Origin of the sequence: Bacillus cereus group sp. BfR-BA-01441 (assembly GCF_022663075.1) — a bacterium.
Classification (GTDB): domain Bacteria; phylum Bacillota; class Bacilli; order Bacillales; family Bacillaceae_G; genus Bacillus_A; species Bacillus_A cereus.
Map to the genome: position 1 here is coordinate 1 of NZ_JAKUEU010000003.1, position 57,671 is coordinate 57,671.

A 57,671-nucleotide genomic window follows, 5' to 3' on the forward strand; every position below is an offset into this window, starting at 1 on the left:
TTTATAATTATTATTGATAATAATTATCATTTTCATTTAGATATTATATCCCCACTTTTTTTAAATAGCAAACTATTTTTTCACTTCGCTAAATATTAAAATACTCATTACAATTCCCTTCTAAAACTTACAAATACATGCAAAATAGACTACTGGATTATTTTTTAAATTGTAGTATACTTATTAATTATTTTGATTTTTCTAATAAAAATCCCGAAGGTGACACAATGTTCCATATAAAACAACTACTACACTTCACTTACGAGCAAGCATTATCTTGCTTATTCCCAGTCGTTATTTTCTTAACACTAGCCCTTTCAAAAATCGTTTCTATTCCAGGGTTATATCGCTATGATTTCATACTCATCGCATGTCTTCTTATGCAGTGGATTATGTACAAGACTGGACTTGAGACGAAAGACGAATTAAAAGTAATTACTGTCTTTCACCTCATCGGCCTTTTACTAGAAATATATAAAGTTCATTTCGGTTCATGGAGTTATCCTGAAGAGGCGTATTCAAAGATTTTTGGAGTTCCGCTTTACAGCGGCTTTATGTACGCAAGTGTCGCAAGTTACATATGCCAAGCGTGGAGAAGGTTGCATTTACAAATGCATTATTGGCCGAAAGCTATTTTTACCGTGCCATTAGGAGCAATGATTTACTTCAATTTTTTCACGCATCATTTTCTATACGATTTTAGATGGTTCTTAACTTTACTTCTATTCATCGTTTTCTTTCGGACATTTGTGGAATTTTCATTACGAGGCGTTACATATAAAATACCACTCGTTCTCTCCTTTTTCCTTATCGGTTTCTTCATTTGGATTGCAGAGAACATCGCAACATTTTTCGGAGCATGGCAATATCCAAATCAACGGGAAGCATGGAATCTCGTTCACTTAAGCAAAATTAGTTCATGGTTTTTACTCGTTGTTATTAGCATTATGATTGTCACACAGCTCAAACATTTGAAGGAATCAAAAAGATAATGCTGATTATGTAAAAACAGTTAGCCCATCACTCATTAGAGAGTGATGGGCTAACTGTTTTTAGTAATATTTTTTAAACCTTCCTTATCAAGGGAGTTATAATTTACAAGAGTATAAGCAATTACACATTATGAACTGCTACTAGCAGAAGATGTTGCTGCAGATGAAGCGGCAATCGTTGCCATCATGGCTGCCTGTTGTGCTTGTATGAGGACTTCTATCATTGTTTGTAAACCTGTGTTAGTAGCTTTACTTTCCTCACCTTTCTGACTTACGAACAGTTGAATAGCAATAAGAATATTCGTATCTGTATGCCAACGGAACAATTTATCCCCCTGCAATTTTTCAATAAATGCTCGAATAGAATGAATCTCTTTTTCTCCGTCCTCGAGTAACGCTAGTAGCCCGATAGCTGGGTAATGCATCTGTTTTACTTTTACCTTTTCTTGCTTTAACAAATTCCATATATTTGTACATTTTGCAACTAATAGTTCTTCCCTGACATCCTTCTTTAGTGAAAGAATATGACTCAAAAATTGAAGATCATTCCCTTTACGCAAACCAGCTGTCGCTAGTTTCTGATAAAGACGTTCCACTCGGTCCATAAGTGTTTCTACATGCTCTGATTGTCCTGCTAATAAAACTGCGAGCGGATAATCATTTGTACTTGTAAGAAAGAGGTGATCCTTTTTCATGCGTTTATATACTTGCATCGAACGCTGAATGTGCGCGCCATGCTGTTCATTTTCTTCTGTTAAAAGCACAGCTGCTGCGAGATAAGTAAATATACTCCGGCTAAAGCCACCAGTGACCAATTGTTCATATAAATCTAAAAACGTCCGAAAAGCTTCCTTGTAATCTGTAAAGTGAATATCTAATGTTGCGGCCACTACAAAACGATGATAAGACTTTAAGTATGAAAACATCCCTACCTGATTCTTAATATAACTACTAATTTCTAAAAAACGTCCGAGATCAAACAATTTATCACTACCTGCATACATAGCAGCAATCATCATTCCTGTTCGAGAATCACTCGTTTTCCATTTTAGTTCTCCCTTTAACTGTACATATGTATGTTTATATTGCTCCAACTTTTTCTCTAATGTAATCATAGTATTCACCCCTATTTCTAGTTCTTCTCTATCATTATACGTATATTCCATATTTAGGAATACTATAATTAATAATCACAACATAAAAAATTATAAAATTCTCTAATCCTTCAAGAAGTTATACAAAAAAGGTAGATAATAATTTATCTACCTTTTTTGTATATATTATTTAACATTACAACTGTATTGCTTGTTATATGCAATTAAGACTAAAGAGCTTTAATAATACGTTCCATCGCTTTCATTTGCCCAATATGATCAGCTTCATGATAAAGCATCATACCGTAAAGCTCCCCTACTGTTTCCAATCCTAGGAATGGCTCTGGCAGTTTATTTTCAAATGCTTCTGCTGGAATTTCGTTAATACGTTTTGCTTGTTCTTTTAATTGAGCCGTTAACACTTCTAACGATGGTCCTTCTGTCGTCCATTTAGATGGTCTTGATCCATATCCAAACATACCTGGATATTCAGTTGGCAATTGTTTAAATTCTCTTCCGAACATGAAAGTCTCTGCTGCTGTTAACACGTGACCGATATGCCAACGAATTGTATTGTTAAAACCCTCTGGCTGCGTATCCACAGTTTTATCATCTAACGTTTCCATAAATTTAAGTAACGCCCCGCGCGTTATTTCAAATTGTTTTAAACCCACTAGTCTATTCATTTTATCGTTCCCCTTCTTGATGTACAATTTATTATGAACTAAGAATGTTCAACTTATTAAAGTTTCACCTTGTTTAATCTATCAGAAACAAATAAGAAATACATCTAATATGCTTATTAAAAATAATAAAAAGGTTCACTCCTCGTAAATATAGAATTACTTACTATGTTAATAAAAGAGGAGTGTACTTGCATGTTACATATTTTAAAACAACAATATAATCTTATTAGCTCTACAAGAGAAACTCTATTTTCGTTTTTGGAAGAAATCCCAGTAGAAAAATTACATAGCACAGTTTCTAATTTCGGAAGCGGTAGCATTATAAAGACTCATATTCATGTAGCCGATTGCTATCGATACTGGCTTGGATCATTCGCATTCAAGCAAAAAAGAGCAGATTTTTCATTTGCTAGCGATTACGAAATTGAGCATGCAGATGTCGCGAAAGTCCGTGCTAGATTTAAATTAATAGATGAGACTGTACAACGTTTTTTAGATGAATACAATGACCGTTGGCTCGAAAATATTGCAAATGAAGTAAAGTGGCAAAAAGAGCCTTGGAGTACAACTCCGCTATGGCTTTTAACTCATACAGAGACTCATGAGTTTCATCATAAAGGACAAATTGTATCAATGGCTAGGCATCTTGGATATACTCCTCCTGATACAGACCTTAGTTAATACATTCGTGTTCATTTAAAAGCGGAATGAGCAGCAAGAATAATAGTATGATCAAAAAACTCGTTGATACATTTTGTTGTGTATAAAACATTTATTATTTGTTTTAGGTATACCATGCCATTATAAAATTCATGTAACATCGAATTAAGATTCATATTTTTTATGTGACTCATTGAAGAAAGTTTAAGTATTTATACATTCAATTACTAACTAAAGGAGAAAATTATAATGAGATTAGAGAGCGAAAGAATTTATTTAAGGCCTCTTTGTCAGCTAGATGCTCCTATTATATTAGAAAGTACAATGGTTGATGAAATAAGATATATGACTGGAACTAAGTCCACTTTTTCATTGGAGCAAATTACGAAACATATAGATCATATAAATAATGATTCAAGTCGCTATGATTTCGCTATTTGTTTACAAAGTACTGACAAGATGATTGGAGAGTTGTCGATTTTAGATATCGATGAGGAGAACAAAAGAGCAGGATTCAGAATATCAATGCTTTCAATAGCATTAACAGGACAAGGCTATGGAACTGAAGCTATTAAAATAGTTTTAAGATTTGTTTTTGAACAACTATCATTAAATCGTTTACAGTTAGAAGTATTTAGCCATAATTTACGCGGAATTAAAGCTTATGAAAAAGTTGGTTTTGTAAAAGAAGGAACCTTACGTCAATCTTTATTTTATAACGATACATACTCAGATGAAATTATTATGGCCATACTTAAAAGCGATTATATAGAGAGACCTTTGTAAATGGATGCACTTAATCTATTAAACAAATTTAAAGAACCTTACCACAATAAAATGCAGTAAGGCTCTTTCATTTTTATATCAAATAACAGCTCTTAAAACATGTATAATCGTATCAATACCAAATAGTCTCCGCATAATTATATGCATCACTATTCGGAATTGCATGTTTCCCCTGCGCTTGCGCTTTTCTTGGATCTAAATCATATACCATTGGCGTATAGCATGATGTTTGCCCTTTATTTACAACACCATTTCCTCCAGCACTTCCGCAAGTGTATGCCTTTCCATCTGTTTTTCTAACAATCCTTGCATCAGCTTCATTATTATAAACTGCCAGGCGAGTTACAGTAACTTTTGCCCATGCTGTCTTACACGTCGTGCTAAATTTTAATTCCACATAAGAATTTGAATCAATCCACTTCTTTTCTTTCGTTACTGCGGATTGATCACAGCTATTATAATAAGGACTTTTCCCATCATATGAATGGTCTTCCGCGTATGCTTTATCATTATTGGTCGTACTAAACACACTAGTTACGATGAGCAATGCCAGACAAAGACATGCGCTTACCTTTTTAAAAAACTTCATAGAATTCCACTCCTTTATTAATAACGTGCTGTTTTCCCGTAACCATTATTAATCGTCACCGCTTCGGCATCAGCTGTATAACCAAAATCAGCAGTTAAATCAAACACCATTCCTGTATACGTACTCGTTTGTCCTGTTTTAATTGCCCCATTGCCACTATTAGAGTCTACTGATTTTTGGAATACACCATTTTTATATTTATTAATAACAGCGTAAGCATATACCCCTCCAGAAACAGAAGGAGCTGGTTGATCTAAAACAAGCTTAGACCACGCTGCATGACATTTATTACTGTAACGTAAATACACTGTCCCTACTTTTTTACTACCTTCATAAACTGCTGTAGACTTTGCATTAAATCCATCTGCATCACACGTTGTACTTCCCCCGTATACTTTCGTTGTTGCTGGATTTTTCCCGTCATAATAACTACTTAAATCAGTAGCTGCAAATGTACTTCCTTGAAAACTAAATAATACACCTATACTTGCCGCACTTAACACGCATACTTTCATTAACTTTTTAAACATTTTAAATTCCTCCTCACAATAAGTACGTATACTAAAGACAAGCTATACTGCTATGTAAGTCCTCCTTTCACGCTTCCTAGAGGCATCTTACAGAAACGAATAAATGTTGTAAATTCCCTTATGATTATTGGAATATACGAAGAATTTTACTTATCCTTGTAAGAAAAAAAGTTGAGAAATACACATTTTATAGCATTCTATATTTAAAACATAAAAGAACCGATACTTGTTATATTCAAGCATCGGTTCTTTATACATAATTGCCATTTTTTCTTTTATATAAAATAAATATTTCTCCACTTAATCCGTTACAAAAAACTCCCTCGTTACATCAATAAATTGTCGCAGTGGCACTGTCATCCATTTGTCTTTATGCCAAGCGATTTGCGTATAAATCGGAGAGATTGTATTTTCTAAATGTAACTCTTTTATCGTCCCCTCTCGTATATCTTTTTCTACTACTATTGCTGGTAAAACGGCTATGCCTAAATCTGCAATAACACATTGTTTAATTGCTTCAACACTAACAAACTCAATTTTATTTGCTGGATATACATCTTCCCAGCGAAATAGCTCTTCAAATAAAGTCCGATACGAGCAGCCTAATTCTGTTAGTAACAGTGTTTCACTCTCTAAATCTTTTATAGAAGCAGTAGTCTGTTCAAGTAAACGATGTGTAGGAGCAGCTACTACTTTTAATTCTTCTTTCATAAGCGGTTCCACATGTAAAACATCTTCTGTTTTACACTCATCCAAAATAAATGCAAGATCTACTTTTCCCTCCATCAATTGTTCCTTCGCATCTTTATTGGAATGTGCTGGTTTAAATATAAGTTTTATTTTTGGGAATTGTATTTTAAACCTCTTTAATATAGAAGGCAGTCTGTATGTACATTGACTTTCTTGTGCACCAATTATTAACGTACCTGCTATTTCTTCATCATCTTTCACAGCCGTCTTTGCTTCGTTACTAAGTGCAATCATCTTGTCGGCATATAGTTGAAACTTCCTACCTGCTTCAGTTAAGAAAAGACGTTTTCCTAATCTTTCAAATAAAGGTGTACCAAGCTCAGCTTCTAACGTTTTAATTTGCGCTGTCACGCTCGATTGAGCAAAGTTTAATTTCTTCGCAGTTTGTGTAAAGTTCAAAGTATGTGCCGCTACTTTAAATGTAATTAACTGTTTTATTTCCATTTATCATCCCTCTTTTCAATCGATATTTCCGATTGATTCCATCGAAATAATCCTCTTTGCCTATTGATATTTGTATTGTATGATAAAGAACATCTATAAACAATATAAATGGAGGTATTCCATATGAAAGCACTTTGTTTCGAAACATTCGGAGACGCTAATGTTCTACACTATAAAGAAATACACGATCCAATCATAAGTCCAAATGAAATTCTTGTCCGCACGAAAGCAATCGGATTAAACTTCGCTGATATTTATAGACGCCGCGGCGATTATCATCTTGCTGGCAATCCGCCTTATGTATTAGGTTATGAAGGAGCTGGAATTGTTGAAAAAGTAGGAGCTGACGTTACTACTATCAACCTAGGAGACCGTATTGCATTTGCGGACGTCCCATTTGCAAATGCAGAACTAGTTGCCGTTCCATCTGAAAAAGTAATCCCACTACCAGATTCTATTTCTTTTGAAACAGCCGCTTCTGTCTTATTACAAGGATTAACTGCACATTATTTAACGTACGATAGCTATCAACTAAAACAAGGTGATATAGCTTTAGTACACGCTGCAGCTGGTGGCGTCGGTCAACTTCTTATTCAAATGATTAAACTACAGGGCGGAACAGTAATTGGTCTTACATCATCAAAAGAAAAAGCAAAGATAGCTACATTAGCTGGTGCCGATCACGTATTTTTATATACCGAAGCATGGCATATGAAAGTACTTGAAATGACTAATGGAACTGGAGTAAATGTTGTGTATGAATCAGTAGGTTCTACATTAGGGGAAAGTTTTAACGCTACTAAAATTGGCGGTACTGTCGTATTTTACGGAATGGCTGGTGGTAATCCTGCGCCAGTTGATCCGCTTATGCTTATGGATACTTCAAAAACTTTAACTGGTGGAGACCTTTGGAACGTGCTTACCACTTATGAAGAACGTAAAAAACGATCTACTCAATTATTCGATTGGATCGCAACTGGAAAATTAAACATTTCAAATCCTACTACATTCTCTTTACAAGACGGTGCTCTTGCTCATGAATTATTAGAGAGCCGTAAAAGCACAGGGAAGATTTTATTAATCCCATAATTCACAAAATGAAAAGGAAGCTAGATTTCTCTACCTTCCTTTTCTTGTATCTATTGGAGATTTAATTATATTTCAACACTTTCTTTCCCTTTTGCAACATAACTCATATCTCCAACAGACTCGACTGTGTATGTTCCATCTTGATATACAATTTTCGTCACACTAGCATTTTCCACTCCAAGTTTTGTTTTGCTACTGTCTAACATTTCTATTAAGGTAGTAATCAAAAGCCCATGAACGACAACTAAAACGTTACCGCCACCATTTCCAGCAGCTTCTTCACTAATTTTATCTATCTCAGCTTTTATGCGAGTAGAAAATAATTCCCAATCTTCCGCCTGTTTTGTAGGATCTGCTACTCTAATAAGATTAATCACTTCTTGAATAGAAAACTTCATAAGTTCTTCTGGTGATGCAACGCCTGCAGCTTTTCCAACCACATCCCACATATTCTCAAGTTTTTCACCTTCAAAAATACCGAAATTTAATTCTCGCAAATCTTTTCTTTGCTCAAGTTTTAATTTTGATTGCTCACTATATTTTAATACTAAATTAGCAGTTTCAATCGCTCGGCCGCTATCACTACTATACGCATTCATAAAATGAATATCTTTTAATCCTGTTCCTAAATTTGTGGCAACTTCAACACCTTTTTCTACTAATGGAGAATCAGCCCAACCTTGCGCGCGATGATTCGTATTTAATATTGTTTTACCGTGTCTTGTAACATATAACGTAACTGCATTCTCATTGCTATCTGTTTCTCGCTTATTCATTTCATTCTCTCCCTTTACGTTTCTATATCAATTTTACCACCTCAATTATTCATTGAGCAAAATATACGTCAGTAGATCCGCTTAATAAAAAAAGCTATCTTTCTGTATATCCATACAAAAAGATAGCATCTTTTATGATTACATTTCTTAACCGTTACTCCTACTCAGCAAAAGCACTCGAATATTGTACAATTCCTTCTACACCTCGAAGAGAATTTTCTGTTAATTCCATTATCATAAATACCTCTTCAGGCACTTCAAACGGTGCTTTTATATTCCACTCACTTGCTTTCTTAAAACCAAATTTCGGGTAGTACTCTGGATGTCCCAATACTACAACTGATCCGTATCCAAGTTCTTTCGCTTTTTCTAATGCAGCTACAATCAGGTTTCCACCAATTCCCTTTTTCTGATGACCCCTAGCAACTGAAACTGGTGCAAGTGCTAACGATTCTACAGAAGTTCCATCTTGTTCTATTGTAATTTTCGATAACATAATGTGACCAACTATATCTTCATCTACCGCAACAATTGATAACTCTGGAACAAACGCGTCACATTCTCTAATACGTTTTACAAGTTCATGTTCTGTTTTATCACTAAATTCTTCCTTTAAAAATGCTTCTTTTACGACTTCTTCTGTTTTTCTATAATCATTTTTTTGTTCTTGTCTAATCGTTACCATTTTAACTTATCCTCTATTCTTTCTTATTTCTTTTTGAATTTTACGCAGTGCTTTTTTCGATCCGCGCTCAATATCGTGTTGCATTTTTCTTTCTTTATAATCAACAAATAGTGTATTTAAATCGTATCCTTCTGGATATAACTCCTTCGCTGCTACTTCTAAAGTAATACGTTTTACATTTACTTCAACTAATTCACCGTTATAATATACAACAACGTTATAAAAATTATCTTTTTCCTTATAGATGATACCAAAATCATCATGATCCAATAAATTAACACGATCGCCTATTTTGTACTCATAATGAGATTCTCTTTTTTCTTGTACAAATTTCGGTTTTCTAATTTTACTTTCATTCACTTTTTCTAAAGCGTACTCTTTATTTCCCATATACTCTTTCGCTCTTTTCAGTACATGTTCTTTTACGCTCATTTTATTCGCAATCCAAAGTGCATTACTTTCTCCTGATTTTCCGATAACTAATTTATAAAGCGGCTCTAGCGTTTCACTATTAAACTGCATCGCTGCATTCATAAAGTCATCATGCATTTCTGAGAATCGTTTAATTTCTCCGTAATGCGTACTCGCAACGGTAATACATCCCGCAAAGTACAACTCTTCTAAAATAGAAATTGCAAGTGCTGCACCTTCATTTGGTTCTGTACCGCTCCCTATTTCATCAAATAAAAGTAACGTATTATTATTTGACATCCTCATAATCTCAGAAAGATTTTTCATATGAGACGAAAATGTACTTAGTGCATTTTCAATACTTTGATTATCACCAATATCTACGAATACATTTTCGAAAATAGCGATTTCTGTACCTTTATCTCCTGCAATATGAAGACCTGACATTGTAGCTAATGTTAACAATCCAATCGTTTTTAACACAATTGTCTTTCCGCCCGCATTCGGCCCTGTAATAATTAAACTACGATACTCTTGACCAATTTTAAAATGTAACGGTACAACTTGCCCTGTTAAAAGCGGATGCTTACAATTCACTAAATGAATGTAGCCATGATCGTTTAACTTCGGTTCTATTCCATCAATCGATTTACTAAACTTCGCTTTCGCAAATACCATATCATACTGACTAATTAGCTCCATGTTAATCTTTATACTATAAATGTTTTCTAACACCATTCCTGATAAAGTTGCTAAAATCTGATACTCTTCAACCGCTTCTTCTGCTTTCAAACCTGCTAATTCTGCATTCAATTTCGTAACCGTATGCGGTTCTATAAATACAGTAGAACCTTTTGCCGAGGCTTCAATAATACTTCCAGCAACTTGATTTTTATAGGAAGATTTAATTGGAATCGTATAACGGTCATCCTTTTTACTAATAAAGAATTCCTGAATGAATTTCTTATTTGCACTACTATTTAAAAACTTCGTTAAACGTTCTTTTATTTTCCCATCTACAGAATCGATATTATTTCGAATTCGTTTTAACTCTTTACTTGCAGCTACATCAATACTATTTCCTTTAATTGAAAAGTTAATTTCCTCTTCAATACTTTTATATTCAGTCATTGAATTTGCATAAGAAGCTAATACTGGTGCAAAAAATTCTTTATCTAACATAAACTTTTTAATCTTTCTACACCCACGTAAAAAGTCTGAAACACTTACTAATTCTTCTGGATCTAAAATCATCCCTTTTTCTAATTTTTGAATTGTACTAGCAATATTAGAAATGCCGAAGAAAGGAACATGCCCTTCTGCATCTAATATAGCTCGTGCTTCTGTCGTTTCATTCAAGCGATTTCTCACTACTTTTATACTCGTACTCGGCTCTAATTTGTTTAATAATTCCTTACCTAATCCACTTACACAATAAGATTTCACTATATCCTTTAATTCGTTATATTGTAACTTTTCAAAAGTCATCGTATTCATTTTGTTTCTCCTCACTATGATTGATTTTTATCATAAATGAAGATACCTACTCATTAGATTCCAATGAGCTCTACATTATCCAATTACCATTTTTATACATTAAAAATATATACAAAAAAGCTGCGGGGATACCGCAGCTTTTACATTTACAAGGCATGAGTAATAACATATGAGGAAATAAGCCATAAAAAACAGATGGCAATCCCCTTATTACACGCTTTATAAAGTGTTGTAGGTATCTTCATAGGTATCGAAATAAATCCATGACAAATTTAGGGGTATGATACACATAAAAATCCCCTGATTTTATCCGATTTATTTCATTAAATTTTTCCTATTTAGTACCTACCGCACTCACAAAAAAGCACCTCTCATTAATTTATATTATAGTCATTGAAATCTAATTTACTGAAATCATCATACTATATGTTAAGTGAGAAGTAAAGGTGTCATACCTTTATAACTATGCAGCATGTAAAAAAGAAGGGGGAAACCTACCGCTGAACATATATGGAAACTGATCCTCCACTTACTTGGAATTGTCCCCAACCATCCTTATTAATTGTTACAGTATTTGTTTGATTACCCGTAATATCGTACCATACTTCCCCTGCGTTATTCTTCCCAACATCCATCCACTTTGACCCTCCTGGTCCATCAGAGATTAATGTTGCTAAACCAGAATTAGCATGTACACTATCACCTTCTCTTGTCCAGCCAATCACATCTGGATGATCAAAATAATCACGCTGCGTACCGTATGCAAAGTTTTTTCGTGCCGTCAAAATCGGATCAATTTTGTCCTTTAACGCTGGAATTTCATAATTACTATTTCCTTTTGTACCATAGTAATCACCATAGAAAACAGAAGGATATCCCTCTGCACGCGTTAAAATAAATGCATATGCCAACGGTTTGAACCAAGGGCTCACTACAGATTCCAATGACTGACCAGGCTGTGAATCATGATTTTCAACTAGAGTAACCGCAAGTGTAGGATGATTCGCAACTACCGTTCCTTTTAAAATATTTCTCATATCATAATTCCCATTTCCTGTTGAAGCATAATGAAAATTATAATGCAGTGGTGCATCGAACACAGATTGATTATAATTGACCTTCGCTAAATAATTATTTAAAGTCTGGATATCATTTTGCCAATATTCAGCTACTGTAAACATTTCTTTCCCCGTTTGCTGTCTAACATGATTTACCCAATCGCGCAAATATTCATGATCAATATGTTTAACAGCATCTAAACGAAAGCCATCTAAATTTAATTCCTTCGCATACCACGTTCCCCATTTTTTCATTTCATTCGCAACATCTGGATGATCAAAATCAAGATCCGCGTACATCAAATAATCATAATTCCCATTCTCGCTAGACACTTCCCAGTCCCACGCTTTACCTATGCCCCTAAATTTATAAATTCGGTTTAATTTCTTTCCTTCATCCCAATCTGTTCCGTCAAAATGATACCATTTCCATTTGAAATTAGAATAAGAATCTCCACGCCCTGGAAAGTTAAATCCTGTCCAAGCACTAATTTCATAATCACCTGATACTTCAACATTTCGATTGCTTGGGTCTACCTCAACTGCTGTGACAGTTTCTGTATAATCAGCCCCACCTTTATGATTCATAACTACATCACCGTATACATCGATGTTTTTCTTATGTAAAGCGTCAATTGCAGACTTCAATTGTGCTTTCGTCCCATATTTCGTCCGCACTGTTCCCTTTTGATTGAATTCCCCCAAATCATATAAATCATATGCTCCATATCCTACGTCATTTTGCGTAGTTCCTTTATATGCAGGTGGTATCCAAACAGATGTAATTCCCTTTTGCGCTAAATTTTCAGCATCAGTACGCAAACGATTCCAATGATTCCCATCATTCGGAGCATACCACTCAAAATACTGCATTAACGTTCCATTGTTAACTGTATCTGCATATGCTTTACTCCCCTCATATATACTAGGTAAAAACAAAACAACTGACAATCCGACTATTGTTATTCTTTTAAACATCTGTACACCATCCCCTTCTAAGAAAGCGTTTGCATAGTTTATCAGAATTATTATAATATTCGTCCCACCGTTAGTAAAGTAGCAATCTCTCACTCTCCCACATTATTTTTAATCTCACTTCAAATATTCAACGTAGTTTTAATTTCACATCCTATTCAAGATTGTTTACAATTTACCTATAAAAGCATAACGGAGGGATTTCGATGACAGACTTTCAAAAACAATTTTTCGCACGATTACATATAGAAGAAAAAGACACAGTTTCATTTGAAGATTTATCTAACATTATGTACGCAATGGCACAAACTGTTCCTTTTGAAAACTTAAATATTCTCGAAAAGAATTTTAAAGAAATATCAAAAGAAAATTTGAAAGAGAAAATTTTAGTAAATAACCGTGGCGGTCTTTGTTATGAACTCAATCCTACTATGTATTACTTCCTGAAAGATTTTGGATTCGATGTTCATCTCGTTTCAGGAACAGTTTATAACGCTGCAAACTCCATATGGGCTGTTGATTCTGGCCATATCGCAACCGTTTTAACACATCATAATGAACTTTATTTAATTGAAGTAGGATTCGGATCATACTTACCTCTTGCCCCTGTCCCTTTCTCAGGTGAAGTCATTCACTCTGTTACAGGAGATTATCGTATTCGTAAAGAAATGACCGAAAAGGGAAACTACATTTTAGAGATGCGGAAAAACAATGAGTTCTTGGATCAATCTTCTGCTGATGATTGGACGTTAGGCTATGCATTTTATATAGAAGAAGTGGATGAAGAAAAAGCAAATACAGCACAAAAAATTATCGTTGAACATGAAGGGTCACCCTTTAATAAACTACCTCTTATTGTAAAACTAACTGAAGATGGGCATGCCTCTTTAACGAAAGATAGCCTTACAGTAGCGAAAAATGGTAAAAAAACGAAAGAAACCGTTACAGACATGCAATTTACAAACCTTTTACATTCAAAATTTGGAATTACACTATAAGTATGTAAGCCTTGTTATTTTAGCAAGGCTTTTCAATTTTCAGCAGGGATTTTTTGCAATTTGTTGTATTTCATAGTTATATAGAAATATAACTACATGTTTAGAAAGGAAATGATTATGACAGAACTTAAAGATCGATTACAAGTAGCTGATATAGAAAAATGGGATTTAACAGACATTTACCATACAATTGAAGATTGGGAAAGTGATTTTCATAAAATTGAAGTATTAACGAAGGAATTACACGAGTTTAATGGCAATATTCACGATGGCAATAGTTTATTAGCTTATTTAACGAAGAGTGAAGAAATTTCTAGCATAATATCTTTAATGTTCGCTTATGCACGATTACAATCTGACCTTGATACACGCGATACTGACGCGCAATCTCTTGTCGATAAAGTATCACAATTACACGTGAAAGTAAGTGCAGCGAAATCTTTCTTTTCCCCCTTCTTACTTAGCATAGACGAAAGCACATTACATTCTTACATAGAAGAAACAGAAGGCTTACAATATTATAAAGAAGACTTATTTGAATTATATCGTTATAAAAAACACGTATTGAATAAGGACCAAGAAGCAATTTTATCACAGATGGGTGAAGCTCTTTCTTCTCCACAGCACACATTTGGTATGTTAAACAATGCAGATATATTATTTGGTGAAGTGACGACTGACGATGGAGAAAAAGTGAACTTAACACGCGGAATGTATGCAAAGTTAATAGAAGATACGAATCGTGAAAAGCGTAAAGAAGCTTATAAAGCATATTACAAACCATATGTTCAGTTAAAGAATTCCATCGCATCTACTTTATCCGCTGCTATTAAAAATAATGTTACTGTTTCGAAGCTAAGAAACTATCCATCAGCGCTAGAGAAATCATTATTTGGCGATATGGTTCCGAAAGAAGTATATGAAAACCTAATTGATACAACGAAAAAAAACATTCAAACATTACATACATACAATGAAATTCGAAAAGAAAAATTAAACGTAGATGAACTAAGACAATACGACTTAGGCGTCGATTTAGTAGAAGGTGCAAAACAAGACATTCCATATAGTGAAGCATTTGACATTATGATTGCATCACTAGCTCCTTTAGGAGAAGAATATATTGAAACATTAAAAAGTTTTAAAGATAAACGATATATAGACGTAAGAGAAACACCAGGAAAACGTTCTGGTGCTTATAACTTTGGTGTATATGGTGTTCATCCTTTCATTCTTTTAAATCATCACGATGATTTAAATAGCCTGTTCACTCTTACTCATGAATGCGGGCACGGTATGCATACGCACTATTCACATGGATACCAACCAAGAATTTCTGCACATTATTCTATCTTTGTGGCAGAAGTCGCTTCTACAGTAAATGAAGTGTTATTAATTCACTATTTATTAAAAGAAGCAAAAGAAACGAACGTGCGTAACCATTTAGTTAACCATTTTATTGAAAAATTCAAAGGTACTTTCTTTACACAAATTATGTTTGCAGAATTTGAAAAAATCACACATGAAATGGCGGAACAAGGTAAACCATTAAATGCACAAGTCTTCAGTGAAATTTATGAAAAACTATTTAAAGAATATAACGGTGATTCACTTGTATTTGATGAAGAAGTAAAATACGGATGGGCTAGAATCCCTCATTTCTACCGCCCGTTTTACGTATACAAATATGCAACTGGATTCGCATCTGCCATTCAAATCGCTGATAAACTATTAAGCGGTGATCCGAATGCTCAGAAAAATTATATTGAATTCCTGAAAGGTGGAAGTTCTGATTATCCACTAAACCTATTGAAAAAAGCTGGTGTTGATTTAACTACGCCAGAACCGATTGAAAGTGCATTGAAACAATTCACTCAACTTGTTGAGGAGTTTTCAGCATTATAAAAAGCATGCAGAGTATATGCTCTGCATGCTTTTTCATTTGAATTACTCTATTCTATATGCTGCTGCGTCACACAGTGAATCATACCACCATACGCATACAATTCATTCACATAAATACCGACAATTCTTCTTCCTGGAAACTGACCTTCAATAATTTGCAGCCCTAACTTGTCATGTTCATCACCATATACAGGAACTAATACAACTTCATTACCAATATAAAAATTCAAATATGAACCCTTACAGTCTGCTTCTTTTACCACTTTTCTTGTTACTGGTACTGGAATGAGCTGAAATGGCTTTCCATCTATATTTTTCGCTTGTCGTAATTCTTGATAATGCTTTTCGTACGCCTCCAAAAGGTATGGCTCTCCTTCACCGAAAGGATCATATTCATACAGTATCGTATTTTCATTTACAAACCGTGCCGCGCCATCAATATGATAATCCGTATCTTCATCATAATTATCTTCTCCGCGTATACCAGTTATCCATATAAAATTCGTTACTCCTAAATATTTCGTTAATTCCATTTCAATTTCTTTCTGACTTAGTGTGGGATTTCGATTTTCATTTATAATAGACGTTTTCGCCGCCATTAAGGTCCCGTTTCCGTTTATCTCAATTCCCCCGCCCTCTAGACAGACACTAGATTCAACTTTTGGAATGCAATACATTTCACTTATTTTATTCGGAATATTAGCGTCTTTTTCGTACGGATATTTATTTCCCCAACCATTAAATATCCAGTGCGTTAGGCAGCGATTCCCTTCCTTATCCGTTACAAAGATTGGTCCGTTATCTCTTATCCAAATATCATCAGTTTCTTGAATTAAGAAATCAATTTTATCCATATTTACATTAGCTTCCATTAACTTCGATTGGACATGTATTTTCTCTTCTTCATCACATACAACAATATGGACATTTTCTCCATAGTGAAGCTCCTTTGCCATCGATATCCAAATATCATCTAACTTAGCTCTATAACCTTCACCTCTATGTGCTTTATCATGTGGCCATTGGAGCCATGTACCTTCATGTTTCTCCCATTCCGCAGGCATATAAAACAAACTATTTTCTATATTTCTCATACGTGTTCACCCCTTATATGAATGTACGTACAGTCTATACTTTGACATCGTGTTAAGGTCAACAGGAATATCTTCATTTACTTGTAGCAACTTTATAAGGTGACTCTTTATTTCACCTTTTTATTATGATAAATTGCTTTCGTACATAGAATAAGGATTGACATAATGTTAATGTCAATCCTTATTCTCATTCTATTTTCGTAACTAAAAAACAAATTTGTGTCACATACTCTTCTGCTAAACAATCACATTCAGGTCCCTTTATATAAACCTCATATGGCGAATTAACTATTACATACCCATTTTTTTCAACCCATTCTTCTAACGCTATATAAGCGTAACCTATATAGTCGTAACTTCCATAATGCATAGTAGTAACGATTTGATGTGGACTTAGTTTTTTCATTTCATATTCTTGTACTACATCTTCATCATTCCCCTGCATAACCGGGATTCTTAATTCAATATCACTGTTACTTGGAATATATTCTTCATCATAAAAGACTGCAGATGGCGAACCGACTATTTGAAAGTTATTTTTTTGTACCTCTTCATATAAGTCATAAAAATAATCATCTATATCATCTATATCTATTTTTACTCTTTGAGTAATTATCGTTACTTCGTTCCTCATTCCCATTAATATATCGTAACTTCTATGGCGAGCAATATTTAGACTACTATTCACCATTACCATTTCATTCATTTCTGAAATAACCTGTAAATTTTGCTTCACTTCATGAGACAACTCGATAATTTGTGATTGTATATGTTGAACAAACGAATCTTGATCCGATGACTGCAAAACAATTTTAATTTTTGGAAGAGGAAATTTATACTCCCTTAGCTTTTTTATTTTCAATGCTACTTCCAGCTGCTCTTGTTCATAATACCTATACCCATTAACCGGATTCACATATGCCGGTTTTAATATCTCCTCTTTGTCATAATGTCTTAACATCCGCGTACTCATTTTACAAATCCGAGAAAACTCAGCGATGGTATACATATCAATACTCCTTGAATATATTTTCTTTTCATTACTTATTTATTAAAACCAATCAAAAATCTTCTTCATTGAAAAATCTTCATTCTGATTTTTCAATCTTCTCATTTTCGAAGGTAACAAATGGCTTGGACAATACCACGTTAAACAATTCATTGCGCCTCCCATTGTTGATATTTCTCCTACATGAATTTGAATAACTTGCTTCTCCGTATACTGTTGAATATATCGTAAAACTTCCTCATCTTTGGCTAGTCCAAACTTAGGAACATAAAGAGCATCACATGATTCTAACATATTTATATACAACCCTTTTGCTGATGCTATCTCTTGATCATATTGTCCTTTCTCTGTATATGATGAAGGAACAACTATAAATTCAGCTTCTGGCATTTGTTCTTGAATAATCTCTTGAACACTATATCTAAATTCATGATCTCCTAAAAAATCACTAATAAACATTGTATGTTCATCAATAAATTTAACCATTCCGTCTGCGTGTGCTAGTACATCCCCTTCTTCAGCAGGAATAATAATAACTCGACTCACATCTAAATCCCATTCTAACTGCTCAATAATTTCCTCTTCTGTCCAATCATCGTTATCATCAAATATACGTTCTGTTAATATTACGGTATCTTTTTTATTCCAAATAAGATTACCACCATCTAATATTAATGGGGATTTCACATATTCAAAGTCATTCTTTTTCAACCATTTATTAAACTGTTGATCTAAATATCGCCCTTGATCATCTGGCAAATAATTTGGTCGATATTTAAATTTAACTAGATGATTTGTGACAACCGGTGCAACATCTCTTAGCCAAATATCATCATACTCAAAACAGCTCGTATGAAAGTCTTGTTCTTCAACAGATAAAGATATAAGTTGATCCGCAATTGATTTCTTTTCATTTAAACATTCATTAAAGTAAATCAAGTCTTCATAAAATGGTTGATAATATTCATTCGATTCGTCTGGTATTGCAGTAAAAATAATCCCATTATGTTTTTGTTCCATATTATTTACCTCGCTTTTTAATAGTAGTTACATAACTGATTTCACAAAGCCAACTATTCCTCAATTCATTTCTCTTTTCATTACAACTCATGAACCGCGTATATTTCATGAATGGATTATAGCATGGAGAAATATTATATATTTATATAAAAAATATAAAGCTGACGTTAAGCCTTAAATTGACTCTTGACAAGTTTTTTAAATAACCTATTTTAAAACAAAAATAAATGATTAAATGATTTTTGTATCAAGATTCAAACCCATTACTTCTAATAGATCGTTTTGATTATATAAATTCACTAAATGCGCCTCTACTCCTATACAAATTCCTTCTAGCGGAAGATCATTTGGATCCTGACCAAAGGGATCTTCAATTTCAACCCCTATTGCTTCAATACCTATGAATGCAAAACTTATAAACGTAGTCGCAAGTACTGTAAACCATCCGAGACTATCAACAAGACCAATCGGTAAAGTCGCACAAAATATAATCAATAAAATTTTTATATGAGCAAAATATGCAAAAGGAATAGGTGTTGTTTTGATACGATCACATCCACCCACAGATGTAAGTAACGTATTCAAATCCATTTCCATACTAATTATCGCATTTGGATGAATTTGCCCCGTTTTCAAACCTTTTGATAGTATAGTTTTCAACATAAAAACTATACTAATCGGTAAATGATTGGACTCAACCAAAAGTGCTTTTTCCTTCTCAGAACAGACAGCGAGCAATGATTTCACTTCAGATAGATTTTTTTCCTCTCTCAAGTGTCCTTTCGCTAACTTTGGAAATGCAATTAATAAATGTAAAAATTTTATTTTTTCCTGCTCCATACTCTTCCCTTTAGAATCCCAATGACATAAAAAACTAATTGCTAAATTTCTAGTACAAGCACCAATCGTGCCAAAGAGCTTTCTACCTTCCCAGTACCGATCATAGGCAGTATTCGTACGAAACACTAATAGTAATCCTAAAGCTCCTCCTACGATTACCCAAGGAGTCTGATTTATATTTATTTCTGCATAGTAATAATTAATTACAGCTACTATCGTTGAAATACACGTATATAATACGATTTGCGGGAAAATATCTCTTATAATTGTCCCTTTTAATGTAAATATTTGATGTAAACTATTTTGATTATTGTACTGAACCATATTTACAAAAACCTCTTTCTCTATTAACCTTTTATTCTTTTAAATTATGAAAGTATACAATTAAATAATAGAATCATAAACCCTATCATTATGAGGCTGGTTAAGATTATTTCTTTCAATACCGTTACTCCTTTTTTCAAAAAGATAAAATATCTTATTTAATTCAACAACAAATGTCCACTATTCTAAATCACGACGCATCATTTTAGAATTCGCAATGAACAACGCACTAATTAATACAAAGATTGCACAGGCATATAACAATAAATCTAACGGACTATCGTGATCTATAATAATAAGACGAACAATAGCTGTTATACCTATATATATAAAATATCGTAATGGAAAATGAAAATTCATTTGAAAATACTTTATAATCATTACGATGAATTCAAAGTACAAAAAGAATACGACGATACTATCAATTAAATGATAACTAGATTCATTACCATCCAATTTCAGTTCTTGTATAAACTGAATGACTTCTTTCATAAGAAACACACTTAGAACAACCCCTAAGCAAATTAAAGCTACATTTAAAATGTACTGTAAAACGATAGGGAAATACGAAAACACTATTTTAAAATTCTTTAACACAAACATTTTTCTCCTTTACCATATAAAACGAAAAGCGAACATACACTACAATTCAATTATCATTATATTTAAATTTTATTTTTACAAATAATAAGGAACGACAAAATAGGTAAAGATAAGATTTCACCTATTTTGTCTATATAAGCAGCACAACGAAATTACAATCAATTACTTCAATGCAATTGGTTGTTGTTGTGTCACACAATGAATCATACCACCGTTTTTATACAACTCTCTCACATCAATACCGACTACTTTACGATCTGGGTATAACTTCTGAATCGTATCGTTTGCGATTTTATCATTCGGATCATTATAATTAGGCACTAATACAACTGTATTCCCAATATAATAATTGATATACGATCCCTTATAATCGAGAGTTTTTCCATTCTCTAAAGCAACCTTTTCTTTACTAAGCGGCAAGTATTCATACTTATATTTCTGTCCTGAAGCATTTTTGGCATCTAACAATGTATCCATATCTTTATTAGATAAACCCCATTCAGCTAGGTCATCTTCTTTCATCGTTACAATGGTAGATTTATTATGGAATTTAGCAAATCCATCAATATGAAAGTCCGTAATATCTAAATTAGGTACTCCGTCTAACCAAATAAAGTTTGATACCCCAAGATCACTTATATATTTTTCAATTTCCTTTTCTGATAAATCAGGATTTCTATTTTTATTCGTTACCGCACTTCGAGTTAATAACGCAGTCCCATTGCTGTCTAATTCAATTGCGCCGCCTTCAAGGACAAATTTCCCCCAATCAATTCTTTCAATTCCTGATTGTTTACTCACATTCTTACGTATTTGAGCATCATTTTTATAAGGTGTTTTCTTCCCCCAACCATTAAATGCTGGATCTAATATTTTGAGATTTTTATTGCTGTCATAAACAAAAATTGGTCCACTGTCCCTTGCCCATACATCATCAGTAGGCGCGATAAAGAAATCAATCTTCTCCATATTTAACCCTTCATCTGTTAAAAGGTTATTGATTCTTTCTTTTTCTTCCTGGTCATATGCAACAATGTGGACTTTCTCACCCTCAGTTAAAGCACTTGCCATCTTAACCCAAATAGGTTCAACTTCCTGCTTATACTCTTCACCATATGTGTATTCATGTGGCCATTGTAGCCATGTACCTTCATGTTTATCTTTTTCATCTGGCATCGTATATTTCCCAGCATTTTTCTGTACCTCTACTTTTTCTCCTTCTTTCCCTTTAACATTTTCATTGTTATTCTCAAAAGAGCATCCACTAATAATCGTTGTAGATAATGTAGCTATTAAACAAAACTTTATTGCTTTTTTCATTTTTTCAACCTCCTGTTCTTGTCTCCAATAATATAAAGCTTCACATAGTGTGAAGCTCAAGTTTTTTTATCAATGTAAAAATTACCAATTTTTCTTTGCATTACTTAGCATTTAACTACCTATTTAGATTTATTCATATGTCAATCACCTTTCTTACCTATTTATCCCGCTATTTGTGGGCAGTAAGACCCTCACCTCAAAATTCAGCGGAAGCAAAAAAGTTAGGTGGGGGCCCTGCTGTCCGTAAAAGCCCGATTGATGAGGGCTTCTACTCAGTGGGGATGAACAAAGCCCCTCCACTGAATAAAGTTTCACTTTATTCAGTAAGTAAAACTTTACAAAATAAAAAAATCGGTATTGATAATTACATATCAATACCGATTTTTTATAATTATTTTCCTTCTATTAAATCATTCGCCATTTTCCTAAATTCTTGATTAAATGCGTCATTCATACCATTTTGGACGTTAGAAAATAATATGACAAACGTTCGTTTATCCCAGTTAAAATTATTAAAAGTGTTCCAGCCAGCTAATACACCGTGGTTATGATAATAATCTGGGTAAATATAGAAACTAAATCCATATTTTCTTGCAGGTGATGCAGAAAACATATCTGATACACTTTGTTTAGAAAGTAGTTTACCATCCATAATAGCTTCATCTAACTTTTTCATATCTTCAACAGTCGTATACATTTCACCACAACCATACAGCCAGTTCATTTTTAAGCGCGGCGTGGCTATTAACTTATTATCTTTTTTCGTATACCCTTCTGCTAAGAAAATATCTTCTGGAAGTGTTGCGCCCATTCCAGATTCATTCATTTCAACGGGAGTCAAAATATTTTCTTTCACATATTCAGCAAGTGGTTTATTCGATATTTTTTCTACAATATATGCAAGCACCATATAATTATAATCTGTATATTTCCATCCTGTCCCTGCTGGAAATTGTAACGTTTGTGCCCCAATCCACGTTACTAATTTTAACCGTGATGCTGCGTCAACACTACCTTGTCCCTGTTCTGGTAATCCAGACGTATGTGTTAACAAGTTTCGTAACGTAATGTTTTTATCTGCCGGAAACGATGGGATATATTTATTTACATTGTCTTCAATGTTCAACTTCCCTTTTTCTTTTAGTTGCATAATAGATATTGCAACAACTGTTTTCGTAATAGAACCAATGCGATATTTCGTTCTTGGCGTTGTTAATACTTGATCTTTCACATTCGCATAACCGTAGCCTTTTCGTAAAATTACATGACCTTTACTTGCTACAAGAACACTCCCATTAAATCCTTTATCTTTTAAGTACTGATCTAGTTTTCCAGCTGCAATTTCATAACGCCTTTTCTCATTCGCATCAATTTCCTGCTTAACATCTTTTTGCTTACTATTTACATTAGAAAATGCCTTTGTATCATATTTTTTTCCTTTATTTGCATGTATTAGTGTAACAACACTTCCACAAAAAACAGCAAAAATAAAGAAAACAATTAACCATTTCTTTAACATACTAGGAACCCTCTTTTATCTAGTTTCACTTAACGTACATCCATTCTATTTTATATCTTTTAATTATCAAGTATATTATAATATTATTTAATATTCACTCTGTTAAAACTAGATTCCTTTTTCTCATTTTCAATTTTGACTACTCTCTATTGTATTTCTTTCTTGCAAAATTTCCAACATACAATCGGATGCATTACACTATAATTTCAAATTCTTTTGTAACATTTGTTACATACTAAAAAGAATGGAGATGTAATATGAAAAACACCGATAAACGCAATCGTTTAGATGATAAGATGTTTCATTATCGGATAACAAAAAATAACATGGTATTAATTGAATATTACGGAAAACAGATTATGGTATTAAAAGGAAATGATGCTGAAAAATTTTTAAATAAAATAAATCATGCAAATAACGATAAAGAAAAACAGCTAATTATGGCTAAAATTACAGGTAATTTCAAAAGAGGTAATGAACGAAATTGAAAACGAATCTCATTTACATTTTGATTATACAACAAATAAAAAAGAAATGTCGCTCATTCAACATTTCTTTAGACTTTCTTCATAAAAAATTTACATTGCTAACATTCCTTCATTTTCTATACTTCCTATATAAGCTAACCGCTGAAATAGTTAGTAATACAACTATGCATAACCACGCATACGTATATCCCTTCTTATCTACAATATAACCAAATAAAGCAGGCGCAGCAATAATGGCAATTTGATTTAATGTAAGTGCAAAACTCACTGTCATCCCTACCGATTCTTCACTTGCTGATTCCGCAACTTCAGTTATGAAAAGGCTAAACCATCCAATTGCAAAGAACCCTAACAATGCACTTACACCATACAATACATTCGTTATTGTATGTATGCTCATTACTAATATTAGAATGAAGAAAATAGAAATACAAACAGTTATAAATAAGAGGGTACGCCTATTCCCCTTATAAAATAAATCACTAGTAGCTGCTAATATAACCCTACCAACCATTCCAGAAAAGAACATAACGGAAAATACTTTTCCAGCTAGAATTGGCGTGATTGATTGTTCCAATACTAAAAATTTTATAAAGTGCGCAACTAACACCATTTGCAATGAAATCATACAAATGCCAGTTATATAAATTGCATATAACTCTTTTTTATACATCACTTCTTTTAACTGCATCCAAAAAGAAAGTTTACTACGTTCTTGTTTAACTTTCTCTTGAATATATGGTTCCTTATAAAATATAAAAAATAAAAACCCTCCAATTATACAAATACATGCAATACTATTTACCGCATAGGCCATATTATATTTTATTGTAAGAAACGGGATCAATACTCCCGCTAATGTACCACCAATCGGTATACCGGCTTGTCTAATCCCCATCGCTAACCCGCGATTTTCTTTTGAGAACCACTTCATTATCACCTTACTTCCTCCTGGCTGCGAAACACTATAAAACGTTCCTACTAATAAAAGTACAAAGAGTAACCCATTAAATCCATTGACCATATTAGTCAGTAAAAACGAACCTCCTAGTAAAAATGAACTTATCGAAATTAACAACTTTTCATTGTATTGATCAAGTAGCCGCCCGACAAAAAGCATACAAAATAGCGGTCCTATATTTACAACACTTACTAACAATCCAATCTCCGTATTCGTAAGTGCATATTCTTCTTTCCAAAATAAAGCAAACGCTCCAACACCATACGTTATAAGTGTCGCTGTTGTTTGAGCAACCGTCGCAAAAATTAACATAACCCACTTATAAGTACTATTCACCCTTTCTTCCATTAACACAATAATCCCTCCATCCCCTTCCATTGTACGAAAGTTCTGATATCATATAAAATAAAGATTTATCATGTAATTCATCAAAAAAAATGATACCTTTTCTGGAGGGATGATACTTGGATATAAAAGATTTAACTGTATTTTACGAAGTTGCGAAAGAAAAAAACATATCTCACGCAGCTAAAAATTTAAACTATGTACAGTCTGGCGTAACAATGCGTATGAAACAACTAGCAAACGAATTAGGTGTGCCTTTATTTTACCGAAACGGAAAAGGTGTAACTTTAACTTCTAATGGTGAGATTTTATTAACATACGCCAAACAAATTATCTACTTAATGGATCAATCTGTTAAAGCAGTTCAAAGTAATGGGATCGAACCAAGAGGCACTTTAAAAATTGGATGTACAGAATCTACAACCGCTGTAAGACTTCCATCTATATTAACGGCCTATTATGAGAAATACTCAAAAGTCGAATTGATTTTAGAATCAAATACGACGGAACAATTGATTAGGCTTGTACTAGAACGAAAACTGGACGGAGCGTTTATAGCTGGCTCTACTCAGCATGCTGAACTTCATACAAATATATTTCGTGAAGAAGAATTAGTTCTCATTAGCAAAAAGCCTTTATCTTCCTTTAAAGACATAGGAGACATGAATTTACTTGCATTTAGTCATGGTTGCTATTATAGAAATTTATTAGAAGATTGGCTTCAAGAAGAAGGAATTTCACCTAAGCGAGTATTAGAGTTTGGAACAATTGAAGCGATTCTCGCATGTGTAAAATCAGGTATGGGCATAGCAATTATGATGAAGTCTATTTTAAGTGGTCATAAACATGACATATCATTCAATCCTTTACCAAATAGCTTCAAAAAAGTTCCTACTACTTTTATTACTAGAAAAGATATATATCACTCTGCTGCATTACAAAAATTTATGGAGATGACTCACAATGCGTGAAAAGAAAATACGTGGTATGAAACGAAAAACAAACACTATGATAAAGCGAATTGAGGAACATACAAAATCGTTCCCTTCTACTTTCTATAACGATGAATATTGGAATATGCTATTGCCAGTTTCTCAAGCTTTTATCGATTCTTGTAAAACGGCTAGAAAAGTAAAACGATTATGTATTCAAACCTTATTAAATCAAGCAAATCATTTAATAAATATAAAACCTAGGGATACACATACATATCGAGTTGTTGTTTTGATTTCTATAAATAATTTTTGGGATTCGCAAATCATTATATTTAAAAATGAGGACTACTTTCATAATTTCTTTAATAGAGATAGTGAATTTCAAAAATGGATTCTTCTTTCAAATGAAATTGATTTTTGGGAGACATGGGAAATGTCAGTTTGTCATTCCTTCAAAACGCTTCACTTTCAAGAAATTATTTATGATGCAGATGAATGCTATGAAAAAGAGATCCTGTTTATCGGAGAGTTAGATTAAAAAGGGTATACCTAAAACACTGGTATACCCTGTTCCACTTATTTTTCCTTCAATACACTATGTAATCGATCCGGATAATTTGTAAACATTCCTGTAGCACCCCATTTGATTAACAGTCTCATATCTGGTTTCTCATTAATTGTATAAGGGTGAATTAACAGTCCATTTTTCCTAGCCATTTTCATATATGACTCATCAATAATTAGTTCCCCGTTATCATTACGTAAGTTTGGTCCAATACCAGCTGCATACTTTTTAATTTCTTGAAAATCATCATTTGTTACACTTTTCGGTTCATGTGTAATGCCAGACCATTCAACAATTTCATTGTTTTCATGTGGATAATACCAAAGCAATTGAACTAACGGAATATTTTCATTCATACTATGAATCTTTTTCAAACTATCTTTACTAAATGATTGAATCATAACACGGCTAGAAGACATGTTTTGGCCTACTAAATTATATTTTTGTAACAACGCCAACAATTTCTCTTCCATTCCTGGATACACATCTGGTGATTTTGTTTCAATATAATACTTCATACTTCTTCCATACTTTTGGAAGATTTCTTCAAGAGTTGGAACCTTTTGCCCAACATACTCTTGCTTAGCCTTTTCTGGATACGCTTTATTAAACCATGATCCAGCATCTAAACTCTTTATTTCACTTAACGTTTTATCGCGTACTTCGCCTGTTCCATTTGTAGTGCGATCAACTGCTGTATCATGCATTGCAATTAATTGGCCATCCTTTGTTAATTGAATGTCTAACTCTAAATAATCCGCTTTCATTTTTTTCACTAAATCATAAGAAGCAAAAGTATGCTCAGGTGCATGTCCACTTGCTCCGCGATGTGCAATATTTAAAAACTTATTCGTATTCCATTCATGCTTTCCTTCTGCTTTCGCATGAACAGCTCCCCCAGCAAAGATACTTCCAGTCATAAAGAAAATAACTAAAACGCTAATAATCTTTCTCATTCTTCTAACCCTTCCTACGTTGCAAATTTCAACAAGCTAATGAGATTTAAACGAAACAGAAGACACACTTTCATTATTTTTATAAACCTATATTAAAATTCCAATCTTACAAATGTTTTCTATATTATTAATATAGAAAACTAGTATTATCCTATTTAATTTCTATAGCCCTCCTTTTCACATGTAACTCCCTATTTTGTACGGTTCATTCAATAAAAAAAGCCATAAATTATTTAGGCTACACTCCTGTATCCCTAAATAAATTTATGGCTTTTCTCAAATATCTCCGGCCTCTATTAACTTGTCGAATTTAATCATATCAAACCTATTGAAATTTGTGAATATTTTTTTCAGTACAGTGAAGCACATAAAACAATATTTCCGTAGTTACTTAAAAATCACATAATAAATTTCCCATTACCTCGTCCAATACTATATCTGGATTTACTACCGCTTTTTCTGAACGCCATCCTATAAAGCCATCTGGTCTAATTAATACAGCACCTCCATTCTCTATACCATATAATTTGCTAAAAATATCTTCTGGAGCAATAAAGTCTCCACTTAAGCCAACACGATACCCTTTTATATGTATTCCTAATTTAGCTGAAACAGTATGTGCTGCCTCAGCCCAAGAACTATTTTCTACTCCTGTAAGTAATACAAAACTGTTACCGAATAAGTCTAATGTAGAAACTTTCTTCCCTTCATACGTTCCCCATAAATGTGGCGCTCGCGTTCCAGGTCTTCCGTTCAACTCTATGCTATCCATTCTATGTGGAGTGACTGAATTATCTATAATCGCCTCTGAACAATACTGATATCCAACTGTAACAGCTAAACCATCCATATTATTCAAACTGCCTTTCTCTCTCTTCGCAGCACGAAACAGTAAACTACTTGCATAAGCTGTCGTTAATTTTGCAACAGAGTGTCTCTCTTCATGATATGTTTCTAACAATTTTGGTTTTGCCTTCCCTTTTATAAGAGCCGCTAATTTCCAAGCTAAGTTATGCGCATCTTGTATTCCTGTATTTGAACCAAATCCGCCTGTTGGCGGCATAATATGTGCTGAATCTCCAACTAGAAAGACTCGATTTCCTTGAAATTTCATTGCTGTACTTTCGGCCGCTTCCCAGGGTAAAACACTTAATATTTCTGACTCAACATTTGTACTTCCAATTGCTATTTCAATAATTTGTTTACAACGTTCCATCGTGAAATCCTCTGGTCCCTCTCCTTTTAATGGATCGTAGGCTACATGGTAAATCCATTTTTTCACGTTATCTACTGGGATCAGTGCACCAAGAACCTCTGGATGAAGTACCATAGAAAAACCGAATGCGTCTCCTTGTATAAACTCACTTAAGTCTGCTTCAAAATAAATATTCATATAATAGCCACCAATGGTTCCACGCCCCTCAGTTTTAATCCCTAACTGCTCACGTATTTTACTTTTCGCTCCATCTGCTGCAATTACATAGTCACAATGTATGACACTTTCTTTTTCTGTTTCACGATTTCGAATCTTTGCTTTTACCCCGTTTTCATTTTGTTCAAATGAAACTAATTCATGATAAAAAGATAGTTGCCCGCCTAATGTTTTCGCTTCTTGTAACATCATCTCTTCTAAAATAATTTGATAACACGCAGTTTGTTTTGATGGACTAATCTTTTCTATTTTTTGAAGTAACTCTTCATCGTTTCCGTATTGTGTCGCTCTCATTTGTTCCAATTCTTCTTTATTCGCCTCAGCTATTGTATGAACCGCTATTCTTCCTCGGCAGTTCTCTAATGCTTTACCTGCCAATTTAATTCTTTTTTCCAAGCCTAATTCTCGAAATAACTCCATTGTACGTAAAGTAAGACCGCCTGCTTTCGGATGAATGGCAGTAGACGGATGCCTTTCAATAAGTAAGTACTCAATGTTATGTTTTGCAAGAAATAACGCAGACGCTAACCCAGATAATCCCCCTCCAACAATTAAAACTGGTACATAATTCGATTTCATATATTTACCCTCCACATCATTGTTCTGAGCTCAGTGTCATAAATATAATCAAAAAAAACATTAAAATATAGACTTATATTTCATTTTGAATTATCATATAGATAGATTACGCCCCAAAATTACTTTTACCTTTTCATACATCTATAATCCACCTAGATTGTGTCTGTATGAAAGTGTAAAACAAAAGAACGTACTTTACGTTGAACCATGTTCTATCGTAAAAATCAAAAATAATACAAACATTATAAGCGGTCGTAACCTTATGGATTATACAAGGTTACGACCGCTTATTTTATTGTTACATCATTTTTTGTTTTTAAAACTTCATCTATTGTGTTATGTAGTCCTTCCAATCCCTTTTCTATCTCCCTATAATTTTCAACAATAAAAAATTCATTCGTCTCGATTTTCTTTCTCAATATTGCACCTCATACAACAATCATGTAGCATTACCGTATCGAAGTAATGGTTCATCATCTTAAACCTTTCGACTAATTACCTGGAGGCAAAGTGATTGAAATGAATAAACAAGAACAATTAAATATTATAAAAAAAGATTTTATTGATTCTCAAAAAGTATTATTGGCAATTGGTGATGAAACGCGTCAAGCTATTTTATTAGTGCTAATGGAAACGGAATGTCAAACAGGATTACGTGTAGGAGAAATCACGAAGCAAACACACCTTTCCCGTCCAGCAGTATCACATCACCTTAAGATTTTACGAGAAGCTGGCATTATTTTAATGAGAAAAGAAGGTACAAAGAATTTTTATTATATTGATATACGTACAAAATTAGGTTTATTAAAAAATCTTGTATTAGATATTGAGAAGCTATTGCAAAACTTTTATTAAAACTTGGAGGTATAAGAAATGAAAGCAATGATAATTGATAGATATGGAAAAGTCCCAATGCGTATGGCAGAGGTACCTACTCCTGAAATTAATGAGTATGAAGTGCTCGCAGAAATTCATGCAGCTAGTATTAACCCAATTGATTTTAAAATACGTGATGGAAAAGTTAAAATGTTACTGAAATATGAAATGCCTCTAATCCTTGGGAATGACTTTGCCGGTGTCATCACGAAGGTTGGATCAAAAGTGACTCGTTTTAAAGTCGGTGATGAAATATATGCTCGTCCAAGAAAAAATAAGATTGGTACTTTCGCGGAGTATATAGCCATTCATGAAGATGATATTGCTTTAAAACCAAAAAATCTAAGTTTTGAGGAAGCGGCTTCGATTCCACTCGTTGGCTTAACATCATATCAAGCATTACATGACATCATGCAATTACAAAAAGGACAAAAGATTTTAATTCACGCCGGATCCGGTGGTGTTGGTACTTTCGCTATTCAGCTAGCAAAAATAATGGGTGCCATTGTTACAACGACTGCTAGTGAAGCTGGTGCGAATTTAGTAACGTCTCTTGGCGCAGATGAAATTATTAATTACAAAACAGAGAAATTTGAAGATATACTAAAAAATTATGATGCCGTATTTGATACAATCGGCGGTGCAACACTTGAAAAATCATTCAATATTATAAAAAGGGGAGGAAACATTGTTTCCGTTTCAGGCATGCCGAATGCTCGCTTCGGTAAAGAATTTGGTTCAGGATTCTTTAAAACTCTCTTATTTTCATTAGCCAGCAAAAAACTTACTGCACTTGAAAAAAAGCATAATGCTCAATATTCATTTTTATTTATGAAGCCAAGTGGGGATCAATTACGTACTATTGCAAACTATATTGAAGCTGGTGAAATCAAACCGGTAATCGATCGAGTTTTCCCTTTTGAAGATGCGCAAAAAGCAATGGAATATTCCGAGGCTGGAAGAGCAAAAGGAAAAATAATTGTAAAAATTAAATAATAATAAAACCTCCATTTTCTTAAAATGGAGGTTTTAAATTTGCTGTTAAATAGACATAGTGCAATGAAGTCCTTACAATAGATTGCAAGGGGAAATATTATATTATACTTTTAGTTAACTTTACAAAGAATACATACGTACAAATACATAACTTAAAATACAAAAAGGAGGAGATACAATGACTAAAAATAATGAAACAGGTTGGAATTTAGATAATAGTTATACGACTTTACCACAATCATTTTATACAGAAATCCCCCCTACTCCCGTAAGTTCACCGGAGTTAGTTAAACTAAACCATTCATTAGCGATATCTCTTGGCTTGACCCCTGAAGAACTGAAAAAGGAAGCTGAAATTGCTATTTTCGCTGGTAATGCACTCCCAGAAGGAGCTCATCCATTAGCTCAGGCATATGCTGGCCATCAATTCGGACATTTTAATATGTTAGGCGACGGTCGTGCTCTTTTAATTGGCGAACAAATTACTCCTTCAGGTGAGCGTTTCGATATTCAACTGAAAGGTTCTGGCCCTACTCCCTATTCACGCCGAGGAGATGGTCGTGCTGCACTCGGTCCGATGCTACGTGAATATATTATTAGCGAAGCAATGTATGCACTCGATATTCCAACTACCCGCAGTTTAGCAGTTGTCACAACCGGTGAACCAACCTATCGTGAAACAAAGTTACCTGGAGCAATTTTAACTAGAGTAGCTAGTAGCCATATTCGCGTCGGTACATTTCAATATGCTGCAGCTCGTGGCTCAATCGAGGATCTTCAATCGCTAGCTGACTATACGATAAAAAGGCATTATCCAGAAATTGAAGCTCATGAAAACCGATATACTGCATTACTACAAGAAGTCATTAAAAGACAAGCCAGTCTTATCGCAAAATGGCAACTTGTTGGATTTATTCACGGCGTAATGAACACTGACAATATAACAATCAGTGGCGAAACAATTGATTACGGTCCTTGTGCATTTATGGACAATTACGACCAAGGAACTGTATTTAGCTCTATTGACACACAAGGTCGTTATGCATATGGAAATCAACCATATATGGCCGCATGGGATCTCGCACGACTAGCTGAATCTTTAATACCAATTCTGCACGAAGATGAAGAAGAAGCATTAAAAATCGCTCAAGACGAAATTTCGAAATTTAGCGTACAGTATGAAAAACAGTGGTTCCTTGGAATGAAAAAGAAATTAGGACTATTTAGCAACGAAGAACAAGATCACTCACTTATTGAGCAACTTTTAAAAATGATGGAGAAATATAAAGCGGATTACACAAATACATTCCGTTCATTAACTCTTGATGCTATCGAAAATACAGCTCTATTTGAAAGTCCTGAATTTAAAGAATGGTACAAACTGTGGCAATCTCGATTAGAAAGACAAGAACAATCGAAAGAAAACGCCTACGAGATGATGAAAAATAATAACCCATCAATCATCCCGAGGAACCACCGTGTAGAAGAAGCACTAGAAGCAGCTGTTACAAATGACGACTATAGCGTAATGGAGCAACTTCTTGAAGCTTTATCAAACCCTTATGCGTATTCTACAGATCAAGAAGAATACTGCATTCCGCCTGCGCCTACGAATCGTCCTTATCGTACTTTTTGTGGGACTTGATTGTTTAATATGTAAAAAGGTGCGTTCATATAATTTGTGTGAACGCACCCTTTTTATATCCCCCCACTCAACTAAAACTTTAAAATACACATCCCCCGATGCCATTTCTTTAATCCAAAACAAATTCTACACTATTCCAATAGACTTACTCGTAAGCTTGTTAAACAAATATTGAGAAATATAAAACATCATTTCTAAATATTTTTATTTTTGATACTATATTTTATAAGAATATTCAAAAAGTGAGGGAATTTCATGAACGTTCAACTACAAGGTAATGAACAAATTACAAAATTATTTAATGACTGGTATTTAGCTATGTTAAAACAAGATGTGTCCCAAGCGGCAAACTTAAAGCATGAAATTGAGGAAAAGGAACTAAACTTTGAAGAAGATGAAAACTTAGCATTATACTATTCTCTACTAAATTTTCGTTTCAAAGTTTTAACTGATGGTTTAAGTATCACAAAAGACAGTTTTAATAAGATAGATTCTTACGCGATTTCACCTAATCACCAACTTTCTTACTACTATCATTTATTTAAAGCAATTCATGCTACTTTAACAACAAATTATAATTTAGCAAGTGAACATTATGAAAAAGCTGCGAGACTACTGGTAAATGCCATTGATGATCTAGAAAAAGGGGAATTTAATTATCGAATGGCTATTTTCTATTATCATTTTTACCAGCCAATTGAGGCTATTGAATATGCAACCAAAGCGAAAGAATTCTTCATAAAAGCTGTAGGGTATGAAAAGAATGTCGCCTCTTGTGAAAGCGTATTAGGCGCAGCATTTGTATATTTAAAACAATACGAGCAAGCAGAGGAAAAATATAATTCGGCAATCAACATTTTACAGAAACAGGATGAAGAATCATTACTGTTAAGAGTACGTAATAACTTAGGGTGGCTATATGCTAATCAAAACTTATCAACATTAGCTATTCGTCATTTATCTGAAGTGACAACAAAAATGCCTACACATTTTAAAGCAATTTTCTTACAAGCAAGAGAACATTCTAAACTCGGTGAAATAAATATCGCTTCAGAATTTATTAAAAAAGGATTAAAAATTTGTACAGAACTTAACAATGAAGAATATATGCTTCACTTTAAAATTTTAGAGTCCCTTAACAATAACGAGTCAACTGAAGACTTAGAAAAAATTATTCTTGAAGGAATTACGTATTTCGACAAAGAATCTTTATATAACTATACTCAAGAATATTCAGAAAAGTTAGCCGTTAAACTTTACGATGAAAATAACCATATAAAAGCAAGTGAGTATTTTCATAAAGCGTTACAAGCAAAAGAAAAAACGTTTGAGAAAGGGGCATTAAAATGATAAAAAAAATTAGTTCTATCGTTTTAGGATTATCTGTACTAAGTATTGTATCTATTGGTCTAAATAGTTCATTTACATATCAAGCAGGTCATGCGGATTTCCCGGCACCCCAAAGACCTGACCTTGTTCAATCTATTGACGTAAGTAAAGACTACAACTCAACAACAACTGAAAAAGCACTTTAAAAAATGAAAGACCTTCAATTAAGAAGGTCTTTTTAAATACGCTTATTTAGAATATTTCCCTTTCATGTAGGCTTTATTTTCTCATCAACTCCGCAATCCTCTTACTCTCCTCGCTACCAACTTTCTCAAGTTTCTCCACAACTAAATTCCGTCTCTCTACAGAATGATTTTGACTTAACTTCGCTTTTCCTTCTATTTTATTTATCTTTATTTTGAATCCAACTATTCCCTTACTTAATCCTGCCATATAATTCGGATCTACATCGTTTAATGAGTACGTGCTCTTTGAATCTTCATATGTATGTACTAATTCTTGAAGAGAGTCAATTAATTCCTGTTCATCCTCAACAATTTCTAATTCACCATATACATGCACTGCAACGTAATTCCATGTTGGTACTGCATTGTTTGTTTCATACCATAACGGAGAGATGTAACTATGTGGTCCTTGAAATATAGCTAGTACTTGCTGAGTCCCAATATCTTTCCACTGTTCATTCGGCCGTGCGAAGTGACCATGTAAAGTAAGGGTCTCCCTATTTAATAACAACGGCAAGTGCGTTGCATATGGTTCTCCGTTATGTTGAGAAAATAATGTCGCAAAGCTATTTTGTTCCATTATTTCGTACTTCATCTCTTCATCTTGTATTACGAAATATTTTGGTATGTACATAAGCTCCCTCTTTTCCGCTCTTTTCTATTTTATTTCCTATTATATTTAGTAACCGCATCAATCAACAGGGCCAGTTTGTATTTGTTTTATAATGGCAGCTTTCTATTTCAAAACAATAGGCAGCATGTATTCCATGCTACCTTAGTTTATTTTTTCTAATATATTTGTAATAAATACGGTCTTACCCTCAGTATAACTAGATCGATTTTTCGACTCTCTTGCTAACTCTTCCTTCAAGTTTCCATACTCATTAGCTACTTCAGTATGTTCACGAAGGTAATCTTGAAACGCTATATGCCTTCTCAATTCTTCACTATTTTTATCACACACATATAAATGATGTTCCATCCAAACTGTATTTCCCTCGTTCCATGGAACGAACGTATCCTTTCTTCCAAACGCCTCTCTTCCTTTAAAGCTCCATTCTAACTGATGATAGTATCCTATCGCTTCAAACTTTGTTACTACTTCAGGAAAGATTTCATAATCTTCTATTACGATATCAATATCTAATATTGGTTTTGCTACAAGTCCTTTAATAGATGTACTCCCAACATGTTCAATGGATAAAATGCGGTCTTCCATTACATCGTTAATGAAAGTGTGTAGCTTATTAAATTCACTTTCCCATTGGATGTTATACCCTTCGATAGTAATTCTCTGTTTCAAAGTATCCCTCTCCTCAAAAGCAACTATAACCTCTGAATATGAGTATCCTTAAAATCCGTCTCATATTTCAATCCATATCCAAACATTCGATCCATTCCAATATGTGCTGTCCATATTAAGCCAATCATTATAACGGTATCTATCTTAAAATAGACACCTATTAGAACAATTAATATGGATATGATATATGTATGACATACGTTATATATTTTCGCACCAACGTGATTATTGATCCCATACGCTAACATGGAGAAATCCGGCGCTAAAAGGAATACAAAAAATATAATCCAACTAAACTCATATATTGAATACATATAAATCGTGGCTAAAAATACAACCATTCCTTCAAAATGTACAATACGTTTTTGCATTATTTATCATTCCTATTTTTCTATATTTATTAATACATTTTCATCGCTGAAAGTATTCTTTGCATTTTTTGACCAGATGGTTGCTAATATTGGCCCTGCAATGTTATGCCATACTGCCGCTAATACACTTGGGAGTGCAGCAGCCGGTCCAAAACGCAAAATACTTTCCAGCTATATTACTTATCGCTTCTAGTACTTTCATCCAATCAGCCCCTATCTTTTAATTGAAACACCTTATTCGGATTCAAAATATTTTGCGGATCAAGAGCTTTCTTTATTTTCTCCATTACAAATAATGCCGCCCCATGTTCTTCTTCTTGATACTTTCGTTTTCCGATTCCAACGCCATGTTCTCCTGTACACGTTCCTCCTCGTTTAAGAGCATACAAAACGATACTTTCGTTTATTTCGTCTGCCTTCTTTACTTCCTCTTTATCATTTGTGTCAATCATTAAGAGTACATGGAAATTCCCATCTCCAACATGACCTAGAATACCGCCAATAAGCCCTACTTTATCTAATACCTCTTTCGCATGTTGAATCGCTCCAGCTAATTCCGAAATTGGCACACATACGTCTGTACTCATTAGCTTTTTACCAGGATAACTATGCACGTAAGAGTACGCTAAGTTATGTCTTGCATCCCACAGTTTATTTCTCTCTGCTGTTTCCGTCTCAAACGTAATTTCTATACATTTATGATCAAGAACGATTTCTTTCGTAAATTCAATATCTTGCTTTAACCCTGCTTCATTGCCGTGAAACTCTAAAAACAGTGTCGGTTCTTCTCTGTAACTTGTTTCATTGTAATAATTTACTTGTTTCATAGATAATTCATCAACGAGTTCAATTCTCGCGATTGGAATACCTGCTTGTAATATGTTAATTACAGCTTCTACTGCATCATTTATAGTTGGAAACGATGACCTCGCAGCCATAACATGTTCTGGTATACCGTATACTTTTAAAGTTAACTCTGTGAAACATCCAAGCGTTCCTTCTGATCCTACGAAAATACCATTTAAATGATAACCTGATGATGACTTCGCCGCTAAATTCCCGGTATGTATTACTTCTCCATCAGCAAGAACGACTTCTAAATCTCGAACTTGATCACGCATTACACCATACTTTACCGCTGTCGTTCCGCTCGCATTTGTAGCAGCCATTCCTCCTAACGTTGCATCAGCTCCTGGGTCTACACTAAAAAATAATCCATACTTTTTCAATTCTTTATTAAGCTGAGAGCGCGTCACCCCTGGCTGTACTCTCACAAGAAAATCCTTTTCTCTTATTTCAAGTATTTTGTTCATAAGAGAAAAGTCCATTGTAATTCCTTTTTCGTAAGGAATTACATGTCCCTCTAAACTGGACCCTACTCCAAATGGAACGACAGCTGTTCCGTGCTGACTCGCTATTTTCATTATCGCGCTAACTTCTTCGGTCGTTTTTGGAAAAACAACTACATCAGGTAAACTACTAACGTGGTAAGATTCATCTTTACTATGTAACTCTCGTACTGTCATATTTATTACTACTCGATCTTCAGGAAGTATGCCTTTTAATTCATTTACTACATGTTCAATTGTTATTTCCATAATCAACTCTCCTTTTTAATTTTAAAACAAGTATACCATCTTCAGACAAAATAATTAGAAAAATAAGATTATTTAACCTGAACATACAAAAAAGAACCTGCAGCACACGCTACAAGTTCTTTTTCGCTACATTTTAAACGATTTCTTTACTAACAACATAAACCAAATTAAAGTAACTGCCATCAACGAATGAGAAAATCCTACAATATAAGTTAACCCTTTAAAGTCAGCTCCATTTAACTGAAGAAGCCCTCTCGCTGCTAGCGAACCTAACATTAATGTTAATGCAATGTTATGTAAAACAAACCACTTATTAAACCCTTTCACTTCATGAAACGCGAATACTTTTGCTAATCCTAAAGCAATTAAAAAGAAGAAAAAGCCAAGTACAAGTGTATGTGTATGCAAAAGATTTAACAAAGTAGATCCTAAAATCCCTTTATACTTACCATACTCCCTAGCGAAAATCCCTGATAATAAACCGATAATCAAATACGTAAACGATGCATTATATAATTTCTTCATTATGTACCTCCTTGAGTAGAATGTGTAGTGTGTCATATTTAGTAATAATGATAGTTATATAGTAAAAACTCCTAGTCACCTAGGAGTCATTGTATAAGTATCTCACTCTTTACAATCAATCCTAATTATAAAATATCTCTCTATACAAAACAAACGAACTTTATGTGAACAAACACCCCCATTAAAATATGTTGCACTTTTGTTTTACACAATCCATACTAATTGTTATAACTTTTTAAAGGTGGTGTAATAATTGATAGTTCTTGAAACCGAACGTCTTAACCTTCGTTGGTTTGATATAAAAGACGCTCCTTTTATTCTTGAGTTAGTAAACGATCCTGCATGGATTCAGTTTATCGGTGACAAAGGAGTTAGAAACTTAGAAGATGCAAAAAATTATATTGTAAACGGTCCCATCGATATGTATAACAAACTCGGATTTGGCCTTTACTTAGTAGAACGAAAAGAAGATCTCACTCCACTTGGTATGTGTGGCCTTATTAAAAGAGATTCATTAGAAGATGTTGATATCGGATTTGCCTTTTTAGAGACATTCCGTTCACAAGGATACGGCTACGAGTCAGCTTCTGCGATAATCGAATACGGTGTACAAAAGCTCAACATGAAACGAATTGTAGCAATTACTTCTATAGATAACATCGCCTCAGGGAAGCTTTTAGAAAAAGTAGGATTACGATTTGAGAAAATCATTTCAGATTCAGGAGAAGATTTAAAATTATTTGGGTATAACGCATAGTAAAGAAGGTCGCCGTGAATGGTGACCTTCTTTACTATTTTACTGATCTCGTCATAATACTTTTAGTTCCATTATAGTTTTGCAGTAATTCTTGTGATTACTACTATGCCTTTCATATCACATTTTTCGGAAATTCATAGAAATAAAACTTTCACATTTAAATAAATTATATTAATATATCAAATAAAGGAAGTGAGAATAAATGGAACAACCTCTATTTTTATTAGTTCTTCAATTCATTGCATTCATATTAATCATTTGTATCGTATATGGAATGTTGTACAATACCGTATTAAATTTAAATATGCCTAAATGGACTGCACATATAGTAGCTACGGTCTTTTCCCTTGGTATTACCTATCAAGCTTTTATAAATTTTATTTGAAAAACTTTTGTAGCAATTACTTCTATTGTTGATGCAGTAAAGCTTTTAGAAAAAGCAGGATTGCAATTTGAGAGGGTTATTTCAAGATCAGAAAACGTAACCATTTTTTATAAAGTCTTTCCAGCGCAAAATAGTGAAGAAGTTAGTTCCGCTGAAAGTGTGTTTGCATAAAAAGAAATGAATTTAATTGATGCTACAAAAATTTTATTTTAATTCTGGTTCTATTGTTTGGAATCGTTCTAGGGTACCATTTGTGTGGACTTTAAAAATTTTCATTTGCGCACCAAAATGTTGCGTTAAGTAACATGTATCACCAGTTATTAAATTTCCAATCTTCCAATCAGGTTGATATGTACTTTCCATGGAACTTTCTAAATCCCCAATCATTATTAAATTGATATATAATGAAGATGAACTACTCAACATTTTCGTTAAAGATAGTCTATCAACCTCTAACTACCTAATGAACTCAAGTAAACACATCTTCAGTCATTTTAAGAGGTACAAAAGGCACCCTTTCGGGTGATTTTTGTATAAAAATTCTATTTTTTTATATTCGATACCAACCACGAACCTTTTTAAAATAATAATATCATTATGTCTCCTTTTTAGAGATTATTTTTAATTACCTTGAATTTTTTGCACCAGAACCGGAAAATCCCTGACTACTCGAAATATCAACTATCAGGTGCTAATATTCAATAACGCGTACTGAAAATGATTAAACATTTTTATAAACCAGTGGAACATTTAAGAAATCAATTTTTCTCTTATCGAAATTTAATTAGCTTACAGTAATACAGTGGTCATATATTTTTAAGAATAACGGAAGAATATATAGAAATTGCTACAGAAATGTGAAGTTTAATTAATTTAGGAGGAACAAACTTGTTTAATCAGCTTGTAAAAGTTATACCGAATTTATTTACGATTGGAAATTTATTGTGCGGTGTTTTCTCAATCACCTTGAATATGAGTGAATATTTAGGAGCAGCCTCCATTCTCATTTTCTTTTCAGCTGTTTTAGATTTTCTTGATGGAAGAATTGCAAGAAAATTAAAAGTGAACAGTGAGTTTGGCGTAGAATTGGATTCCTTAGCTGATATTGTTAGTTTCGGCGTCGCTCCTGCGCTTTTATTTCATACGATAGCAACACCTTCTATTTTAACTTCTTTGGCATTTATCCTATTCCCAACAATGGGTGCTTTAAGATTAGCTAAATTTAGTATTAAACCAACTATTGGATATTTTAAGGGATTACCTATTCCAGCTGCAGGATTATCATTGGCTGGTATGGCATTGTTTTCATATAGTAATGCATGGATTACTTTAATCCTCGCCCTCTTAATGGTAAGTCCCATTAGGTTTAAAAAATTTTAATGAAGATCACGCCCAACGCCATTAAGGAGCATTTTAAATGGATTTAACGCGTCAATAAGTATAAAAAAGCGGGACAATAATATTAAATTAGATGCCCTTCGAAAAATTAAAACCTTGTATTTATGGCTATTGGGTTAATCCATCGATATGTTATTCTGAAACGTCAGTCCACTTTTAACAGGAGCTCCCTTTATCAAGAGAGCTCTTGTTCTTATTTCTTCTTCTTTTCTGTCGGCTGGCTTTGTTTAGCAAAATTAGATGAATCATCAAAATTCGGTTGCTTTTTACCAGCATTATTACTTCTACCTTTTCCCATATGTAATGCACCTCCCCTCCCCCTTACTATTCCCAATAAAAAAATTCTCTTGCATCCAAGAGAATTTTAAATTGGGTTCTTATTGATAATACCTAAGTACTTCCAACACTGCCATTCCATAAAAGATGGATCCAATGTTAAATTATTTAATGCTAAAACAAATATTACATTTTCATATTTAACTGGATAATCAATTAATAATCCTAATGTATTTCCTGAATCTGCGACAATTATGATTCCCTTTTCTAACACGTCATCTATAACTTCTTTTAATTATTCTTACCTAGCATATAATATTTTCCTACACATTGAGATTGCATGTTGTATAAGGAAGCCCTTCTTCTTTCCATGCAAGAAATCCTCCCTTTAAATTCACTACTTCCTTTATACCAGCTCTTTGTAACATACTAGCTGCTATAGCGGAACGTAATCCGGTTCGACATTGCAAAACTATTGGAAAATTTTTCGGTATATAATCTAGTTGTTCAAATAGATTACCTAAAGTGATATGTATTGCATCATGAAGGTGTCCTTCCTCCCACTCTTTTTTACTACGCACATCGATAACCTTAACGCTTCCACCTTTTATATGCGGATATAATTCAATCGATGTTTTTTCTTTGTAACTTTCAAATCTATCAAGTCTTTGTATTACTTTTAAGGGTGCAAAAGCAATAATATTATCTAACCCAATAGATTCAAATTCTCTAATAACTGCCTCTACTTTAACCTTTTCCTCATCTAGAATTATTAAAGTTTCTTTTTTATAATCTAATAACCATCCACACCAAGTTGTGAAAGAATTGTTATAAGGTATGTTAATTGACTTCTCGATATGACCTGCAGCAAAACTCTCTACATCCCTTATATCAACTATTTGATAAACGCTCTTCAAAATTTCTTGAAGTTCTTCTACTGTATTAATAGCAGTACTTTTTCTCTTCTTACGAATTGGCGGACCATACTTATTTAAATTCTTCATTAATGAAAAATACTTTGGAGGCTCTGGCTGTGCCGTCAATAAAGTCGATATAAAATCACTTTCTTCATTACACCGAAATGCCCAATTGAACATCTTTTCATAACCTAATGTAGAAGTTGGAATTGCTCCTAATGCTTTTCCACATGCGCTTCCCGCACCATGTGATGGCCATATTTGCAAATAATCAGGAAGTATTTTTATTTTTTGTATAGAATCAAATAATTGTTTCGCTCCTATTTTTGCAGTATCTTTAATACCGACTGCAGTTTCTAATAAATCCGGTCTTCCTATATCTCCTACAAATATAAAATCACCTGTGAATATTCCTATCGGTTTATCATTCGTATAATTATTTTGACTTGTATCAGTTACTAAAAAAGAAATACTTTCAGGCGTATGCCCTGGGGTGTGAATTACATTAAATTTTATATGACCTACTTTAAACTCTGTGCCTTCTCTAACCAATTTGTATCGACCTTCGTTAAGATATTGATATTTCCAATCACAATCTCCTTCATCAGATACATATAAATTTGCAGGGTAAAGATTAGAAAGTTCTCTAGACCTAGAAAGAAAATCAGCATGAATATGAGTCTCAGCCGCAGCAATTACTTCCATCCCCTCTTTCTTAGCAAATTCTATATATTGTTCTATATAGCGACTAGGATCAATAACGATTGCTACGCCTTCTTTCTGACAACCGACTAAATAGGAAGCATGTGCTAATTTTTCATCATAAAAATATTTTAAAAGCATAGCTATTCCCTCCAATTAGTTATTTCAAATTAATTTTCAATTTTTGTAACCACTTTTTATCTTCTCCTATAGAATCCCTTTCAACATTAAATTCCAATACATATATGGCAACATATATCTTTTAAGTAAAAACATACTATACCGTTCTTTCGCTTGATTAAATGGAAACGTTTCTTGAGGCTCATGTTCATAGTTAAATTCAGCAAGTATAAGACTTTTATATCCTGTAACAATCGGACATGATGTATATCCATCATATTTAGCCTGTAAATCTCTTCCGCTAAGTACGTCCATAATATTTTGTTTTAAGACGGGTATCTGTTTTCGAATTGCTGCTCCAGTTTTAGAGGTAGGTAAATTGGTACAATCTCCAAGTCCAAAAATATTTTTATATTGCACATGCTGCAAAGTATAAGGGCTTATATCTACCCACCCCTGATGATCACTTATCTCACTCTCTTTAATAAAATTAGGTGGCCCCATTGGCGGAACAACATGTATCATACTATATGGTACGGTTTCTCTTTTTAGTGTTTGCGTATCTTCAAAAATTGCCTCTCTCTTTTCGGCGATAATTTCCACTAGATTTTTATTATAATTCGTTATAATTTGCTTTCTTTCTAGTACTTGTTCTAAAGTATTTGCATATCGTGGAACCTGAAATATGTTATTGTTTGCAGAATAAAATATTACTTTACTTCTGTTTCTTACACCACTATTACAAAAATACTCCTCTGCTAAGTACATAATTTTTTGTGGAGCACCACCGCATTTAATAGGAGTATTAGGGTGGGTAAAAAGCGCATTTCCTCCTTTAAATTTTTCGATTTCTCTCCAAGTAGAATCAACATATGTATAAGAATAATTGCTACATACCCCATTAGTGCCAATAGACTCTTTTAAGCCTTTAATACTGTCCCAATTTATTTGGATACCAGCTGCTACAATAAGAATTTCATACTCAAGTAGCAGTCCGTCATCTAAAAGTATCTTATTTTCAGATGGAAATAACTCAACAACACTTTTAGGGATCCACGTTGCCCCTTTTGGAATAAGCGATTCCTGATTACGCATCGTACTTTCCTTTGAAACAATTCCTCCCCCCACTAAACTCCATAGTGGCTGAAAGTAATGTTTTTTTGATGGATCAATAATTGCTATACTTTCTTTCAATAGGGGTACATTTCGTAATAAATGTGCAGTAGAAGATAGTCCTGCTGTCCCAGCACCAATTACAATAATTTTATAACTATCTCTGGTCTTCATTATCCTCTTCCTATCTAAAATTGATTTTTAAATTAACTAATTAGTAGCCATTTTTTCATCGTAGTAACATGATTATAAGTTAAAAACATCATAGTTTTATCTGATTTAAATGAAAATTTTGTTAATTTTACCATCAACATTACTATATGCGTAAATCCCCTATGTTACTTCCATATTTTAGTTTTAATATTAAAACTAAATATTATTATATAAAATAAAAATAATGCATTAAAATACTTTTCATGAATCCGGATAAGTAATGTTTAAAAAACAACATCTAACATCTTAGATGTTAAAATAAACAAATTCACATACTTCACAAATATGAAAAGTATTAAATATCGCTTAAGTTTCGTTACCTTTTTCTGTATATATTGATAAAAAATTGTGAAATTTTATCGCATTATGCAAGACATTTAATATTAAATATATTACTTTTACTATGAACTAAATGGTTTATAGGGCTTTTCTAAATAAACAAGGTGCTAAATTAATTCTTAAGAAGCCATTATCATTGCATTTATCTAAAAATTTTAAAAAATACACGCAGATGGATATCATCTTAAATACATATATAATTACCTTTAATTTTTTGACACGATTTCACATAATTCTTAAACTGATTTTTTTGCGTGCATTATGAAAAAAAATGCACCGTGTCAGTCTTTAAAAGATTATATATCATAACTTTAAGAGAGGCAGGAAAACTATGAAGATGAAAAGAAAAATCTACTGGTTAAATGCTAGCCAATAGATTTTTCTTTTTTATCTAAGGATTCTTTTAAAAGAACAACAATTTTACTACAGTAATCAAGAACAGGTTTCTAAATTAAGTTACTGGAGAATATATAACTCTGGCGCAATATCCCTACCAGCTTTCATTCCAATAATAACTCCATGATATAACGTCAAAGATGAAATCCCTCAACTTAGGTATTTGACTTTTTAAATTTATACAAATGTCTTAGCTCTATGTACTGTGATATATAGGTCCACATCAATATGTTATTGCATCATATACTGAACAGATAATTTAAATTACTTTTATAAAGGATGATGAGGATGAACCTAGAAGATATACAAAAATCCTATGGCGTAATTGTAAGTTTAGGAGGATTGTGTCAAGTCACCAACCAAATCAAAAGACACAATTTAAGAACATTTTCTGGACCTTTAGATTGGTTTTATTATCCATCACTTTCAGATGTAAACAGATTACTTCAAAATCGATTTAAAAAATTCATGAAGTTGGAAAATATGGTTATAGAAGGTTCAGAAAGTTACGGTCTTATTGAATCAGAATTTGATAATCAAATTAAATGGGCAGAACGAATTACCTACTGTATAAAGGACACTTATTATAATTGTTTTTCAATGCATGATTTTCCTATTAATTCCGAAAAGGATTTGAAATCAACCTATCCTTCTTTTAAAGCTAAATTAGACACTAGAATTAATCGATTCCTTGAAAAAATAAATAGTAGTGAATCCATTTTATTCATTAGAATTTGGGGAAATCGAGATGAAGCGGTTGAATTACAAAACGTATTATCTAAAATTACAAATAAGGATTTTAATATTCTTATTGTTAATTTCAAGGAGGGTATATCTAATATTGTTGAACAAAATTGGGGAATATCGAGGGTTTGTTCAATTGAACTCCCACGTTATCAGGATAGATGGGAAGGTGATGATTCCGATTGGGATGTTATTTTAAACAAAATAACATTAACTTAATAATTTTCTTCTTACTTTTAAAATGATTTGGCCCGTAAAATCAAATAGGTGTAGAAAAATAAAATTCCTGTCTAATTGATACACACTTAATTAACAAAACGTTCATATAATAATTCGTAAGTCCTTCTTTATTGAATAAATAGTTCTTTACAAAATTAGTTCCATCACTAGAGCACCTTTATGCGGTGCTCTTTTTTGAATTTATAAAATGTAAAAATAGTTGTTCCATTTTCCTTTAAATGGCTAATTTCCTTTGTTATTCTTCTATTGATTTCTGTATAATCATTTATGCGATCAGCATATTCTGCTTATGTAGTGCATTCACGACTACTTACTTCCATACTTTATCTTATATTTTGTCTTCTTGGATATTTCATTATAAGCTTCTTCAATTCCCTTGATTTCCTTCCCCTTCTTTTATCTTAAGAACAAGCAATTTCTTTCATTAATATTAAATAAACTAAAGCATAGATTTTAAAAGAACCTAATTTACATATAATTCATGATAAACTACAGTGTGTATTCTCCACGTTTAATCAGCATCTGAATTATAAATCTAACATATTTTTTTTAGTTGATTGTCATTATGGTACAACCGTGTATACATTTACCAAACAAACTACATAGTTTAAATTAGTAAAATATATAGAGAGGAAGGAAATAAATCTATGAAAGTCATAATTTTGTGTGGCGGAAAAGGGCTTCGGATGCAAGGAATTTTAGAGGACATTCCCAAACCATTAGTTCGAGTTCAAGGAAAGCCTCTCCTCTTGCATATAATGAATTGGTATAGAAAATATGGACATTCTGATTTCATTTTACCCTTAGGATATAAAGGTGAGAAAATTAAGGAATATTTTATGGACTTTAGCTGGAAAGAGAATGACTTTAGTTTGAATTTTAAAACCAGTCAATATACGCTACTTCAGAAATTAGAAAATTGGAATATACACTTTATAGATACAGGAATTGATACAATGACCGGGGCAAGACTAAAAAAACTTGAATCCTTTGTACAGGGTGAAACCTTTTTATTAACTTATGGTGACGGATTAGCCAATATAGATATTGATCAACTAATAGCATTCCATAAAGAAAAAGGAAAAATTGCTACATTAACTGGAATTAAAAAAAATAGTCAATACGGCCTATTGGCGGTCGAAGATGGAATTGCTATTGATTTTAAAGAAAAACCATTACTTGATGAAGTAATTAATGGCGGTTTTTTTGTATTTAACAAAGAAATATTCAATTATTTAAGTAATAATGATGATTGTGTTCTAGAAGAAGATCCTCTTCGAAATTTAATAAAAGACAATGAGCTCGCCGTCTATGAACACAATGACTTTTGGGCTAGTGTCGATACACCTAAAGATTTAAAAACTGTAAATGAAAGTTGGAATCCAAATAAATTTTAGTGGAGAGGACTGAATAAGCATTGAACTCTAATGATAAAAAAATAAGTTTACCCCGATTGTACATCCCCTCTAATGAGAAAATAGTTAACCCACTTTCAACAGGAATTAAAGCTTCAAATCTCTCCAAAAAAAATACTCAAAAAAGAATTAATCCCCAATTCTATAATCAACAACATGATCTAAATAATCATTTCTGCGTCATTGTAGGTAGTGAGTATGTCTTGAAAATTATTGCTTTACAGCAATCATTAATGCAGTACTCAGAAAAATTCACATTGTGGATTTGTTGTATAGATCCTTTTGCATATTCACTATTAAAAGAAATGAGTTTAATTAATGTAAACCTTTTACAAGTTGAAGAATTAGAAGATCGTGAACTAAAAGCAATTAAGAGAAAAAGAAAAGTAAATGAATATTGTTGGACTTTAAAATCTGTCTTGATAGAATATTTATTGGTCAATTATGATTTACCATCTATTCTATATTGTGATGGTGATTTATGCTTTTTCTCTGACCCTAATATTATTTTTGAGGAATGGGGTGACCATTCTATCTTCCTAACCCCCCAAAGAGATCGTGATTGGGTAGAAAAAATGTACGGAAAATATCAGGCTGGTCTAATTGGATTTAAGAATGATCTCTATGGACTAAAAAGTGTAAGATGGTGGAAAAATAAATGTATAGATTGGTGCAGTGCCGAGGCTGAAGAGGGGAAATTTGGAGACCAAAAGTATTTAGATTATATCCCTATATATTTTCCAAAAGTAAAAATTTCAAATAACTTAGGTATAAATGCTGCGCCTTGGAACTGTATATATAATAACGATTATAAAATTGACAAGACTAAAAATGATATATTTATTGAAAACGACAAACTAGTTGTTTACCATTTTGCATGTATTACTATCTTTACTGAAAATGATTTTGATCTTTGGTCTTTGGGAGAAATTTCAATACCCAATAATATATTAAACCATATTTACACTCCGTATTTAGAGAGAATTCAATTTGTTTTAAAGCAATTAAAGGATAAATTCAATAAAGATACTAAACAATTTTTAAGTAAAAAAGATATAAATAAAGCTCAAACTTTATATAAAGATTCACAATTAAGAAGAAAAATGAATCAATCCAATCATTTTATGAACTTTTCCATGATTATAAGTAAAGAACGATTAATTCAAGGATTGACCTCTTATTATTCCTTAGAAAATTTCAACGCTAAATTTACTGTATGGATCTGTTGTATGGATGATCTAACTTATCAAATATTAGAGAAATTAAAATTAAAGCACGCCATACTAATTCCGGTAAAAGAAATTGAAAATCATGAACTCCTCAGTATAAAAAATGATAGAAGTTTACAAGAGTATTGTTGGACATTAAAAGCGCCCCTATGTCTACATGTCCTTAGTCTTTATCCGGAAGTTGATCACATTATATATTGTGATGCTGATATGTATTTCTTTACAGCACCTAATATCATTCTTGATGAGTGGTGGAAATACTCTGTATTCCTTTGCCCTCAAAGAAGCTCTACTGAAATTGAAAGCATACACGGTATATACCAAGCTGGTTTAGTAGGCTTCAAAAACGATCAAAATAGTAAAGAAATTTTAACATGGTGGAAAGATAAATGCCTAGAATATTGTAATAATCATTATGATGTTGAAATGGATAGATGGGGTGATCAAAAATATTTAAATCACATTCCTAACATCTTTTCTAATATAAAAATCATGACTCATAGAGGTATTGATGCAGCACCTTGGAATGTCATTTTAAATAGCAGTTCTATATCCAAAACAGATAATAAAGTTTTTATTGATCAAGATGAATTAATAGCTTTTCATTTTGGAAGTATGCAAATTATTAATCCAAATGAGTTCGATTTATGGAAACACGAAACTTTAGAATTACCTCCAGCAGTTTTAGATTATATATACATTCCTTATATTGAACAATTGAATAAGACATGTCATACCCTTCATAATACTTTTCAAAAACCTTCCTCCTCTTTATTTGCTGATCAAATTGATACAACAACAATAAAAAATTATTTTAAATACCCCTCCCCTCATCACAATTAAGACTGATACTTTCCTTATTTAAAAATAAATCTATTTATTTCAGCAACTAAAAATACATCTTAATAAAGGATAGATTATCACTATGATTGCTTCATTTAAAAATAAAACTTTCCTTATTACTGGTGGATACGGTTTTATTGGTACTCACTTGGCACGAAGACTTTTAAATTTACAAGCAAAAATTGTTCTTTTCATAAGAACACCATCAAACTCTTGGAGACTAAAGGATATTCTAAAATATATTGAAACCTATGAAATAGATATACGAGATAAAAAACAAGTACAAGATGCAATAAAGAAAATTAATCCCGATTATATCTTTCACCTGGCAGCCTATGGTGTAAATTCTGCCCATACAGATTACATCCATGCTATAGAAACAAATGTTATAGGGACTTGTAACATTATTCAAGCAGCAAAATTGGTGAATTGTAAAAAAATCATCAATTTTGGGAGTAGTTCTGAATACGGTAACAAGATGGAACCTATTCATGAAAATATGTTACTAACTCCTGTGGATATCTATGGAAGTACCAAAGCTGCTGCTACTATACTCGCCCATCAAATTGCTAGCGAAAACAATATTAATCTTATAACATTAAGACCTTTTGGCATATTCGGAGAAGGCGAAGAGCCGCATAAAATTTTTAGCTATATAATCTTGCGAGTATTACAAAACAAAGATGTAAATTTAACTTTATGTAATCAATTAAGAGATTATTGTTATATAGAAAATGTAATAGATGCCTGTATCCTAGCAGTAGAAAATACTACTGTACAAAATGAAATTTTTAATATTGGGAGCGGCACTATTCACCCCTTGAAACATTATGTAGAATTATTATTCAAACATTTGAAAACCAATTCCAGACCAAATTACGGTGCAATTTCCTCTAGAACAAATGAAAGATGGGTTCCTGAAGCGGATGTGCAAAAAATAAAAAACTCTCTTTCCTGGGAACCTAGAATTAATATTGAAGAAGGAATTATAAAAACTGTTAATTGGTATAAAAATAATAAACATTTATACCTAACCCCCTAAAAATAGGGTACTAAAGGAGGTGGACTAATTGTTAAACCAAAACTTTAATAATGCTTTTTACGGAAAAACAATTTTAATTACTGGACATACTGGTTTTAAAGGTTCTTGGTTATCCCTATGGTTGAATGAATTAGGTGCTACTGTAATCGGATATTCATTAGATCCTAAAAATAAGAATGATAACTTTAACATTACTAACCTTCAAAATAATATAATTGATATTCGTGGAGACATTAGAGATTTTAATAAATTAAATAAGGTTTTTACAGATTATAAACCTGAAATTGTATTCCATTTAGCTGCCCAACCTCTAGTTAATTATTCATATGAATATCCTAGAGAAACATACGAGGTAAACGTTGTAGGAACTATGAATGTACTAGAGGCAATTCGATTACATGAATCAGCTAAAATAGGAATTATGGTGACAAGTGACAAGTGCTATGAAAATAAAGAATGGCCTTGGGGTTATCGTGAAATTGACCCTATGGGCGGCCATGACATATATAGCTCAAGCAAAGGATGCTGTGAACTTTTAATTTCTTCCTATCGAAATTCTTACTTTTCAGAAGAAAACTTTTCTCAACACAAGAAAATAATTGCAAGCGTTCGAGCTGGTAATGTAATTGGTGGTGGTGATTGGTCAATAGATAGAATTATTCCTGATTGTATACGAGCATTAGAATCAAACAAAAACATTATTATTAGAAACCCTACTGCTATTAGACCCTGGCAACATGTACTAGAACCTTTAAGCGGGTATTTACTCCTTACAGAAAAAATTATAAATAATGGTATCCTTTATTCAGGAGCATGGAACTTCGGGCCATCCCTAAGCAATATTGTTCCAGTAGAAAAATTAGTGACCAGTTTACTAGATATTTGGGGCTGCGGGGATTGGACAGCAGAAAATATAGGTCCAATAAATTTTCATGAAGCAAATTTACTAAATCTTGACATTAGCAAAGCAAAATTCAATCTTAATTGGCAGCCAAAATGGTCCCTACAACAGACTTTAGAAAATACAATAGAATGGTATAAACATTATAATTCTTACACCAGTTCTGAGATGATAAATCTATGTATTAGCCAAATCAAACAATATTGTATGCTTTGAACTACTCCCACTTCCCCATACTTGCTGTGAGTTCCTTATGGAGGGAGTCTTCTTGGTTAAAATAATAAAAGATACATTAATTTTTATAGTCTAAATTATAAACCTACTATACCTAAAATTATGTGATTGTCCATTAACAAAGATTTTATTTCTTCGGTTATTTCAAATCAACTATTGACATTATACTTAAGCATAAAGGAATCACATATTTTTCTAGTGATTCCCTTGTTCTGAGAAAATAATGTCTTGCTTTAACGACAATACAGTATATGCGATTATTAATTTATTTGTTCTAGTTATGAAAAAATCTATTCCTGTCAAAAGAGCTTTCTTCAAAGAAAAACTTCCTATTTTCTTCTACTTATCCTACCCGAAAAGTAACTAAGATGAAAATTTTGATAATTATATCTACTATTATAGAATTATCCCCTTCTTGTAGCTATTCCACTAAAGTTCATGCTTATATATTGATTCTCTGATTTATTATCACCAATGTTGATGAATTCATGCATTGCTTATTCTATACACAAATTGATTTTTGAATTATCTTTTCAGAATAAGTAAAGAAGGCTTTCTCTTTTATGCACTTCCTCCCTACCAGTCTTTAATTTGCCTTTAATCAACAATAAGAACAAATCTTCAATATAGTACATCTTCTATAAAACAAAACCATAAGTAAGATAATTTCACTATTACAAATAATGAGATGTTCTGTTTCACCTTTTTACATTATCTAAAAAAGAACTTGTAGGAATTCTTACAAGTTCTTTTTTGTTTTCTTTATTGTCTTCTTATTTACATACGCAAGATTTATATATTTTATCGGATACATACTATATGTATCCAATAAAATAATTTAAAAATTAATATGTAATTGATCCGTTTTAAGAAAAGGAAATTTCATAAATCTTCAATCACAGTTTCTAAGTTCACCTGATAGAACGTATAAAGACTCATATCATCTTTTGATAATTTTTGGATGTTTTATTCTAAGTATATTCGACACAAATTGATTGTTTTTTATGAATTTTCTTGAAAAATATTGTAATATCACTCCATTTTTTCTTCTATTTTGTTATGATGTTTATAATTAAATTGGATTAGGATTTTTTTAGAAAATGGGGGCGTATATTATGAGTGTTTCAGTAAAGGGAAATGAGCAATTAACCTCTCTATTGAACGACTGGTATCGAGCTATGCTATCTCAACAAGTTATAAAAGCTACTAATCTAAAAAAGAAAATTGATGAAAAAATTAATAAGTTAAGCATTGAGCCGGATCAAGAACATCAGGATCAAAATTTGTTACTATACTATTCACTACTCGAATTTCGTTACAAGGTCTTAACAGATAGCCTTGGTATTCAACAAAATAGTTTTGATACTATTAGCGATTATGATATGCCTACAGATCAATTTCTACAATTCTATTATCATTTTTTCAAATCCATTCATTCCACTTTTATATCTAATTATACTGAGGCAGAGGAACATTATAAACTAGCAGAAAAAATATTGGTAGCTATACCAGATGAAATTGAACATGCTGAATTTTACTATAGAATTGCTACTTTCTATCACCATACCTATAACAATCTCGCTTCTATCGAGTACGCAAATAAATCGAGAGCAATCTTTTCAAAGTACGAAGGTTATGAAGTAAAAACAGCCTTTTGTAATAGTTTGCTAGGTGGTTGCTGCATCTATTTAAAACAGTACGAACAAGCAGAAGAATATCTACATTGCGCAATTGATTTACTACAAAAAAATAGGGAAGAAGATTCCTTGTTATACGTAAAAAATACTATGGGGTGGCTGTATTCTGATCAAAGTATGTCTACTTTAGCTATTCGTCACCTTTCAGAAGTAACAGAGAAAATCCCTACACACTTCAAGGCCATCTTCCTACAAGCTAAGGAACATTATAAGTTAGGAGAACAATCAACGGCCAGCCAACTCATTGATAAGGGACTACAGATTTGTAGAGAAATTCATAACGAAGAATACACACACCACTTCTCTATTTTAAAAAAATTAAACGAAAATATTCCATTGGAAAAATTAGAAAAAATCATTCAAGAAGGAATCTTATACTTTGAGGAAGAAGAATTATGGGAATATGTTGTCGAATACGCCGAATTATTTGCCACAAAATGTAGACAATTAGAGAACCACCAAAAAGTAAGTGACTATTTCCATATTTGTTATCAAGCAAGACAAAAATCAATCGCAAAAGGAGTGTTAAAATAATGAAAAAAATTAGCTTATTATTATCAGGCATTGCTTTTATTGGGGTATTAACGGTGGGAATTTTTCAGTTTTCTAAAACAGATCAGCTTGCTACTCATGGGCATTATCCTGCTCCTTCATATAGTGTTGGCGATTATGGTGGTGCACCACCACAAATTTAATGTAAATGTATTTAAAAACCCTCCAAATGGAGGGTTTTTAAATGGCTTATCTGCCTGTTCAATACGCATAGAGAGTACATATTATACTTATTTACTATGTTATAAGATTTTTCATTTCCACTCTGTAACAAGATTCTAGCATTCTCTCCTAGAATCTCAACTTAAATCTTAAATCCACCAATTAACTCTTGAAGTTCTTCCGCCATCTGTGCTAATTGTATTGCTGAAGAATTTATCTCTTCCATAGAAGCATGTTGTTCCTCAGATGAACCAGCTATCGTTTGCATACTTGAAGAATTTTCTTTTACAGCCATAGCTATTTGATCAATCGATGTATCAACTTTCATTGCATCAGTTGTCATTTTATTTGATAGTTCTACCATACCATGCACTTTTGATACAATATCATTTGCAGATTTTGAAATCTCATAAAAACTTTGTTTTGTATCATTCGCAACCTTAATTCCCGACTGTACTTCTACGCCTACTTCATTCATAGCTTTTACAGTCTCATGTACGTCTGCTTGTATTTCCTTAATTAAACTTCCAATTTCCATTGAAGATTCGGATGATTGCTCCGCCAACTTTCTAACTTCATCAGCAACAATTGCAAACCCTCTCCCCTGTTCCCCAGCTCTAGCTGCTTCAATCGCTGCATTTAATGCTAATAAATTTGTTTGTTCCGCAATATTTTGAATCGCTTCTAATATACTGCCAATTTGCTGTGATTTCTTATCTAATAATTTTATGACATTATCGGATTGAGAAACAGAGTGATGGATAGACTGCATTTGTGTTACAGTTTGTTCTACTAATTGTTCACCTTCATTGGCTTTTTGTTTAGTGTATATGGATGAAGCCGATACTTCAGAAGCATTCTCAGCTACGTATTGAATATTTCGTGTTACCTCACCAATTAATTCAGCTCCAGACTCAACTTCATTATTTTGAACCTCTGCACTGTTCGAGATTTCTTCCATCTCTTTTGTAATTTGTTCTGTCGCAACACTTGCTTGCTCTACACTAGCAGTTAGTTCCTCAGAAGACGCAGCTACATGTCCTGCAGATGTGTTAATTTGAGAAATAATATTACGTAACGACTCTGCCATTGTATTGAAACTACCACCTAATTGACCAAGTTCATCCTTTGAACGAATATCTATTTTCTCGGTTAAATCCCCTTGACTAATTCTTTGAGCTGACATGACTAATTGTCTTAGTGGAGTAATTATAGATTTGAGTATGAATAGAATTACAATTCCACCTAACAATAATGAAGCACCTATTATAGTGAGTGTTTTATAAAAAATAGGATTGGTAGCTTCTTCAATTTCTTTCGTAGGCATTACGCCAGCTATTTTCCAACCTGTTTTTTTATTTGTCTTAAAGCTTATGTTTCGATCTTCGCCATTGAGGCTATAAGTAATTACTCCATCTTCTGTCTTGTACAATTCATCCACTAAAGTTTTCTCTAATTTCTCTCCAGGCTTTAGTGATGGATGAACAACTATAGTTTTATCTTGACTAACTATAGATACAAATCCTTGCTTCCCAATTTTTATCATTTTGGATGTTTTTACGATATCTTTAATATTCAAATCTACGCCAATGACACCACTTTTATCTGCATTCTGCTTTGCAATTGCAATTACCATATTTCCTGTAGACTTTGATTTATATGGAGATGAAACAATAATCTCTCCATCTGCTTTTACTGCATCCTTATACCAACTACTTTCTAGCGGATTAAACCCTTCTGGTATTTTTCCAACAGGTGCATGAATAAATTGATTGTTACTGGATGCCGTATAAATCGTTTCTATCTCTGGATGTAACTGTATATATTGATCAAATTTATTCTGTACATTTTGCGATTGTTCAGGATTATAATCCCCTTGTGTGAGTACCTTTGTAAAATGAGTGATATCTGTATGCTTATTTTCTAATTCATCATCAACAATCTTATCTAAAATACTTATATTATCTTTTGCTGATTGTAGAATTGTTTCATTAAGATCTGTTTTTGCTTTATTATAAGATGATACTCCTACGATAAGGCTTGGTATAATTAATATTGCTATAAATGCCATAGACAACTTCGTTTTAAGCTTTATTTGTCCCAATCTTTCTTTTATATTAAACACTAGATACTTCTCCTTTTCATTTTTACTACTTATATAGTTTATTTAAATTTTTCTCCTTTACTTTTCCACATTCATTTATTGTACCATTCGAAATGAAACCACAATTAAATCCTATTATCCGCACTTTATAATTTAGAGATTTATTTTTCACAGACAGAGTTTTATCTGTCCTCCTTTCAAATATGTTATTTTTCTAGATTCAGCAATTATTAGACTACGAATTATTCCAAATAAACTTGATGCAACATATACTTCATTTAAAAAATAATTATTGGATTCGTTTGGATAAAAATTTAATTTAGCGCTATTCCAATCAGATGAAATCCTTACCATAATAAATTCACAAAACATAACTAAGTAAATTTATTTCTTTAATAATTATATTTAACTGCCTTTTAACCATTCTAACTGTATTACTTCATCGTTTTATCTGTTTATTACAATCACTTTTTTTATTGAATCACTAAACTATAAATTCTATATAGGAGAATAAAATAAATTAGAGAATTACATTGTAACATATATATATAAGTTGTTGATATTAAAATTTAAAACTTTACTATTTTTCATATGCAATATTACATGCGAAAAGCCATAATTTTTTTGTTATACTATGCATGTGGATTTTTCATCCAAAAATCCACCCAAACGCATATTTATGTATATGCCACCCTAATTGATGAAAGTGAGAAGAATGTTTATCATTTTTCTCACTTTCATCAATTAGGCTCTGTTAATATTGATTATTGATAAAAAGTATTAAATAAGGGAAGACACCTTAGAATTGGTGCTTCCCTTATTTGTTGATTATTCAAATCTAAAATAGGTATTTTCTAAACCTATTCTTTGCTTTAATGTTCTGCCCAAAGCATAATTATTTGGTAATTCTTTTTCAACGACACAAATAATATAACCTGCTTTTCCTGTTGTTAAATTAGTTAGTTGTAAGTAGTTAGTGTTGTCGTAGATATAAGAAATAATATATTCATAGAAATTATTTTCTTTATCTTCTCTATTCATATCAACATTGTACAACCTAACTCTTGCTCCTGCCCAAATTTCCTCATC

General features: G+C 32.7%; 53 protein-coding genes and 1 pseudogene (1 of these 54 running past the window's edge). 24 read left to right on the forward strand and 30 right to left on the reverse strand.

Annotation, left to right across the window (positions count from 1 at the left end):
• Nucleotides 1-227 precede the first annotated feature (227 nt).
• Nucleotides 228-992 carry a DUF817 domain-containing protein gene (locus tag MR107_RS02145; protein WP_242292031.1) on the forward strand — a complete coding sequence of 255 codons (765 nt, stop codon included), beginning with the start codon at nt 228-230 and terminating at the stop codon, nt 990-992.
• 128 nt (nt 993-1,120) lie between these two features.
• Here the strand turns inward: MR107_RS02145 and MR107_RS02150 are convergent, their stop codons facing one another.
• Both MR107_RS02150 and MR107_RS02155 read right to left on the reverse strand, forming a co-directional pair.
• On the reverse strand, nt 1,121-2,158 hold the full coding sequence (locus MR107_RS02150) for a DUF4003 domain-containing protein (protein WP_242245229.1): 1,038 nt from the start codon (nt 2,156-2,158) through the stop codon (nt 1,121-1,123).
• 158 nt (nt 2,159-2,316) lie between these two features.
• Nucleotides 2,317-2,772, reverse strand: a complete 456-nt coding sequence (locus MR107_RS02155) for a DinB family protein (RefSeq protein WP_001081123.1) — start codon at nt 2,770-2,772, stop codon at nt 2,317-2,319.
• Between the two features lie 192 nt (nt 2,773-2,964).
• On the opposite strand from MR107_RS02155, the gene MR107_RS02160 reads away from it, so the two are divergent.
• On the forward strand, nt 2,965-3,453 hold the full coding sequence (locus tag MR107_RS02160; protein ID WP_086395302.1) for a DinB family protein: 489 nt from the start codon (nt 2,965-2,967) through the stop codon (nt 3,451-3,453).
• A gap of 228 nt (nt 3,454-3,681) precedes the next feature.
• On the forward strand, nt 3,682-4,218 hold the full coding sequence (locus tag MR107_RS02165; RefSeq protein WP_086395301.1) for a GNAT family N-acetyltransferase: 537 nt from the start codon (nt 3,682-3,684) through the stop codon (nt 4,216-4,218).
• A gap of 112 nt (nt 4,219-4,330) precedes the next feature.
• On the opposite strand, the gene MR107_RS02170 is transcribed toward MR107_RS02165, so the two are convergent.
• The 3 genes from MR107_RS02170 to MR107_RS02180 all read right to left on the reverse strand — a co-directional run bounded on the left by MR107_RS02170 (nt 4,331) and on the right by MR107_RS02180 (nt 6,531).
• A complete protein-coding gene (locus tag MR107_RS02170) occupies nt 4,331-4,807 on the reverse strand; it encodes a DUF2690 domain-containing protein (protein WP_086395300.1) in 477 nt (158 codons plus the stop codon).
• A 17-nt stretch (nt 4,808-4,824) separates the two neighbouring features.
• Entirely contained in the window at nt 4,825-5,337 is a 513-nt protein-coding gene (locus tag MR107_RS02175) for a DUF2690 domain-containing protein (protein WP_000473735.1), read from the reverse strand.
• A gap of 300 nt (nt 5,338-5,637) precedes the next feature.
• A complete protein-coding gene (locus MR107_RS02180; protein WP_086395299.1) occupies nt 5,638-6,531 on the reverse strand; it encodes a LysR family transcriptional regulator in 894 nt (297 codons plus the stop codon).
• 123 nt (nt 6,532-6,654) lie between these two features.
• Here MR107_RS02180 and MR107_RS02185 point away from each other — a divergent pair, with 123 nt between their 5' ends.
• Nucleotides 6,655-7,620, forward strand: a complete 966-nt coding sequence (locus MR107_RS02185; protein WP_242292032.1) for a quinone oxidoreductase family protein — start codon at nt 6,655-6,657, stop codon at nt 7,618-7,620.
• 65 nt (nt 7,621-7,685) lie between these two features.
• Here the strand turns inward: MR107_RS02185 and MR107_RS02190 are convergent, their stop codons facing one another.
• From MR107_RS02190 to amyS, 4 genes are all read right to left on the reverse strand, one after another.
• Entirely contained in the window at nt 7,686-8,396 is a 711-nt protein-coding gene (locus tag MR107_RS02190) for a histidine phosphatase family protein (protein WP_001042044.1), read from the reverse strand.
• Between the two features lie 160 nt (nt 8,397-8,556).
• The gene (locus tag MR107_RS02195; protein ID WP_048538081.1) at nt 8,557-9,081 is read right to left on the reverse strand and encodes a GNAT family N-acetyltransferase; all 525 of its coding nucleotides are present in this window, start codon (nt 9,079-9,081) and stop codon (nt 8,557-8,559) included.
• A 6-nt stretch (nt 9,082-9,087) separates the two neighbouring features.
• Nucleotides 9,088-10,989 carry an endonuclease MutS2 gene (locus MR107_RS02200; protein WP_048538082.1) on the reverse strand — a complete coding sequence of 634 codons (1,902 nt, stop codon included), beginning with the start codon at nt 10,987-10,989 and terminating at the stop codon, nt 9,088-9,090.
• Between the two features lie 494 nt (nt 10,990-11,483).
• Nucleotides 11,484-13,025 carry an alpha-amylase gene (amyS, locus tag MR107_RS02205; RefSeq protein WP_017656311.1) on the reverse strand — a complete coding sequence of 514 codons (1,542 nt, stop codon included), beginning with the start codon at nt 13,023-13,025 and terminating at the stop codon, nt 11,484-11,486.
• A gap of 203 nt (nt 13,026-13,228) precedes the next feature.
• Between amyS and MR107_RS02210 the strand changes: the two genes are divergently transcribed.
• Nucleotides 13,229-14,020, forward strand: a complete 792-nt coding sequence (locus MR107_RS02210) for an arylamine N-acetyltransferase family protein (protein ID WP_048538083.1) — start codon at nt 13,229-13,231, stop codon at nt 14,018-14,020.
• A 117-nt stretch (nt 14,021-14,137) separates the two neighbouring features.
• Complete coding sequence (gene pepF, locus MR107_RS02215; RefSeq protein ID WP_000137534.1) at nt 14,138-15,925, forward strand: oligoendopeptidase F; 1,788 nt, start codon at nt 14,138-14,140, stop codon at nt 15,923-15,925.
• A gap of 47 nt (nt 15,926-15,972) precedes the next feature.
• Here the strand turns inward: pepF and MR107_RS02220 are convergent, their stop codons facing one another.
• The 7 genes from MR107_RS02220 to MR107_RS02250 all read right to left on the reverse strand — a co-directional run bounded on the left by MR107_RS02220 (nt 15,973) and on the right by MR107_RS02250 (nt 23,654).
• Nucleotides 15,973-17,019, reverse strand: coding sequence for an agmatine deiminase family protein (locus MR107_RS02220; protein WP_242292033.1), 1,047 nt, complete (start codon nt 17,017-17,019; stop codon nt 15,973-15,975).
• A gap of 187 nt (nt 17,020-17,206) precedes the next feature.
• Nucleotides 17,207-18,028, reverse strand: a complete 822-nt coding sequence (locus tag MR107_RS02225; RefSeq protein WP_000287980.1) for a MerR family transcriptional regulator — start codon at nt 18,026-18,028, stop codon at nt 17,207-17,209.
• 42 nt (nt 18,029-18,070) lie between these two features.
• On the reverse strand, nt 18,071-19,048 hold the full coding sequence (locus MR107_RS02230) for an agmatine deiminase family protein (RefSeq protein ID WP_000435519.1): 978 nt from the start codon (nt 19,046-19,048) through the stop codon (nt 18,071-18,073).
• Between the two features lie 231 nt (nt 19,049-19,279).
• Nucleotides 19,280-20,212 (reverse strand): bestrophin family protein, encoded by a 933-nt coding sequence (locus MR107_RS02235; RefSeq protein WP_071731252.1) that lies wholly within the window; start codon nt 20,210-20,212, stop codon nt 19,280-19,282.
• Nucleotides 20,213-20,392: 180 nt separating this feature from the next.
• Entirely contained in the window at nt 20,393-20,809 is a 417-nt protein-coding gene (psiE, locus tag MR107_RS02240; RefSeq protein ID WP_000916570.1) for a phosphate-starvation-inducible protein PsiE, read from the reverse strand.
• 168 nt (nt 20,810-20,977) lie between these two features.
• On the reverse strand, nt 20,978-22,135 hold the full coding sequence (locus MR107_RS02245) for an agmatine deiminase family protein (RefSeq protein ID WP_242292034.1): 1,158 nt from the start codon (nt 22,133-22,135) through the stop codon (nt 20,978-20,980).
• A 391-nt stretch (nt 22,136-22,526) separates the two neighbouring features.
• Complete coding sequence (locus tag MR107_RS02250) at nt 22,527-23,654, reverse strand: serine hydrolase domain-containing protein (RefSeq protein WP_242292035.1); 1,128 nt, start codon at nt 23,652-23,654, stop codon at nt 22,527-22,529.
• Between the two features lie 257 nt (nt 23,655-23,911).
• Here MR107_RS02250 and MR107_RS02255 point away from each other — a divergent pair, with 257 nt between their 5' ends.
• A complete protein-coding gene (locus tag MR107_RS02255) occupies nt 23,912-24,142 on the forward strand; it encodes a hypothetical protein (protein ID WP_000798794.1) in 231 nt (76 codons plus the stop codon).
• A gap of 109 nt (nt 24,143-24,251) precedes the next feature.
• On the opposite strand, the gene MR107_RS02260 is transcribed toward MR107_RS02255, so the two are convergent.
• Nucleotides 24,252-25,481 (reverse strand): MFS transporter, encoded by a 1,230-nt coding sequence (locus MR107_RS02260; protein ID WP_242292036.1) that lies wholly within the window; start codon nt 25,479-25,481, stop codon nt 24,252-24,254.
• An 86-nt stretch (nt 25,482-25,567) separates the two neighbouring features.
• Between MR107_RS02260 and MR107_RS02265 the strand changes: the two genes are divergently transcribed.
• Together MR107_RS02265 and MR107_RS02270 are read left to right on the forward strand one after the other, a co-directional pair.
• Nucleotides 25,568-26,419 carry a LysR family transcriptional regulator gene (locus MR107_RS02265; RefSeq protein WP_242292037.1) on the forward strand — a complete coding sequence of 284 codons (852 nt, stop codon included), beginning with the start codon at nt 25,568-25,570 and terminating at the stop codon, nt 26,417-26,419.
• Nucleotides 26,412-26,921, forward strand: a complete 510-nt coding sequence (locus MR107_RS02270; protein WP_102956715.1) for a DUF3916 domain-containing protein — start codon at nt 26,412-26,414, stop codon at nt 26,919-26,921. The genes MR107_RS02265 and MR107_RS02270 overlap by 8 nt, the downstream gene beginning before the upstream one ends.
• 38 nt (nt 26,922-26,959) lie before the next feature.
• On the opposite strand, the gene MR107_RS02275 is transcribed toward MR107_RS02270, so the two are convergent.
• Both MR107_RS02275 and MR107_RS02280 read right to left on the reverse strand, forming a co-directional pair.
• A complete protein-coding gene (locus MR107_RS02275; RefSeq protein WP_242292038.1) occupies nt 26,960-27,904 on the reverse strand; it encodes a glycerophosphodiester phosphodiesterase in 945 nt (314 codons plus the stop codon).
• A 391-nt stretch (nt 27,905-28,295) separates the two neighbouring features.
• A complete protein-coding gene (locus MR107_RS02280; RefSeq protein WP_242292039.1) occupies nt 28,296-29,915 on the reverse strand; it encodes an FAD-dependent oxidoreductase in 1,620 nt (539 codons plus the stop codon).
• A 510-nt stretch (nt 29,916-30,425) separates the two neighbouring features.
• On the opposite strand from MR107_RS02280, the gene MR107_RS02285 reads away from it, so the two are divergent.
• The 5 genes from MR107_RS02285 to MR107_RS02305 all read left to right on the forward strand — a co-directional run bounded on the left by MR107_RS02285 (nt 30,426) and on the right by MR107_RS02305 (nt 34,967).
• Complete coding sequence (locus MR107_RS02285; protein ID WP_000571870.1) at nt 30,426-30,770, forward strand: ArsR/SmtB family transcription factor; 345 nt, start codon at nt 30,426-30,428, stop codon at nt 30,768-30,770.
• 18 nt (nt 30,771-30,788) lie between these two features.
• Nucleotides 30,789-31,787: an NADP-dependent oxidoreductase gene (locus tag MR107_RS02290; protein ID WP_000646436.1), complete on the forward strand. Its 999-nt coding sequence runs from the start codon at nt 30,789-30,791 to the stop codon at nt 31,785-31,787.
• A gap of 178 nt (nt 31,788-31,965) precedes the next feature.
• Nucleotides 31,966-33,432, forward strand: a complete 1,467-nt coding sequence (locus tag MR107_RS02295) for a protein adenylyltransferase SelO (RefSeq protein WP_074554898.1) — start codon at nt 31,966-31,968, stop codon at nt 33,430-33,432.
• 255 nt (nt 33,433-33,687) lie between these two features.
• Nucleotides 33,688-34,782, forward strand: a complete 1,095-nt coding sequence (locus tag MR107_RS02300; protein WP_063537016.1) for a Rap family tetratricopeptide repeat protein — start codon at nt 33,688-33,690, stop codon at nt 34,780-34,782.
• Nucleotides 34,779-34,967 (forward strand): Phr family secreted Rap phosphatase inhibitor, encoded by a 189-nt coding sequence (locus MR107_RS02305; RefSeq protein ID WP_000592010.1) that lies wholly within the window; start codon nt 34,779-34,781, stop codon nt 34,965-34,967. The genes MR107_RS02300 and MR107_RS02305 overlap by 4 nt, the downstream gene beginning before the upstream one ends.
• 73 nt (nt 34,968-35,040) lie before the next feature.
• Here the strand turns inward: MR107_RS02305 and MR107_RS02310 are convergent, their stop codons facing one another.
• The 6 genes and pseudogenes from MR107_RS02310 to MR107_RS02335 all read right to left on the reverse strand — a co-directional run bounded on the left by MR107_RS02310 (nt 35,041) and on the right by MR107_RS02335 (nt 38,803).
• On the reverse strand, nt 35,041-35,640 hold the full coding sequence (locus MR107_RS02310; RefSeq protein WP_000275839.1) for an FMN-binding negative transcriptional regulator: 600 nt from the start codon (nt 35,638-35,640) through the stop codon (nt 35,041-35,043).
• Nucleotides 35,641-35,781: 141 nt separating this feature from the next.
• Nucleotides 35,782-36,309 carry a GrpB family protein gene (locus MR107_RS02315; protein ID WP_242292040.1) on the reverse strand — a complete coding sequence of 176 codons (528 nt, stop codon included), beginning with the start codon at nt 36,307-36,309 and terminating at the stop codon, nt 35,782-35,784.
• 23 nt (nt 36,310-36,332) lie between these two features.
• On the reverse strand, nt 36,333-36,680 hold the full coding sequence (locus MR107_RS02320; protein ID WP_001172061.1) for a DUF4260 domain-containing protein: 348 nt from the start codon (nt 36,678-36,680) through the stop codon (nt 36,333-36,335).
• 12 nt (nt 36,681-36,692) lie between these two features.
• A pseudogene (locus MR107_RS02325) lies at nt 36,693-36,833 on the reverse strand (bile acid:sodium symporter family protein); the annotation flags it as partial.
• 53 nt (nt 36,834-36,886) lie between these two features.
• On the reverse strand, nt 36,887-38,278 hold the full coding sequence (locus MR107_RS02330; RefSeq protein WP_074554889.1) for an FAD-binding oxidoreductase: 1,392 nt from the start codon (nt 38,276-38,278) through the stop codon (nt 36,887-36,889).
• 126 nt (nt 38,279-38,404) lie between these two features.
• The gene (locus MR107_RS02335) at nt 38,405-38,803 is read right to left on the reverse strand and encodes a DUF2871 family protein (protein WP_000737893.1); all 399 of its coding nucleotides are present in this window, start codon (nt 38,801-38,803) and stop codon (nt 38,405-38,407) included.
• Nucleotides 38,804-39,056: 253 nt separating this feature from the next.
• On the opposite strand from MR107_RS02335, the gene MR107_RS02340 reads away from it, so the two are divergent.
• Together MR107_RS02340 and MR107_RS02345 are read left to right on the forward strand one after the other, a co-directional pair.
• The gene (locus tag MR107_RS02340; protein WP_000636203.1) at nt 39,057-39,560 is read left to right on the forward strand and encodes a GNAT family N-acetyltransferase; all 504 of its coding nucleotides are present in this window, start codon (nt 39,057-39,059) and stop codon (nt 39,558-39,560) included.
• A 202-nt stretch (nt 39,561-39,762) separates the two neighbouring features.
• Nucleotides 39,763-39,945 (forward strand): hypothetical protein, encoded by a 183-nt coding sequence (locus MR107_RS02345; RefSeq protein ID WP_000437513.1) that lies wholly within the window; start codon nt 39,763-39,765, stop codon nt 39,943-39,945.
• Nucleotides 39,946-40,149: 204 nt separating this feature from the next.
• Here MR107_RS02345 and MR107_RS02350 read toward each other — a convergent pair whose 3' ends face one another.
• The gene (locus MR107_RS02350) at nt 40,150-40,332 is read right to left on the reverse strand and encodes a DUF5065 family protein (protein ID WP_002041581.1); all 183 of its coding nucleotides are present in this window, start codon (nt 40,330-40,332) and stop codon (nt 40,150-40,152) included.
• Between the two features lie 501 nt (nt 40,333-40,833).
• On the opposite strand from MR107_RS02350, the gene pssA reads away from it, so the two are divergent.
• Entirely contained in the window at nt 40,834-41,325 is a 492-nt protein-coding gene (pssA, locus tag MR107_RS02355; RefSeq protein WP_000483080.1) for a CDP-diacylglycerol--serine O-phosphatidyltransferase, read from the forward strand.
• Nucleotides 41,326-41,942: 617 nt separating this feature from the next.
• Here pssA and MR107_RS02360 read toward each other — a convergent pair.
• Complete coding sequence (locus MR107_RS02360; protein ID WP_086407701.1) at nt 41,943-43,379, reverse strand: MBL fold metallo-hydrolase; 1,437 nt, start codon at nt 43,377-43,379, stop codon at nt 41,943-41,945.
• Nucleotides 43,380-43,445: 66 nt separating this feature from the next.
• Nucleotides 43,446-44,645, reverse strand: coding sequence for an FAD/NAD(P)-binding oxidoreductase (locus MR107_RS02365; protein ID WP_000857313.1), 1,200 nt, complete (start codon nt 44,643-44,645; stop codon nt 43,446-43,448).
• A 1,062-nt stretch (nt 44,646-45,707) separates the two neighbouring features.
• Between MR107_RS02365 and MR107_RS02370 the strand changes: the two genes are divergently transcribed.
• The 7 genes from MR107_RS02370 to MR107_RS02400 all read left to right on the forward strand — a co-directional run bounded on the left by MR107_RS02370 (nt 45,708) and on the right by MR107_RS02400 (nt 54,459).
• A complete protein-coding gene (locus MR107_RS02370) occupies nt 45,708-46,382 on the forward strand; it encodes a papain-like cysteine peptidase (RefSeq protein ID WP_001047153.1) in 675 nt (224 codons plus the stop codon).
• A gap of 668 nt (nt 46,383-47,050) precedes the next feature.
• Entirely contained in the window at nt 47,051-47,800 is a 750-nt protein-coding gene (locus MR107_RS02375; RefSeq protein WP_000864434.1) for a sugar phosphate nucleotidyltransferase, read from the forward strand.
• Between the two features lie 20 nt (nt 47,801-47,820).
• Nucleotides 47,821-49,890: a glycosyl transferase gene (locus tag MR107_RS02380; RefSeq protein ID WP_001087527.1), complete on the forward strand. Its 2,070-nt coding sequence runs from the start codon at nt 47,821-47,823 to the stop codon at nt 49,888-49,890.
• A gap of 82 nt (nt 49,891-49,972) precedes the next feature.
• Nucleotides 49,973-50,932 carry an NAD-dependent epimerase/dehydratase family protein gene (locus MR107_RS02385; RefSeq protein WP_242292041.1) on the forward strand — a complete coding sequence of 320 codons (960 nt, stop codon included), beginning with the start codon at nt 49,973-49,975 and terminating at the stop codon, nt 50,930-50,932.
• A 28-nt stretch (nt 50,933-50,960) separates the two neighbouring features.
• Nucleotides 50,961-52,049: a CDP-glucose 4,6-dehydratase gene (gene rfbG / locus MR107_RS02390; protein WP_000934347.1), complete on the forward strand. Its 1,089-nt coding sequence runs from the start codon at nt 50,961-50,963 to the stop codon at nt 52,047-52,049.
• Nucleotides 52,050-53,182: 1,133 nt separating this feature from the next.
• On the forward strand, nt 53,183-54,298 hold the full coding sequence (locus MR107_RS02395; protein ID WP_074554879.1) for a Rap family tetratricopeptide repeat protein: 1,116 nt from the start codon (nt 53,183-53,185) through the stop codon (nt 54,296-54,298).
• A complete protein-coding gene (locus MR107_RS02400; protein WP_000724107.1) occupies nt 54,298-54,459 on the forward strand; it encodes a hypothetical protein in 162 nt (53 codons plus the stop codon). The genes MR107_RS02395 and MR107_RS02400 overlap by 1 nt, the downstream gene beginning before the upstream one ends.
• 161 nt (nt 54,460-54,620) lie before the next feature.
• Here the strand turns inward: MR107_RS02400 and MR107_RS02405 are convergent, their stop codons facing one another.
• Together MR107_RS02405 and MR107_RS02410 are read right to left on the reverse strand one after the other, a co-directional pair.
• Nucleotides 54,621-56,603 (reverse strand): methyl-accepting chemotaxis protein, encoded by a 1,983-nt coding sequence (locus MR107_RS02405; protein ID WP_130055590.1) that lies wholly within the window; start codon nt 56,601-56,603, stop codon nt 54,621-54,623.
• 807 nt (nt 56,604-57,410) lie between these two features.
• A protein-coding gene (locus tag MR107_RS02410) for a hypothetical protein (RefSeq protein ID WP_002041583.1) crosses the window boundary here: on the reverse strand, nt 57,411-57,671 show its 3' portion. 24 nt of this gene lie beyond the right edge of the window; only the last 261 of its 285 coding nucleotides appear in the window; its start codon lies beyond the right edge, outside the window — the gene reads right to left on this strand; its stop codon occupies nt 57,411-57,413.

Bases quoted from the DNA above. Each gene is read 5' to 3' on its own strand.
- MR107_RS02155 (WP_001081123.1), bottom strand. From the start codon at position 2,772: ATGAATAGACTAGTGGGTTTAAAACAATTTGAAATAACGCGCGGGGCG.
- MR107_RS02370 (WP_001047153.1), top strand. From the start codon at position 45,708: ATGAACCTAGAAGATATACAAAAATCCTATGGCGTAATTGTAAGTTTA.
- MR107_RS02345 (WP_000437513.1), top strand. From the start codon at position 39,763: ATGGAACAACCTCTATTTTTATTAGTTCTTCAATTCATTGCATTCATA.
- MR107_RS02230 (WP_000435519.1), bottom strand. From the start codon at position 19,048: ATGGAACAAAAACATAATGGGATTATTTTTACTGCAATACCAGACGAA.
- MR107_RS02310 (WP_000275839.1), bottom strand. From the start codon at position 35,640: ATGTACATACCAAAATATTTCGTAATACAAGATGAAGAGATGAAGTAC.
- MR107_RS02270 (WP_102956715.1), top strand. From the start codon at position 26,412: ATGCGTGAAAAGAAAATACGTGGTATGAAACGAAAAACAAACACTATG.
- MR107_RS02360 (WP_086407701.1), bottom strand. From the start codon at position 43,379: ATGCTTTTAAAATATTTTTATGATGAAAAATTAGCACATGCTTCCTAT.
- MR107_RS02335 (WP_000737893.1), bottom strand. From the start codon at position 38,803: ATGAAGAAATTATATAATGCATCGTTTACGTATTTGATTATCGGTTTA.
- MR107_RS02275 (WP_242292038.1), bottom strand. From the start codon at position 27,904: ATGAGAAAGATTATTAGCGTTTTAGTTATTTTCTTTATGACTGGAAGT.
- MR107_RS02160 (WP_086395302.1), top strand. From the start codon at position 2,965: ATGTTACATATTTTAAAACAACAATATAATCTTATTAGCTCTACAAGA.
- MR107_RS02260 (WP_242292036.1), bottom strand. From the start codon at position 25,481: ATGGAAGGGGATGGAGGGATTATTGTGTTAATGGAAGAAAGGGTGAAT.
- MR107_RS02190 (WP_001042044.1), bottom strand. From the start codon at position 8,396: ATGAATAAGCGAGAAACAGATAGCAATGAGAATGCAGTTACGTTATAT.
- MR107_RS02210 (WP_048538083.1), top strand. From the start codon at position 13,229: ATGACAGACTTTCAAAAACAATTTTTCGCACGATTACATATAGAAGAA.
- MR107_RS02175 (WP_000473735.1), bottom strand. From the start codon at position 5,337: ATGTTTAAAAAGTTAATGAAAGTATGCGTGTTAAGTGCGGCAAGTATA.
- MR107_RS02185 (WP_242292032.1), top strand. From the start codon at position 6,655: ATGAAAGCACTTTGTTTCGAAACATTCGGAGACGCTAATGTTCTACAC.
- MR107_RS02255 (WP_000798794.1), top strand. From the start codon at position 23,912: ATGAAAAACACCGATAAACGCAATCGTTTAGATGATAAGATGTTTCAT.
- MR107_RS02170 (WP_086395300.1), bottom strand. From the start codon at position 4,807: ATGAAGTTTTTTAAAAAGGTAAGCGCATGTCTTTGTCTGGCATTGCTC.
- amyS (WP_017656311.1), bottom strand. From the start codon at position 13,025: ATGTTTAAAAGAATAACAATAGTCGGATTGTCAGTTGTTTTGTTTTTA.
- MR107_RS02245 (WP_242292034.1), bottom strand. From the start codon at position 22,135: ATGAAAAAAGCAATAAAGTTTTGTTTAATAGCTACATTATCTACAACG.
- MR107_RS02375 (WP_000864434.1), top strand. From the start codon at position 47,051: ATGAAAGTCATAATTTTGTGTGGCGGAAAAGGGCTTCGGATGCAAGGA.
- MR107_RS02350 (WP_002041581.1), bottom strand. From the start codon at position 40,332: ATGATTGGGGATTTAGAAAGTTCCATGGAAAGTACATATCAACCTGAT.
- MR107_RS02400 (WP_000724107.1), top strand. From the start codon at position 54,298: ATGAAAAAAATTAGCTTATTATTATCAGGCATTGCTTTTATTGGGGTA.
- MR107_RS02295 (WP_074554898.1), top strand. From the start codon at position 31,966: ATGACTAAAAATAATGAAACAGGTTGGAATTTAGATAATAGTTATACG.
- MR107_RS02180 (WP_086395299.1), bottom strand. From the start codon at position 6,531: ATGGAAATAAAACAGTTAATTACATTTAAAGTAGCGGCACATACTTTG.
- MR107_RS02385 (WP_242292041.1), top strand. From the start codon at position 49,973: ATGATTGCTTCATTTAAAAATAAAACTTTCCTTATTACTGGTGGATAC.
- MR107_RS02200 (WP_048538082.1), bottom strand. From the start codon at position 10,989: ATGAATACGATGACTTTTGAAAAGTTACAATATAACGAATTAAAGGAT.
- pepF (WP_000137534.1), top strand. From the start codon at position 14,138: ATGACAGAACTTAAAGATCGATTACAAGTAGCTGATATAGAAAAATGG.
- MR107_RS02330 (WP_074554889.1), bottom strand. From the start codon at position 38,278: ATGGAAATAACAATTGAACATGTAGTAAATGAATTAAAAGGCATACTT.
- MR107_RS02365 (WP_000857313.1), bottom strand. From the start codon at position 44,645: ATGAAGACCAGAGATAGTTATAAAATTATTGTAATTGGTGCTGGGACA.
- MR107_RS02235 (WP_071731252.1), bottom strand. From the start codon at position 20,212: ATGGTTCAGTACAATAATCAAAATAGTTTACATCAAATATTTACATTA.
- MR107_RS02320 (WP_001172061.1), bottom strand. From the start codon at position 36,680: ATGCAAAAACGTATTGTACATTTTGAAGGAATGGTTGTATTTTTAGCC.
- MR107_RS02300 (WP_063537016.1), top strand. From the start codon at position 33,688: ATGAACGTTCAACTACAAGGTAATGAACAAATTACAAAATTATTTAAT.
- MR107_RS02145 (WP_242292031.1), top strand. From the start codon at position 228: ATGTTCCATATAAAACAACTACTACACTTCACTTACGAGCAAGCATTA.
- MR107_RS02290 (WP_000646436.1), top strand. From the start codon at position 30,789: ATGAAAGCAATGATAATTGATAGATATGGAAAAGTCCCAATGCGTATG.
- MR107_RS02225 (WP_000287980.1), bottom strand. From the start codon at position 18,028: ATGTATACCATCGCTGAGTTTTCTCGGATTTGTAAAATGAGTACGCGG.
- MR107_RS02195 (WP_048538081.1), bottom strand. From the start codon at position 9,081: ATGGTAACGATTAGACAAGAACAAAAAAATGATTATAGAAAAACAGAA.
- MR107_RS02395 (WP_074554879.1), top strand. From the start codon at position 53,183: ATGAGTGTTTCAGTAAAGGGAAATGAGCAATTAACCTCTCTATTGAAC.
- MR107_RS02220 (WP_242292033.1), bottom strand. From the start codon at position 17,019: ATGAGAAATATAGAAAATAGTTTGTTTTATATGCCTGCGGAATGGGAG.
- MR107_RS02150 (WP_242245229.1), bottom strand. From the start codon at position 2,158: ATGGAATATACGTATAATGATAGAGAAGAACTAGAAATAGGGGTGAAT.
- MR107_RS02165 (WP_086395301.1), top strand. From the start codon at position 3,682: ATGAGATTAGAGAGCGAAAGAATTTATTTAAGGCCTCTTTGTCAGCTA.
- MR107_RS02305 (WP_000592010.1), top strand. From the start codon at position 34,779: ATGATAAAAAAAATTAGTTCTATCGTTTTAGGATTATCTGTACTAAGT.
- MR107_RS02280 (WP_242292039.1), bottom strand. From the start codon at position 29,915: ATGAAATCGAATTATGTACCAGTTTTAATTGTTGGAGGGGGATTATCT.
- MR107_RS02250 (WP_242292035.1), bottom strand. From the start codon at position 23,654: ATGTTAAAGAAATGGTTAATTGTTTTCTTTATTTTTGCTGTTTTTTGT.